This window comes from Paenibacillus sp. sgz302191 (genome assembly GCF_057749925.1).
This window is the reverse complement of the sequence record NZ_JBYLHY010000001.1, coordinates 1-57,553: the sequence shown is the minus strand read 5'-3', so window position 1 is coordinate 57,553 and position 57,553 is coordinate 1. Positions and strand designations below refer to the sequence as shown.

Below are 57,553 nucleotides of genomic sequence, written 5' to 3'. Positions count from 1 at the left end.
GAGCCAATCCATCAGTCCGCTGTATCTTTTAGCTGTGTGAGAGTGAGCCAACGTATTTACCTCCTTTATCCCGAGAAGTGATTATTTCAATGTCTGCAAGTACTGAACGATATCTTTAATCTGTCCATCATCCAGTTTACCGCCGGCATTTTTGCCGAAAGCTGGCATCTTGTTGCCCGGTTTTTCTTCCTGCGGGTTATGTATCCATTTTTCCATATTATCAGGAGTATGTTCCAGCACACCTGCAAGCATTTTGCGGTCTGCGAAACCTTTCAGGTTAGGCGCGACCCCGGGTCCGCTGGCGTTGACTGCGTGACAGCTCATGCAGTTTTCTTTGAAAAGCTCTTCGCCTTTGGCCGCTGACGCAGGTACGGTGGCAGGTTTTTTCATATTTTCAACCCAGGCGTTGAAATCCGCTTCGCTTTTGGAAGTGACGACAAAATCCATCAAGGCGTGTGAAGCTCCGCACAGCTCCGCGCACTTGCCTTTGAACGTGTTGATCTCATCCGCTTGCAAATAAAGCGTATTCGTAATTCCCGGATTCGTATCGATCTTACCGCCAAGCGAAGGAACCCAGAATGCGTGGTTAACATCCGCAGATACCACTTCGAAAGCGATCGTTTTATTCGAAGGAATAACCAATTCCTGTGCAGTCGCAATTTGGTAATCGGGATATTCGAACTGCCACCAGAACTGATGCGCGGTTACTTTGACGTGAACGGCATCTTTGTCCTTCGTATGGTCAGCCGAATGCTTGAATGTGTATGATACTGTCGGAACGGCAAGCACCAGGAGCAGCAATATCGGAACGACTGTCCAGATGATTTCGAGAACGTGGTTGCCTTCCACTTGCTTGGGTATGCTGTCGTCGCCTTTACGCTTGCGATAGCGAACCAGAACGTACAAATAAATTGCAAAAACGACAATTACGACAAAAACCATGATAAAGAGACTCAGTTTCATCAAGAAAAGCTGCTCTTCCGCTACCGGACCTTTGGGCTTCAAAGCAGACAGGGTCGGGTCTCCACACCCCGCTAGCAAGAACGTCATTACCGCAAAAAGGGGTATTAGACGCCATAACTTTTTCCATCGACTCATTGTATCAACCCCACTTTTCGAACCAATATTTTTACCACAAAGCCCATGCACATGTCAATCAACCAAATCACACTTTATTAACTATAAATTCGTGAAAAGTTTTTGTCAATCGCTCTGGAGAAGTTCACAAATTGTTCTTAAACGGCTTATCGGTGTCAAATTTCTCTCCATGGTTATTTCCATTAATCCCCCGCTTTATGCATGAAGTGTCACAGATTCAGGGAGAATAAAAGCCCTCAAACATCCCATCCTATAAGCATGACAAAGTTGCATAGGGGGTCTGGATCAAATATGTTTGCAAATAAGCTCAGAAACATAGGATTTCCGATTTGTGGAATCATATTCCTGATAACGTTCATCGCCGGATGCGGAGCACAGGACAGACAATACGGCAAAAGCCCGGATCACACCAACTACGGTTCTCCTTCCAAAAGCGCGGTCGAATCCGAGAGAGCATATCAAACCCAGCAGCTGTACGGGCCCGTGACGCACAACAATAAAAAGCTGGAATACAGCCAGTTCCTGTCGAACCAGCTGAATTCTTTGAATGGGGTCAATACTTCCATCGTTATGACGACCGACCAAAATGCCTACGTCGCCCTCATGATCGACAATACGGCTACAGGCACCAAAGGAACCGTTAAGGAAACGGGAAACCAGGGAACTGTCGCGGGCATCTACAATAACATTGCGCGAGATACCGATGCGATCGATTCCAACAGTCTGAACATAGGCGTCAACAATTATGAAACAGCCATCCATCACGATTTCCTCGCGCACCGGTTCAAACAGCGGATCGCCGAAAAAGTCCGCAAACTGCAGCCTAACGTGCGAGACGTATACATTTCGGCAAACCGCGATTTTTTGAACAAAATGAACAATTATGCCCAGGAAAGCTGGAAGGGCAACTCGCTGCAGCCCTTTTTGCCCGAATTCAACAGGGTAGTAACGAACGTTTTCGGCACCGAACAGGTGCTGCCTAAATAAAGTTTCTTCTATATAAATAGGCGGTCTGGCGCCGGCTCCTGTTTTCATTTGGCGGGCTATCCTGTAGAATGAGGGGTATTCAATAAGTAGGAAAAGGGAGCTGGCCGATAACCATGTCCAATGGATTTGCCTCATTAGGAATTCGCGATAGTCTTGTCAAACAATTAAAAGCTAACGGAGTAGTGGAACCGACGCCCATACAGCGGGAAGCAATCCCCGCATTGATGAGCGGAACCGATGTTATCGCGCAAGCGCAGACCGGTACCGGCAAAACGCTTGCTTTCGTGCTGCCTATGCTGGAAATCGTAAATGTAGATAAACCGGATGTACAAGCATTGATTTTGACACCGACACGGGAGCTGGCCATTCAGATCACAAGCGAGCTGCAAAAGCTGGCGCCCGTCACTGGTGCGAACGTACTCGCCGCATACGGCGGTCAGGACGTGGAAAGACAGCTCAGAAAGCTTGAGGGAAACATACATATAGTAGTAGGAACGCCGGGAAGACTGCTTGATCATCTTCGCCGCGGGTCCCTGCAATTCTATAAGCTGAAAATGCTTGTCCTCGACGAAGCGGATCAAATGCTGCATATGGGCTTTTTGCAGGAGGTTCAGGATATTATCGCCCAAACCTCGACGCACCGCCAAACCCTGCTCTTCTCGGCCACGATGCCGCAGCAGGTGCGGAATTTATCCAAAGCGTATATGCGAAACCCGCAGGAAATTCATATTGAAACCAAACAGATTACACTGAAAGAAATCGAGCAGGTTCTGGTGCAAACGACGGACCGCGGCAAGCAGGACGCTTTGTGCGAAGCCATCGACAAGTACAAACCGTACCTGGCGATGATTTTTTGCCGGACGAAGCGCAGAGCGTCGGCGCTCAACGAAGCTTTGCAGGAGGAAGGCTACGCGTCCGACGAGCTGCACGGGGATTTGTCGCAGGCGAAGCGCGAGCAGGTCATGAAACGGTTCCGCGAAGGAAAAGTCGAGCTGCTCGTAGCGACGGACATCGCCGCGCGGGGGTTGGATGTCGAAGGCGTGACGCACGTCTTCAATTATGATGTCCCCCACGATGCGGAAAGCTACATTCACCGGATCGGACGGACGGGACGCGCCGGCCAAACGGGCGTAGCCGTTACTTTTGCTTCCCAGCGGGATATGTTCTATATCGAGCTGATTGAAAAAGGCATCCGCATGCCGCTGCGCAAGCAGGATGCGCCAAGACGGGTCCGTGCCGAGGCAGCGGACGAAGTCAGCCCGGGCAGAGGCTCCGCCCGCAAAGGAGCCGGGCAGCAGCCCGGCGGACGCCGCAGCAGAGGCGCGCAGGACGCGGGCGCGCGGAGAGGACGCGCGGCGGGTAATGCAGCCGCGAAGGGCTGGAGCGAGCCTGCCGGCGCAGCGCGCGATGGCGGCTTCGCAGGGCGCGGAACGCGCGGCGGCGGGGCGGCTGAGAGCACGCGAAGAGGCAGGGCTGAGCGGACAGGCGCGGGGCGCGGACAGCAGCGGGCGGGCAATGCCACTGCGCAGAGCTGGGGCGAGCACGACGGCGCGGCGCGCGATGGCGGCTTCGCGGAACGCGGGACGCGCGGCGGCGGGGCCGCTGAGGGCACGCGGAGAGGCAGGGCTGAGCAGACGGGCGCAGCGCGCGATGGCGGCTTCGCAGGGCGCGGAACGCGCGGCGGCGGGGCGGCCGAGGGCACGCGAAGAGGCAGGGCTGAGCAGCAGGGCGCAGGGCGCGATGGCGGCTTCGCGGAGCGCGGAACGCGCGGCGGCGGAGCGGCTGAGAGCTCGCGGAGAGGCAGGGCCGAGCAGCAGGGCGCAGGGCGCGATGGCGGCTTCGCAGGGCGCGGAACGCGCGGCGGCGGGGCGGCCGAGGGCACGCGAAGAGGCAGGGCCGAGCAGCAGGGCGCAGCGCGCGATGGCGGCTTCGCAGGGCGCGGCGGCAGTACCGGCGGCGACGGGTGGAGCAGTTCCAGACGCGCAGCTGAAAGCGGGGCGCGGAGCGCCGGAGGCGGCTCGGGACGCGGAGCGCGCAGCGGCAATGCAGGCGCGGAACGCGCACCCCGGCAGGGAAAAACTCAAGGGCGCGGCGCACAAAATCAACGCGGACGCGGGCGCAAATAGGTTTTCCACATTTTCGCCCGCCGACCGGTGTCTTTACCAATAGTCAATTAGGGTGTAAAATATGAGAAAGCGGTTTAATCCGATCCAACAGTCAAAAATCGTTTCATACCGAACCACGCACGTAGAATGCCCTCATATTTGCCAAATAAGGAGGTATGTTCCATGTACGCATTGAAGGAAAGAGAAATGATTTTTGTATTTACGGGTCCCCATGGGGCCGGCCGTAAAACCGTTGCGGAAATGTCCGGGTCGACGCTCGGCATCAAGCAGGTCATTTCGTACACGACAAGACCGCAAAAACCGACGGAAGTGGATGGACAGGATTACCACTTTATTACGGCAGACCAATTTGCCAGTGCGCAGGCGAACCATGAATTCATTGAGATTACAACGATCAACGATTATTTGTATGGCATCAAAAGCGCGGATATCGAACGCATGTTCCAGTCCAGCGGCAGCATTTACCTGATTCTGAACCGGTCCGGCGCCGAGACACTCAAAGCATTGTACGGCGAACATCTGGTGCGGATTTGCATTTATGCCGGCAGAGACACCCTGGAGCAAAGGATGCGGGAGAGCGGCGATTCCGAAGATGCTATTGCAACATATTTGTCCTACTACGAGGATGAGTTGGCTTACCGCGACAAATGCGAGCATAGTTTTGAAAATGTGGATTTGGCGCACACCGTTTTCGACCTGACCAAAACGTTGGACGATTATTTAAACCGCAATTTGCTGGAACTCGATTAAAGGGCAGCCAGTCATTAGTCATAAACAGGCCTGGACGCTTCCTGCGTCCGGGTCTTTTTAAATGCCTATTTTGAAAGGAGCTTTTGCAAGATGAAAATCGTTTCTATAGAACCTACGCCGAGCCCCAACTCCATGAAGCTTAACCTCGACGAATCTCTGCCTGCCGGCGTGCGGATGACTTACACGAAAGACGATAGCGGGCATGCGCCGCAGCCGATCCGCGAGCTGCTGGGCGTCCCGGGCGTCGTCAGCATTTTTCATACGGCGGATTTCGCCGCGGTGGATCGGACGCCGAAGGGCGACTGGCAGTTCATACTGGCCAAAGCCCGCGAGGCATTCGGCGAAGCCGGGCCGTCTGCGGACAGCGGACTGCCGCCGGCTCAAGCCGCCGCTGAGGCGGCTTATGGCGAGGCGCAGGTGCTGGTGCAGACGTTTCGCGGCATCCCGCTCCAAGTGAGGGTTCGGGCCGGCGCGGAAGAATTCCGCGCCGCGATGCCGGAACGCTTCACCGAAGCGGCGGTCCACGCAGGCACGGCATCCCCGAACCTGATCAAGGAGCGGAAGCTCGAAGAGCTCGGCGTGCGCTACGGCGAGCTGAAAGACATCGCGGGCGAAGTCGTCCAGGAGCTGGACGCTTCCTACGACGCCGCCCGCGTCGAGAATCTGGTCTCCCTCGCGATGCGGGAGACCGCCGAAGCGCCCGCGGATGCCGACGCGGGCGAAACCGACATCGGCGCAGCGGCGGAGCAGCTGCGCCATCCGGACTGGAAGCGGCGCTATGCCGCGCTTCAGCGGATTCAGCCGTCGCTGGAGACGCTGCCGCTGCTCGTCCATGCTCTGCAGGACGAGAACACGTCGATCCGCCGGCTGGCGACGGTCTACCTCGGGGACATCAAGGAGCCCGAGGTGCTGCCTTATCTGTATCGTGCCCTCGGGGACGATACGCCGGCCGTGCGCCGGACAGCAGGCGATACGCTGTCCGACATCGGCGACCCCGCCGCCATGCCGGCCATGGCGAAGGCGCTCAAAGACCGCAACAAGCTGGTGCGTTGGCGGGCGGCGCGCTTTTTATACGAAGTCGGCGACGACTCCGCCATCGAAGCGCTGCGCGAGGCGGCGGACGATCCTGAATTCGAGGTGCGGATGCAGGTCAAGATTGCCCTTGAGCGCATCGAAGGCGGCCACGCGGCGGAGGGATCGGTATGGCAGCAAATGACGCGCCGCAACGATTGAATCATACTCCACAGATGGTGCAGCTCGGCGGGTAGAGGCAAGGCGCTTGACTTATCAGCCTCATCCGCTCGTTTAATGCTTGCCAATTGCGAAAAGCCTGCGAAAGTGCAGGCTTTTTCTGCTAAAATAGCCCGATTTCAGGAAAAGCCTGCAATTGTGCAGGAATTTTTGCTCAAAATGGGGCCGGGGCCCGGTTTTTCGCGGAAAGCCTGCACTTTTGCAGGAATTCTTCCCAGCTAGCGTATCAACGCGTAAAAAGCTGCACTTTTGCATGCTTTCTCCACGCTGCCAAGCATCTGCATCTCCTCTGGCGGATGAGCTATGCACTAGTCTCACTTTATAGGCAAGTAGAATGCATCCCAATTATCTTCATTTTCTGTGGAGTGACGTGTGCAAGCCTCATCCGCTCGTTTAATGCTTGCCAATTGCGAAAAGCCTGCGAAAGTGCAGGCTTTTTCTGCTAAAACGGCTCGATTTCAGGAAAAGCCTGCAATTGTGCAGGAATTTTTGCTCAAAATAGGGCCGAGGCCCAGGTTTTTGCGGAAAGCCTGCACTTTTGCAGGAATTCTTCCCAGCTAGCGTATCAACGCGTAAAAAGCTGCACTTTTGCATGCTTTCTCCACGCTACCAAGCAGATGCCTTTCCTCACGCCAACAAAAAGAACGCCCCCTCCCTCCGGCTTACCGGCATGGCGGGGCGTGCTTTTAATTCTTCCCAGCGAGCGAATCAGCGAGCAAAAAGCTACACTTTTGCAGGCTTTCTCCGCTTTGCCAAGCAGTTGCCGCTCCTCACGCCAACAAAAAGCACGCCCCCACCCTCCGGCTTCCCGGTTTGGCGAGGCGTGCTTTTAGCGCTTCAGCATGCTCTTTGCTCCTTGCCTTTTGCTTCAGAGTGCTCTTTGCTTCTGGCCTTTTGCTTCAGGCATGCGCTTTCTGCTTCTGCCGTTCCGGCTCGGGCTCCGGCTCCGGTTCGGCTCCTGCCTTCGATGCCGACTTCGGGCGGATTGCGAGAAGCGCGAGTACCGCCGCTGCCAGGCAAGTTCCGGAAATCGTGTAGAACATCACATTCGGCGATATTTTGATCAGCAGCGAAGCGGCCGGCGGGCCGGCGGCGACGCCGATGAAGCGCATCGAGCTGTAGATCGAGGTGATCGTCCCCCGTTCTTTTTTCTCGATGCCTTCGGTAATCATCGCATCCAGGCAGGGCAGCGACGAGCCGATTCCGATGCCCGCCAGGCTGAGCAGCATGAGCAGCATACTGATGTGGTGCATCGTTCCGCACAGCCACACGCTTACGGATAAAAGCGCAATGCCCGAGAATGTAACCCATTTCATGCGCAGTTTATTTTGCCCGATCCATCTGCCTGCCGCAAAAGACGCTATGCAGAGCGCCGCCAGCGGGATCGCCAGCACGCAGCCTTTTAAGACTCCCAGCAAATGAAATTGTTCTTCGAGCAGTTCCGATAAGTAGAAAAGCGTGCCAAAAACAACGAACATGCATATGCCGCCGATCGCAAAAATCGCATAAAGCCATCTTCCCTTTTGGCGGAAAGTCGACTTTATCGAGCTCCAAAAGCTGGAGAAGCCGGTTTTTTCGACGGTTTCCTGATCTGAGCTTTTGGGCGTTTTAACCAAAAAACCGACGAGCAGCACGGAGATCAGACAAAACACCGGAATGGCCAAAAATGGCAAGTACCATACAAGCACGGCGAGCGACGAGCCTAGAATCGGACTCAATACTTTGCCAAGCGTGTTGGACGTTTCGATCATTCCCAGCCCGCTGCTTACATCGCTTTCTTTTTTAAACAGATCGCCTACCAGCGGAAGCACGATCGGCGCAGCGCCGGCCGCGCCCACTCCCTGCATAAACCGTCCGATCAAAATCAGAAGATACGGCTGCTGCATCCACATTGCCGCCAGCCCGGATACTAATCCTCCGATGCCCGTTATGATCAAGCTCGGAATGATCACTTTTTTCCTACCGATTTTATCGGAAATATAGCCGGCAATCGGGATGAGAACAATCGCAATCGCCGAGTAAACGGTAATCATCAGGCTTACCTGCAGTGAAGTCACTCCAAGCTTGGCGCGAATAGCCGGAAGTACGGGGATCAGCATGGAATTCCCCAGCGTCATAATTAGCGGAATGGATGCAATCGAGATCAGGTCCCATTTTTTTCCTTCCTCCAAGAGCGCACACCCGTTCTGTTCCAATGTTGCTGCCCTAAGCCTCTCCGGCAGTCCGGTCGATTGGTCAGCATACCTACTATTCCCTTCGTTCAGGCAGGTCATTCCCGATCATCGGTCAGCGCTCAAACTGCTTGAAGTACAAGATTCGTTCGAGTATAGTCGGATGGGAGCCGCGGAACCACTGCACGAGCGGGGGCTGCGTAACCGGACTCAGGTTCTCTTTGGCGATTTTCTGAAAAGCGCGCACCGCGGCAGCGCCGGCGCCGGTCATCTTCATCGAGTACATGTCCGCCCTGTGTTCGATGACGCGCGAGAACGCATTTTGCGCCGGAGCCGATGCGAAATTCATAAAGGTTGCTATCAAAAGCAAAATCGGCAGCGCGGCAAGGTCGCGTTCTTCGCGGATTCCCCAAAGTGGGCCCCAGCGGCGGACAGCGAACCGATAAGCATGAAAGGCGAGCCAAAACCCGATAAAGCTCAAAACGACGCCAAACAGAATGCCCCAATAGATGTGCTTCTCCGCATAATGCCCCATTTCATGAGCCATGACGGTCAAAATCTCGTCTTTTTGCAGTTTTTGCAAAATCGTATCCCACAGCACGATTCTTGCGTTGCCGCCGATGCCGTTCACATAAGCGTTGATCGCATTCGTGCGCTCCGACATGTTCACTTGATAAACCTGATGGGCCGGAATATCCGATTTGGCTGCCAGGTCCAAAATATCGCGCCTCAGTTCCTGATTTTGCAGCGGCTGAAAATCGTTGTACAGCGGGTCCAGCACAACGGGCTGGATAAAGGTCACAAACAGAATAAGCGGAATCGAAGCGAGCCAAAACCACAGCCACCAACGGTTCGGGCTGCGTCTTATGACCCAGCGGAACAGTCCGACGATGACGAGCGTGCCGAAAGTGTTAATAACAAAATCTTTGGCGTGGTCGCCCCAAAACATCCCGATCGTTTCGTTGGATATGCCGTACGCTTGGTCAACTTTGAGCAAGTAGTAATCAACCGGCATAAACAGCACGTCCATCAGCAGCAAGAACAGTGTCACATAGACGATCGTCTGCCAAAAAGGCTTGCGGAACCACCGCTCGGCCGCATTGCGAAAACGCACGGATACGCCCAGCAGCGCGAGCAGCAGCCCCATTTGCAGCGGAGAGGTTAAAAAATACGCCAGCGAATGGATGCGCGACAGCGATTCCGCTTTTGCGATCTCCTGCGCGGTCATAAACGTATGCGGGTCCGCTTCCGTAGCTGCGAGCCCGTTCGGAATGCCGAACAAGTCGCCTTTCAACAAATAGAGGCTTACCGCTAAAGCGTATACTCCGAAAACGATCACAAGCAGCGTGTACATGCGTTTCATAACAGTCCTCCTCCACAAACCGCTAATACTGCTAGTACTGCCTTTATACCGGTACGATTACCGGGCTTAGCACGGTCTCGCCCAGTTCAAGAATCCGCAGGTCCCCGGAGCCGGCCATTTTCCGGGACCATTCTTTCTCCAGCCGCTCCAACGCTTCATTTGGCGTATCGTCAGCCAGCTTGAACGTTCCGTAATGCATAGGGATGAATACTTTGGCCTGCACATCGCAAAAAGCTTGTACGGCCTCCTCGGGCGTCATATGAGACACTTGCATGAACCATACGGGATCATATGCCCCGATAGGCATAATAGCGGTATGTATCCGATATCTGGAGCCAATTTCTTTAAAACCGCGGAAATAACCGCTGTCTCCGGCAAAATAAACGGCTTCTTCGCCTGCGCCTTCCTTCTTGATCACCCACCCTCCCCAATGGGAAGAGTTGGTATCCCAAAGCGTTCTGCGCGTCCAATGCTGCGCGGGAACGAAGTGAAACTCCAGGCTCCCGACCTGGGCAAATCCCCACCACGGCAGCTCTAACACCTGTTGGAAGCCTTTGCGTCTGATCATCGGGCCAAGGCCCTCGGGTACGAGTATAGTCGGATTGCCCCTTAACGAGCGGAGAGATGGAATGTCCAAATGATCGTAGTGGGCGTGCGAAATCAGAATTACATCCGCCTGCGGCATATCCTGAACGGATAATCCGGGCTCGGTCAACCGTCTGGCAGTACCCATTCTTTTTGCCCATACGGGGTCCGTGACGATGTTCATGCCTTCTTTTTGAATAAGAAACGTCGAATGTCCGATCCACGTAATCGTTTCTTCCGCACGGTTTTCCTGCAAAAAGCGGGGACTTTTATTCCGGTGCTGCGGAACCTGGTAATCGACGTTCTTCTTCGGCCTGTTCCGCATCCACTTCATCACATCGCGGAAAGAATGATCATTGCTTATATTGTCCATATTTGAAAATTTTCCAGCCATCCGGTTTTGCCTCCCTCTAAGGATATGCTTCTCCCGCCTACCCTAAGTACAACCAGTTTAGCACCATATTCTGCAAGCAGCAAAAAAACCCCCGGCATCGTAGGCGGAGGCCTTTACTTTTTTTCCGCCAGCTGCCGCAGGCGGTTTCGGATTTCAGCCGGAATGGCGGGGCTTTCGAGCTGATTGACTGCGCCGGGATCCGCTCCATGGATATCCAAATAGCGCCAGAGCCGCTCCGCCTTCAACGGGCGGTTCATCAGTTCATAGGCGACGGCCCAAACTTCCGGCGAGCCGACGGCAATCCCTTTCCAGCGATGCGAAGCGACGGTCGGAATGCAGACGACGCCGTCTTTGGCATGAATTTTGAAGCCGCCGATAATTTCGATCGCCTTGCCCTGCGTCTCCACTCTAATCAAATAATCGCTGGCGAAAGGAAAATCGCCGACACGCTGCGGCGCCGCCTTGAACGCCGTCAAGCTCGCGAGCACCTTATCCATGGGAGCGTCCGTCGTCAAGTCCCAGTCGTTCACGGTTTCCGTCAAACCGAGACTATGCATCATCCCGCTCCCGCCTAACGCACAGTCGATCCCCGCGGACTCCAGGGCCGCCGTCACTTGCTCCAGTTCCTCCAATGCGCTTCAACCTTCCGTTTCATATAAATTAATGAGCAGCCAATCCGGGGTAAAATCCCGCGAGAGCAGCCACACTTCCGTAAAATGCCCACGGGGCAGCTTAAGCTTCTCTTTCCTGCGCAGCACGTCGGACATGCCGAAAAATAACGATAAATTGCGTATTAGCAGTGCGCACGGATAATCGTGCGAATAGTCCGCAAACTTCTCAACTTTGCTGCGCACTCTATCGTTGATCGATTGAATAAACCGGTCCGGCACTTCCGTTCCGGGAAGCGTAAGCTCCGAGCGCGCCATCATAAGCCTTGCTTCTTCGGTGTCATAAAAAAGATGCGTCACTTCGAGCCCCTTTTTGTTCAGGCTGGCGTCCTCCAGCAGTGCGTCTGGCTTTTCCTGCTGCTGCAGCAGCCTGAACGGAAGCCGATGATTGAGATTGTACAACTCCACAAATATGTCGATGGCCGTTCGCTCGAGCGCCTTCTTTTCTTCTTCGTGTTTGTTCATAGCTCTCCCTCAAGTTTCCAGGCTTCGTTCCTCGATTGCAGCTTTCCCTTCCTATATTCTATGTTACCACATCCGGTTTCCCCGGAAAAATCCAAAGAAGTCCGCCGCTGCGCGAGCAGCTTCAGACTCCCACTTTATTTTTGCTTAAAAATCCGACCAAATCCCCGGCTGCAAGCGGTCTGCTTATATAATAGCCTTGAATCTCGTCGCATCCAAGCCCATACAACATATCCCATTGGCCCTGCTCCTCTACGCCTTCGGCCACGACCCGCTTCCCGAGACTGTGCGACATCGCAATAATCGCGTTGATGATGGCGCGGTCATGTTCGCTTTCCAGCATATCTTTCACAAAGGAGCGGTCGATTTTGATGGAATGGACGGATAGCCGTTTGAGCAGCGATAAGGAAGAATATCCCGTACCAAAGTCGTCAATGGACAGCTTCACGCCCAAATTCATAATCTCGCTGCAAATGTTCGTCACATTTTCGCTGTCGCTCATTGCCGTGTTCTCGGTAATCTCCAGGCAGAGCAGGCTCGGATCAATGCCCGTTCGATGCAGCGTATCCGTCAGCCGGCGCGAAAAGTTCGGGTCGAGGAACTGCCTGGCCGACAAATTGATGGACATCGAAAACGGCGCAATCCCCGCTTCCAGCCAGCGCTGAAGCTGAAGACATGCGGTATCGAGCACCCAATACCCGATCTCCACAATAATGCCCGACTCTTCGGCTAACGGAATAAAATCGCCGGGCGGAACAAAACCGATGCCGGGACGATTCCAGCGGATCAGCGCCTCGACCCCCATAACCGCGCCTGTCCGCACGTCGATTTGGGGCTGGTAATGAAGCGAGAACTCGCCTTCCTCCAAACCTTGCCGCACCCCCGAATTGATCAAATATCGCCCCTGTTCCTCGTCATGCAGCTGCGGCTCGTACATCACGAACTGGTTTCTGCCCTGCCGTTTCGCCTGATACATCGCGATATCGGCGAATTGCAGCAGCTCGTCCGGATTCACGCCATGCTCAGGGGACCAGCAAATGCCCATGCTGGACGTAACGTAGAACGCTTTATCCTGATAAGCAAAAGGCATTTTGAAGCCTGCGAGTATTTGATTCGCCCAGCCGTGGATCTGCTCCTTGCCCTTCAATCCGGGAATAATGAGCGCAAATTCGTCCCCGCCCAATCGGAAGATCGTCGCCTGCGGAGGCGCGAGCAGCGACAACTGGTCGGCCACTTTTTTCAACAAATGATCCCCGACAACGTGCCCTTGAGTATCGTTAATTTGCTTAAATCCGTCCAAGTCCAGCAGCATAATGGCAATGGAAGAACGACTGCCCTCGGATAAATGCGATTCCAGCTCGTTGTTGAAATGAGCGCGGTTCATAAGGCCTGTCAGCGTATCGTGGTAAGCGAGATACACGGCCTGCTCTTCGGCCGCCTTGGCTTTCGTAACGTCGAGCAGCACCACATACTGCAGCAGATCGCCCTGCGCCTCAAAATATTTGCTCTCGGCCTTAACGTACTTTTTCGCCCCTTTGCGCGTGACGACGATATAGTCCCCCTGGATCGTTTCTTCCCCGAAACCCGGCTGGTCGAACGAACGCGAGGACTTGTGGGACTGGGGAAAAATGAACTCCTGCGCATGGCGAAGAAGCAATTCCTTCTGCGTGCATTCAAAAAGCAGCGCCGCTTGCGGATTCGCCTCTTTAATAATTCCATCCTGGTCCGTAATGATCATCGTTAACGGCGACATTTCGTACAGAGCCTGATACTTCCGTTCCAGGGAAGGCAGGAAATCATATTTGATCATGGCATATCTGAGGAAAAAAGTGAAGATAATGAGCGCGAAACTGCTTAATGCCGGAAAATTGACGCCGCTTGGCATAACAGCCGGCATTTTAAAGAATATAAACGCTATCGCCCAAACAAACGAAAAAAGGAGGCCAAGCAAAACCGTGCGCATCTGCTTTCGCTTCAAGTTCAAATCGTATTGATTTACGAACCTGAACCCTGCGGTCACGATGACGATGCAAACAACGGCCGTATACAGCGTGCTGCCCAGCATCAATGCTGTTAGGCCTGCACCGGGTTCCTGGTATTTCCAAATGCCGTTCTGGACGAAATGAACCGTTATCCATGGAGGCGGAAAAAACACCAGCGAGGCCGGAACCAACGGGCTGTAGCAGATCGCCGTCATAACCGGCCGCGGAGTCGATTGAAATCCCTCCGTCAGCCTGAAGCAAAAATGCATCGTCAGACACATGATGATGAAAGCCGGAAAATAAAACAGCAGCAGCGCGATTCGGCCCGCGTATTGGATCGGGGCGATACTGAACAGCAAATTCCCGATGAAAAACAGCATGGTGGCAAGGAAAAAACAGGCCGCGATTTTATTCAGCCCGTTGTACCGGTTTCGCTGATAAATTTCGATCATCATGTAGAGCAACAAGAGAATTGGTACTATGTACAGGAGTATGGACACTAAATAAGCGATCATGAAGCACACCTCATTATCTTGTTAGTCCGTCATAAACGACCAAAAAAAAAAGAAACCTTGCTTTAAGGTTCCTTCTCAGCGGCCTAAAGCGGAAACTGGCTGGCATACGATGTGAATCCTTTTCGTGTAGCCCCTATAGCTTTGCGTCCTTGGCTTTCGCCAAGTTTGCCTTTATCTCTTTAAGAAATATTTAAATTGGTGAATGATAGGTCTAAGTTCCTAGTTATTTTATATCACGTATCACCAAATTTCGTCAATAAAATCCTTAATTATGAAATATCTGGTGCTATCGGCTCCTCGGATGGCTGCTTACTTTTCGGCCCCCCCGCCGACAATCCGCCAAAATCCGACAACGGAGGAGCTATGAACGCCCCCTTTTCGTTAAAGGAAAAAGAGGCCTTCCTTAGCCTATTGTCACAAGCTAATCAGAACCTCTTCTTCAAAGCGCCCTCGGCGCTGCAAGCCGGCAGTCAGACCCAGTCAGACCTCTATTTTGCCGAATGGTCAGGCTTGCAGCTCGGCGGCGGGAACGGCTTCGGCTTCTTTTTTCGATAACACTTCCTTCTTCAGAAACCAGCAGATAACAAAAGCCGCGATCATAAAGCCTAAAGCGATGATAAAAATGCTCTGGAACGAATTCACAAATACCGCTTGAATCTTCGTTACCAGATCGGCGGATATCCCCGCGGGAATTCCCCCTGTCTCGATATGATCCGCCATGCCCGGAGGAAGCTGGCCGGCCAACCCGGCAACGCCGGTTTTGATTTTGTTAGCGAGCAGGCTGCCGAAGACGCTTAATCCGATTGTCGCTCCAAGCGACTGGAACAGCTGAACGGTTCCGAGCGCTACGCCGCTGTTCTCCTTGGCGACGGATTCCTGAACGATCAGGTTATCTCCTCCGAATAAAGCCCCGATACCGAGTCCTAACAGGACAAAGGTAACAATGATGTACAGCGGCGTTGTCGCAGCATGAACCTGAGACAGCAAACCGACGCCGACGATCGGCAGCAAGAAGCAGACGATAAACAAGTTCCGGTACGGAATCCGGGTAATCAGAAATCCGTTCAGGATACTCGAAGGAATCGCCCCGGCCATAAACGCCAGCGTCAAATATCCGGCAGCGGTTGGACTTAGGCCCATCACGTTCTGAGAGAAAAACGGGAACGCCGCTATTCCGCCCATCAATCCAAGCATTACGATAAACACAAGCAGCGACAATACGACCACATTGCGGTTGCGGAACAACGACAGCGGTATAATCGGTTCCGCCGTTCTGGATTCAATCCTTATAAAGAGGGCGATAAACAGGGCCGAAAGCGCAAGCAGCCCTATGATCAGCGGAGATGACCAGGACAAGCCCCGATTGTCGATCAGCACCGGCGCAAGCAGAAGGGAAAGCAGCGCCAGCACGAGCGCAGACGCCCCCATCCAGTCGATGGACCGCTTCTCCTCCCCTTTGGATTCGCGCATTCCTACGAATATCACCGACGCTGCAAGTATCCCGACCGGGATGTTGATCAGGAACACCCAATGCCAATTAAGATGATCCACGAAATAACCGCCCAGCGTCGGTCCCAGCAGTTGTGGAATGATCATCATCGGCCCGAACAGGCTCTGAATTTTGGCGCGCTGCTCCAGCGGGTACGTATCGCCTATAATTACCAATGCCAACGGCATCAGCCCGCCGGCGCCTATTCCTTGGATTCCCCTGCCGATCAGCAGAACGGTCATGCTGTCCGCAAATCCGCAAATGATGGAACCGAGAGAAAACAAAGCCATGCAGCTTAAATAAACGCGTTTGCGCCCGTACAAATCCGCCAGCTTTCCTAAAATGGGCATAAATATGGTCACGGCAAGCATGTATACCCCCGCCACCCAGCCGTAAAGCGACAATCCTTGCAGCTCGCGGATGATCGTCGGCATAGCCGTCGATACGACCGTTTCGTCCAGCTCGGCAAAAATAAGCCCGAGAAGCAGGCCGATCAGCACGAGTGATCTGTTATTTTCCTTCATTGTTCAATACCTCTCTTCTATTCCTTAACTATTGCCATCATAAGCGCTTTTCAAGCTTGCTGAAACCGGCCGCGGATGCATCACCGCCTCCATCCCGAGGCGGATTTACGGATAAAAAAACCGTGCTGCAGCCAACGGCGCATGGATGCGCCGTGGACTGTAACACGGTTTGTATAGAATGCGGGCTTTCGTCAAAGCGGATCGACCTGCACCGCCGCCTGCTTGCCGCTGAGCTGGATGCCCGTCCGTGGGCGCCCGAGCGCTCGCAAATCTTGAAGCAGCGCTTTCGCAGCCGCTCCTTCCTTGCCCTGGATGCGCACGACGAACTGAACGGCATCGCCGGCCCCGAGAATGCGCTCCGCCTGCCGTTTTTTCGTCTCCAGGTCGTGATCCTCGATCTGCGGTGTGAGCCGGATTTCCTTCACCTTCGCCCCCTGCTCCTGTTTGCGCGCCTGCTGCTTTTCCTGCAGCGCCTCCTGTTTCGCCTGGCCCGCTCCGGCCAGCTTGCACGGCGGAGGGCTGCTCATCAGCGACGTGCAGATCAGATCGACCTTCAGCTTCCTGGCCAGCGCGAGCGCTTCCGTTGTAGGGACCACACCCAGATCCTCTCCGTTAACACCGGTGAGCCACACCTCGGAAGCTTTAATTTTTTCATTTTTGATCATTGTGAATGCCCCTGTTCTTTCGCTATAATGAACCCAGCTAACGTAAAAATCCAAGCCTATGCTTACTAAGAAAGTTGTGCTATGCAAAACTCGAAGCCAATGCTTACGAAGAAAGTTTTGCTGACGCAAAACTCTAAGGAGATGTCCAACCGCTATGAGCCAAAAAGATCTCGAACAACAAATTATCCGCAATTATCAGCGCGATGAGCAGATGATGATTCTCGTATTCGCCCAATGGTGCGTCAACCGCGGCCTTGACCCAGCCGAATTGTACCGTCAGGCCTACCCCGATCAAACGGACAACGTCCTGCTGCAGCAAGCTCTTGAGCTGACCGTCCCCAAGGAAGAAGCCGGCGAAGTGCCGGACGAAACGCTGCTCGGCGTGCTCTCGCTGTTCGGCAACGAAGAACTCGCCTTTGTCGTAACCGGCGAGATCGCCAAAAGGCCCAAAAAAAGCGGCCGCTAGGACAGTGCCCGACGAAACGCTCCTCGGCGTGCTCTCGCTGTTCGGCAACGAAGAACTCGCTTTTGTCGTAACCGGCGAGATCAACAAACGGACCGAAAAAGAGCAGCCGCTAGGGCGGTGCCGGACGAAACGCGACTCGGTGTGCTTATGCGAAATGACAGATTCTATGCAGCGCGAGCGGCTTAAAAGGCAGTCATTATTCTTTGGGTTTGCACAAAAACAACTCCTTCGGGCAAGCTCCTGAGACTGACTCCCGGGACCGGACGCGGCATCGGCGATCATACCAATTGGAACGCTCTTGCCAGCAGCTCGCAAGTACGCAGCCTCGTTTCAAAGTGAAACCCTGCCGCCACGACCATCACTTCGTCCACCTGGTAGTCTGCCGCCAAAGCGAGCAGCCGATCCCGCACTTGCGCGGGGTTGCCGATGATCATGCGCTTGCGGTTGTCCCGAATCCGTGTCTGATCCCACTCGGAATACGGAAAAGCGGTCGCTTCCTCCGGCGTCGGGACGCCGTGGAACTGGCCCTTCTCCACGCGCAGAATTTGCAGGTCCAGCGACCGCGCCAGCCACTGCGCCTCCGCTTCCGTCTCGGCGCATACGACGTAGACGCCGACCATCGCCTGCGGCACAACATTCAGCGAGGACGGCCGGAATGCGCTGCGGTAGCTGCGCGTCACCTTCTGTCCGCCCGCTCCGTTGATGAAATGCGCAAAGCAGAACGCCGCGCCTGTCTGCGCCGCATAGATCCCGCTCTGCCCGCTGGAGCCGAGCAGCCACACCTGGGGCATCCGATCCACCAAAGGGGTGGCGCGGATGCCCTCAAAAGGATGCCCCGGTTCCACCGAATCGGTGAGGAACCGGACCAAATCCGCGACTTGACCCGGGAACCGGTCAAGTCCCTCGAACAGATTCGCGCTGCCGCCCCGCAGCGCGCTGGCCGTATGCGGCGTGCCTCCCGGCGCACGCCCGATCCCTAAGTCGATGCGTCCCGGATAAAGCGCCTCGAGCAAGCGAAAATTCTCAGCGACCTTGTAGGCGCTGTAGTGCGGCAGCAAAACGCCTCCGGAGCCAAGCCGGATGCGGTTCGTACGGGCAGCGAGCGTGGAGATGAACACTTCCGGCGAGGAGCCTGCCAGCCCTTGCGAATTATGGTGCTCCGACACCCAGAACCGGGTGTAGCCCAGCCGGTCGGCAGCCTCGGCAAGCCGAATCGTCTGGCGGATCGCTTCACTATGCATAGTCCCCGTCGCAACCGGAGAGTGGTCCAATACACTAAGCTTGAGCATCTCGTACCCCCTACTTTTCCCATCGCCCCAAGGCGATACCTCGATTATACCAGCCGCACCCGCAAAAAGTTGCGCCCCTCCCTCACACGGAACGATGAAAGTGGTCGACCGACCGCCGTCATGCAGCGCAGCACCGCGCGCAAACTCATAAAAGGGTCTGCAGCAACAAAAGTTTCAGGCCCCCGCCGTTGTGCCTTCACAGCTGGCACTCCACCGCTGAGCCTCCATCGTTATTTGCATGGAAACCTCGTCTTCCAACGTTCCGACAAGCAGATTTCGTTCTGCTAAGCCACGGTTACATGATGCTACCAAAAGTTTAACTGCGGGCTAGTCGCCCGTTGGGTGCTCCTTAAGACGACGCAGCGATCTGAGCAGCAGTGGTGCTGCCCCTTCCTTCATGGCGGTCTCCCCTTCCGACTCCAAAACCTGCAAATGTGCAGGCTTTTTCATCGGAAACGGGGCGTTTAGAGGAAAAACCTGCAATTGTGCAGGAATTTCCCATCAAACCAGGGCCAATCTCGATAATTAGCGAAAAAAACTGCAGATTTGCAGGAATTATTCCCAGCCAGAGCATCAAGGAGCAAAAAGATGCACTTTTGCAGGTTTTCGGCGCGTGGCCGGTGATTTTTAGCGAGTAAGCTGTTCGGCGGTCAGCGGCAAGCAACGCCACGGCGGGCAGCTGTCGTCGACCACCGGACCGCAACGCCACGACGGACAGTTAGCGACGACCACTGAGCCGCACCATCACGGACGGGCAGCTGTCGTCGACCACCAGACCGCAACGCCACGACGGGCAGCTGACGAAGTCCAGCGGCACGCAACGCCACGACGGACAGTTAGCGACGACCACTGAGCCGCACCATCACGGACGGGCAGTTGTCGTCGACCACCGGACCGTACCGCCACGGCGGGCAGCTGTCGTCGACCACCGGACCGTACCGCCACGGCGCCTCCGCACCGCTCCCGCCGCTTCGGGGCGCCTTCAGCGCCGCAAAAAAAGACGCCTCATCCCCACTTGCATCGTGGTGTTGGAGGCGTCTTGTCGCATCGTCCGGGACCGGCTCACTTGCTGATACCTTTATGGAAACAGCCCGATAGGTCCCCCCCGCTCTTATTTCAATTCGGTAATAAGCCGATCCACTTCGCCTGTCGGCGTGTCGATCGATTCATATACTTTGACACTGACATTGTTTTCATTTTGATCCGTCGTGATGTTCGTAAAGAACAGCTTCTGATCGCCGCTCACGAGGCGGCCGGTTCCTGTCAGCGGGAACGACTGCGTGCCCAGGCTGCTGCCGCTGCCGTCAACAAGCTCGAATTTCAGCTTGGAGAAGTCTTTGCCGACCAGCACGTTCGAATCTTGTTCGATGCCCAGCGACAGCCACAAGCGGTACGTGAATTTGTTCGCTGATCCGACGGCCCATGTTTGCGTTAAGGAAGAACCCTTGATATCCACAGTATATGGATACAGACCGATTTTATGACTGTCCTCGTTGCCTTGCGCCGTAACTTTGTAAGACGCGATCGTCGATTTGTAAGTCGGCGCAGTGCCGCCGTCGGCAGCTCCTGTAACCACGTCCTGCAGCTTCATCGCGAACGTGTCGCTCGTCTCTGAAGCCGGGAGCACGAAAGCATAGCTGACGACGACGGAGCTTCCGGGCGCTACGCTTTGCTGCGCATCTTTTTGTCTCTCGCCTGCGTAATCGTAGCCGGTCGGGCTCGTAATTTCGGTTTGGAAAGCGGGAACCGGAACAGGACTTTGCCCTTTGTTGTTTAATTTAAACTTGGCGATAGCAAGCTTGTTGCCCTGATCATGGTTATCCGCCACATGAAGCTCAACCAGCGAAACGTTAAGATCTTGATTGATGACGGAGTTCCACTTTTCAAAAGCAATTGGATCGCCGTATTTGTAGCTGGCAGCCGCCGGCTTGCCGCCTGGCAGTTGAATGTTCAGCTTGCCTACGCTAAAGCTCGACGTTGTCGTTTTGCCTGAAGCGTCTGCTTGCGTAAAAGTTTCCGGGGTCAGCACGTTGAGGCTTTCCAGCACGGTATCCATCTCCGCATTGATGGCGAAGTGGATATATTTTTTCTCGCCCGGCTCCAATGTTACACCGCTTGCTTCTACTTGCTTGCCTGTGTATACGTTCGTTTTGCTTTTGCCGTCCAGTTGCAAGGCAGGTACCGTTTCCGTCTGCTCGGACGGATTCTCCACCAACAGCTTGACCAAATAAGCGGCCCCTTGATTGGTGTTGCTTCTGCTGATGTCGACAGGCTTGTATGTCAAAGCCGATTCAAGAGTAGGAATGGCAAAAGTATCTCCCCATGCCTTGATCAAGGCTGTATCCTGAAACGTAGAGCGGCTGCCGTTCCAGGACGTTGCGCCTACTGGTACAGTGAACAGCGTCGTCTCCTGCTTCGGATACACGTCGTAGTTAACGTCAACCAGTGACAAATCGGTCAGGCTGACTTCCGTTTGGCGGTTGATGACCTTCATATAGGTCAATTCCACCTCGGAGTTCGGCTGCACGCCATGAGCGTTGCCGCTGCTCGGACGCAGCGTATACACAGTGCCGTCGCTCGTGGCAAGGCGCAGCTCGTGGTCGGGAATACGCACGGTTTGATCGCTCGTATTGTTGACTCGGATTACCGCGCCAAGGCGCACGCCCGAGGATGTTTTTTCGTTGAAAACTCCTTCTACGGAAACATGCAGGCTGCTGTTCAAATCATATGCGGCTAATGGCGCTGCGACTGCTGCGGAAGCCGTACCGTCAGCCAGGGCGGGCAGCCCGGATATGAGCAGTGAGGAGGACAAAAGTACAGTCATCGCAACTTGTTTGAATTGGATTTTCATCGGTAAGATTCCTTCCTTCTTTAAGCTGTTTTACATTTCGACCATAACATGATGTTGAGCTTCAGAGCCTTCTTGCTGCGCCGCCTTCTCCTTTTTCTTCTGTCTCAGGAACAGGACCAGCACGATGGAAAGAAAGGCAGGAATGGCAGATATGACAAGCGTATCGGTAATCGCTCTGGTCAGAGCTTCTTTGGACACCAGGGAATACAGGACGCCGATCACGCCGCTGGTTGCAGAGCCCGTATCGGTGCCAAGCTCCAAGTAACGGTGCACGACATTGCTTTGGAAATCCGCGTATGCCGGTGAATTGGAAGAAATAAGTTCATTGAATTTTGTCCCGTACTGTGTGGATTTGTTGCTCATAATGCTTGTTAGCACCGCGATGCCGAGTGATGCCATAACGTTCCGAACGACGTTGGAGACGGAAGACGCTCTGCCGATCATATGGTTCGGCAATGTATTCATCCCTGCGGAAGACAACGGCATCATGCATAAGCCGATTCCGATACCGCGAATAATTAGCAGGCCGCTGATCCAGTGCATGGACGTTTGCTGGGAAAGCACGTGCAGTTCCAGCGTACTGAACCCGATAATCGCCAGCCCGACTACGCCGAGCGGAACGATGCCGTACTTGGTCACCAATCTGCCGGCAATCGGCATCATGAACGCCATCGCAATCGATTGCGGCATCATGACGAGCCCTGTCTGCATCGGCGTCAGACCCGATACGCTTTGCATGAAAATCGGCATCAAATAAATGCCGCCCTGCATCGAAATCATGACGAAGCTGGACGCTGCCGTACTAAGGGAAAAAACGGAGTTTTTGAACAGCCGGAAATCCATGATCGGATTTTCTTTGCCCAGCTCCACCCAGATGAGCAGCACAAAACTGAAAAACGAAATAAAGAACAAGCCGACAATATAAAAGGAAGTCCATCCGTCCGTCTGGCCGTCGGTTAAAGCGAGCAGCAGCGTACCGAAGACGATCATCGATAAAATACTGCCCGTAAAATCAAACTTGAGCCCTGTCCGTCTCGGCGTCTCCTGTAAAATAATAAAACCCAGAGCCACCGCCAGAATGCCGATCGGAACGTTGATGTAAAACAAGTAGCGCCAGCTGAAGTTGTCGACCAAATATCCGCTGAGCGTAGGCCCCATCGCGGGCGCCGCCATGGCGGCGATTCCCCAGATGCCCATCGCTACCTGGATTTTGCTGCGGGGCATGATCTGATACAGCATCGCCATCCCGACTGGCATGATGAAGCCTCCGCCCAAGCCTTGAATGATCCTGAAAATGATGAGGCTCGTATCGCTCCAGGCCACACCGCATAAAATAGATCCGATAATAAAGGCAACGACCGTCGACAAAAACGTCGTCTTATAGCCGAACCGGTCGGATAAAAAACCGCCCATCGGCACAACGACCGCCGAGGCCAGCATGTACCCGGTAACGACCCATTCGATGTCCGTTTGCGAGGAGCCGAATACGGCCATCAGCTTGGGCAATGCAACGTTCATCAAACTGTTGTCGAGAATGGCAAGGAACGTGCCCAAAATCAATACCATCAAGGCAAGCCACTGGTATCCCGTGATCTTATCTTCCACTTGCCCTTCAGTTGCAGGGGTCGCTGTTGCTGACATGCTCGTATCCCCCTTTACTCGGCGCGCACCTTGGCGCCGTCCGCGAGCTTATCGCCTGGATTTACGACGATTTTATCATTTGCTTTCAGGCTCGCGTCCCCTTTGAGATAGACCCAATCCTGATTTTTATCTTCCGTCTGCAGTTCGACCGGATGAACCGTATCACCGCTCAATTTGTAAACGACCGACTTGCCGTTCTTTTGAACGACGGCCGCCTTCGGAATTTCCAAACGGCTCTCGCCGCCGCTTCCGCCAAACGCAACGCTGGCGACGGCTCCCGCATGCAGCGCTCCGTCCGCGTTGCCGACGGTCAGCTTAACCGGGAACGTATTGTTGTTCGTATCGGATACGGGGCTCACGAAAGTGACCGTTCCTTCGAACGTTTTGCCCGGAATGCTCGGCACGAGCACCGTCGCTTTGGTTCCCTGCTTGACGGAGCCTACCATATCCTCAGGCACGCTGACTTCGACTTTCACCTGATCCATGCTCACCACCGTCAGCAGAGGCGACCCTGCTTGCGCCATTTCGCCGGCATTGACGTTTTTCTTGACGATAACGCCGTCGATCGGCGAGACGACAGCCGCATTGTTCACTGCGATTTGCGCCAGATTGAGCGACGCTTGCGTGCGGGTCACATCCGCTTTGAGAGCTTCCAGCGTATTGGACGTCGCGCCTTCTTTCAGCAAGCTTAGCTTCGCCTGCGCTCCGGACAGCTGCGCACTCGCGGCCTGCTGCTGCGAAACCGCAGAATCATAGGCCGATTTGGCCTTTTGATAGTCCAAAGTCACTTTATCCAGATCATCCTGGGTGACATCGCCCTGATCGAAAAAGTTTTTCGCATGGTTATAGTTTTTCGTAACCAGATCATATGCCGCTTGCGCTTGCGCTACGCCGGCAGCCGCTTGGCTTGACGCCGCTTTGGCCTGCTCGACGGCCGCTTGCGCCGCCTGGATGTCCTGGGAGCGCGCCCCGGCTTCCGTATCCGCCAGCTTCGCTTGCGAAGCGGTCAGCCCGGCCTGCGCCTGGTCCAGCTGCTGCGTCAGATCGTCCGTATCGAGCTGCACGAGCACGTCGCCCTTTTTCACTTTGGCGCCTTCCTCGACAGCTACGCTGGCGATTTTGCCGCTGATTTTGGATACGACCTGCACCGTCTGGTCGGCAGCGAGCTTCCCGCTTGCTCCGGCTGCAGCCGTGCTTCCGAGAGTGATCACTTTGACGCTCGGCACGTCAGAGGAAGCGGCGTTCGTCGGTGCGCTTCCGCAGCCGCTGACCATCATCATGGCTCCGGCAAGTACGCTTATCGATAACATAACATTCAAATGTTTTTTCATGGGTGCTCACCTTACTCCCCTTTGATATGGATTTTAATTGCAGCATTCATGCCGGGAGCCAGATCGAGTCCCTGATGATCGTCGATGGATATCTTTACGTTCATGCGTTGAGTAACTTTTGTAAAATTGCCGCTTGTCGTTGTGGAAGGCAGCAATGAGAACGTGGACGCCGTTGCCTGGCCGATTTCATACACTTTGCCTTGGAATTCCTTTCCGGCATATGTATCCAGAGTAAACGTTACCGGCTGGCCGACCTTGATCTTCTTGATTTTCGTTTCTTCGATATCGGCCGAAACATATAGCGCATTTTTATCTACGATCATGGCAACGGACTGTCCCGGCGAAACGACTTCGCCGACTTTGGCGGCAGTTTGAATGATCGTACCGCCGATAGGAGCGCGCAGCGCCGCCTGATCGAGCAGGCTGTTCGATAAATTCGTAATATCCTGTTGACCGACGATTTGATCGGCTACAACCGTATCGCCCACTTTGACGCCGAGCGTATTGATTTTACCCGAAATACGAGGCATCACCCGGTAAATGTCTCCGGCAATGCGGGCATCGTCCGTAGTGACGAAATTCGCACCTTGATACCAGTAGTAGCCTCCGATACCCCCGCCGCTCAACACCATAATGACGAGAATAACGATCAATATGATTTTTCTATTCATTCCGTTCCCTCCAGCTTTTTCTCTAAATGTTCCATCATCTTTGTTAACACATCTTTGCACATATCGATTTGCTCCGGTGTAAATGCGGCTTCAATACCGGCATATAACTCGCCGTTAATCGTTTCCAGACGATCCTTTTTGAAACTTTGGCAAAAGTTCGTCGTCCGAATCCAGACGATGCGGCGATCCTGCTCATCTCTTTGCCGTTCGATCAGGCCGTTCCGTTCCAGACGATCCGCGATCCCCGATACCGTGCTGTTGCTTAAACCTACCGACTTCGCAAGGTCGCTCAGCTTGCGGGGCTCATTTAAAAATAATTCCCTCAATATAAACAGCTGTGGTCCCGTCAATTCTATATCCTTCAATTCCCGAAGCAGCAAAGCCATGCGCAATTTATGAAGTTTCATAATAATTGTCGCAAGCTCTCTCACTGAATCCAATTCATTCCCCCCTTATGTTGCCATCGATATATTTCGCACTCTAATATTTCGTACACGAAATATTTTGCTGTTACATATCATAGCACGCGAATCCTATCTTGTGAATATGTTTTGTGTAAAAAAATTATGAAAAAAGTCACTCGGGTTTCGAGTGACTTTGAATGTTCGATATTCAGCTTGTTCAGGTCTTGGCCTGGAGTCTGTCCGATAAACCCCAGTAGAAGGGGCGGCCAAGACGGTACCGGCATCCTCAAAAAACCCGCTAAAGCGCAGCTTTCCGCTCCTTGATGCGTTCGCAGCGAGCGATACATTCCTGCCTGCAATGATCAGGCTGTTGAGGAACCCCCGCACCAGAGCCGATAGCACAGTCTCTGCCTGGCTGCGCTGAGAAAACCTGCAACTGTGCAGGTTTTTGCTCGTTGATCCGCCGGCAGAGAAAAATTCCTGCAATTGTGCAGGCTTTTGCTCGTTGATCCGCCAGCAGCGAAAAATTCCTGCAATTGTGCAGGTTTTTCCACCCTGCGCATGGGCTCAGGTTCATTTTCGTCGGAAATTCCTGCACTTTCGCAGGCTTTTCGCCAAAATGGACCTTTTTTGTGAAAAAAGCCTGCACTTTTGCAGGCTTTCTCCCTGGCCCGGCTTGCCAAGCCGCCTCAGGCCCCAGCCGTGCAGCACCGCAGTCCGAGCCATGAGGGGCGCGGGTTGGAAAAGAGCGGCCGCGTCAAAATTAGGCGCTCCCCTGAGGGGCAAAGATGACCCCGGTTTGCGGTCTTTTACGGTTTTGTGGTTTTGTGGTTTTGTGGTTTTGTGGTTTTGTGGTTTTGTGGTTTTGTGGTTTGCGGTTTGCGTCTTTAACAGCCTTGAGCTTTACGCCTTTAAAGCTTTATGGCTTTTACGCCTTTACGCCTTTACGCCTTTACGCTTTTACGCCTTTACGCTTTTACGCTTTTACGCTTTTACGCTTTTACGCTTTTACGCTTTTACGCTTTTACGCTTTTACGCTTTTACGCTTTTACGCTTTTACGCTTTTACGCTTTTACGCTTTTACGCCTTTACGCCTTTACGCTTTTACGCTTTTACGCTTTTACGCTTTTACGCTTTTACGCTTTTACGCCTAGCAGCCGCGGCTTTACGGCCGGCCCCGGGGCCTTATCGCAGCCCCTTGGGCCGGCCTTCCACGAGCCGCCTGCCGCCGGGCATGGCCAAGTGCTCGCCCCGCAGGCAGGTCTCTCATCGACCTGCCCGCGGGCCCGCGAACCTCCCGCGGCCATCCGGTCATTTTTTCGTATCGACGTCCAGGATGTCCAGCAAAAAGACGAAAATCGGAATGCCCAGGATCAGGCCCCATATCCCGATGTAGTGCTCGGAGAACAGAAGGACGATCAGCGTGTAGAACATCGGGAGATTCGTTTTGGACGACATCAGCTTCGGATTCAGCAGGTAGCCTTCCAAAACGTGCAGCACGGCGATCATGATCAGCACGTAGATGACCATCGTCAGCCCGCCTATGTTGTATCCGATAATGCTCAGCGGGATCAGCGAAATGATGAAGCCCGCCACCGGAATCAGACTTAGCAGAAAGATCATGATCGAAAGCGCGAACAGGTAAGGAAACCCGAAAATCCACAAGACAATGATCGTAAAACCGGTATTGAACAGCGCGATCAAAATTTGCGCCTCGATCACTTTGCCGAAGGAGAGCATGAACTTTTTGCCGAAAAACTCCAGCTCGTTATACAGCCAGGCGATCTTGCTCGTTTTCAGGCGGGAGGTAAACCCGACGATTCTCGTTTTTTCCAAAATAAAGACGAGGCTCAGCACCATCGCGAGCAGAAAAGTCGTGCTCCAGTTGCTGATTCGCAAAATGTATTCGAACCCGTGCTTGACATAGGACTGAATGTCCAAATCCTTCACCGTTTTGTACAAATACCGCAAAAACTCGTCTTCAGGCGCGGGCAAACTCGTTAATCCCGTTAATATATCTTTCAATTGCTTGATTTGGTGCAGCACTTTCGGCAAGTAAGTCGCGATCGCGAACACAAGTCCGGTGACTACGGCCGCGTACAGCAAAATGATGATGACCTTGCTGTTGATCACCATATACTTGCTTAAAAATTTGGAAAGCGATCTTTGAAGACTGTTCATGATGTAGGCGATCAAAAAAGTCAGAAGAACCAAATTCATCATATCCCTGATGCTGAACAGCAGCAAGCATATAATGCCAAGAATCAGAAACCTTCGCACCGTTAAATTCGCAAGAAACTGCTTCAAGCCTTCCATTTCACCCACTCATCTCCATTCATGTCTCCGCGCCTGCCAATCCCGAAGCAGACCGCACCGGCGTAAGCCAAGGCGGTTTGCGAGCCAGCTGCGCGGCGCACCTCTCATCGCTGTTATTATCTGTATTTCATCTTACACAAAATGGCTGGACTATCGCAACATGACGGGCCGCAAAACAACAAAAAGCGCCCGGCCAAGGCAATGCCGCCTTAAGCCAAGCGCTTACTCGATAAATGTTTATGCCCCAAGCCATCCGTTAACTTTGCGCGAAAAGTTCAGCAGCATTTTCTCGGACGGGAATTGCGAGCTGAAATCCTCGATGCCGAGGTAGCCGTCGTAGCCCACTGCTTTAAGGTCGTCGAGCAGCAGCTTCCAGTTGACGATCCCTTCATCCAGCGGCGCCCAATCGCTATGCCACAGCTCTACGCCGTCCCGGCGCTCGCCGCTCGGCAGCCACTTGGCGTTCTTGACATGCACGTGAGCCAAATACGGCCCAAGCAGCTCAAGGCCCATGCGGAAATTTTCAAAACCTTCGTGCACCATGTTGCCCGCATCATGCAGCACCCCGATCGCGTCCGGATGAAAGCCGGAGACGAGGCGGTGAGCCAGTCCCGCGCTTGGCGCTATCGTTTTGTGGTGAATCTCGACGAGCCCTTTGACCCCGTACTGCCGGGAGAGCTCCTGCACATGATGCAAATAATTCACGGCTTCGCTGAATAAGTCGTTGTAGTTACGGCTGCCGTCGTATCCCGGAACGCCGACGCGGATAAAGCCCGCGCCCAGACGCTTGGCGACCTGCATGACCCGCTCGGTACCCGCGACATCCCCGCAGGTCAAGTACGGCGTAACGCTCAAATTGACAAGCCCGTGCTCGGCAGCCGCCAGACGAAAGCGCTCAAGCTCCTCATCCGAAGATGCGGGGTCGATGGAGCACAAATTATTTCTCCAGAAAGAAGGCTTTTCTTCCGCCGCGCCGGCCGGCACTTCCTTGTAGCGCCACTCGATGCCGTCGATACCCGCGGCTTTTGCCGCTTTAGCCAGTTGCTCCGGCGTTAAATCCGGTACGGAAACCGTGAATACAGAAAGTTTCATCCTTATGAATGCCTCCCTTATTTTGGAAACCCATATGAAAGTCGTAATTCAGTATCGCTTACCCTTATTTTGCAGTATAATAAAACCGTATTCTTTGCAATAATTGGGCATTAACTTGCTTTTTTTGACTTCACATTTTTTTGGAGGACAGCGCCGATGCAAGAGCTTTACCGCAATTTGCAGCAGTCGATCAATTTCAGGCATTCCGTTACGTATGACCCGACTCCTTTCGAATTCCATATGCATCAGGATTTGTACGAAATCTACTTTTTCCTGACAGGCCAAGTCCATTATTTTATAGAAAAACAGGTGTATCCGCTGCAATACGGCGATCTGCTCATCATGAACAGCAGCGAGCTGCACAGGGCGAATTTTCAGACCAAAAGGCAGCGGTACGAGGTGATCGTCATCCACTTCAATCCGAAGCTGATCGGGCAGTTCAGTTCCCCGGGCTTTGAGCTGCTTGACTGCTTCGCGAACCGGCCTTCCGGCGAACGGAACCGCATGCGGCTGACGCCCCAGCAGATCGATACCATTATGAAGCTGTACGAACGCATGGAAACGTTAAGCCGTCCGAATGCCCCCGCAGGCTCGGATATTTTGTACGTATCCGCTTTCATCGAGCTGCTCGTTTTCATCAACCGCGTCTTCCAGGGCCAGGACAAGCAGGACGAGCAGACGATGATGCCCGACAAATTGATCTCGCTCCTCGCCTACATCGACGAGAATTTGGAGCAGGATCTGTCCCTGGAACAACTGGAACACGTCGTGTTCATGAACCGCTCTTACTTGTGCCGGCTGTTCAAGAAGCATACGGGCAGTACGATTCACGAGCACATCTTGTTCAAGCGCATCGCCAGAGCCAAGCTGCTGCTCCGCAAGGGCTGCACCGTGACCGACACCTGCCAGCAGGCGGGCTTCAACGACTATTCGAACTTCATCCGCACGTTCAAAAAGATCGTCGGCCTTCCGCCAAGGCAGTATCAGGCGCTGCAGCGGCGGAGCTAAGAGACTGCCGGATGAACTCGGCAGGGGCTCCGCCGGACAGACTCCCGATCCCCAGGCCGGACCGGGCCGGGCCGCTCCGCGGGCTTCACCATTTTTCCTGGCGCTCCGTTATTTTCCGCTTCAGCTCGTCCAGCCAGCCCTGGACATCAAGGTGCCGGACGCTATCGACGTATTCGCTCCAGAGCTTTTCAAATTCGTCCTGCGAGCCGGCGACGACCATTTGCGGCGGATATTTTTTGTTGATATCTTTCAGCTTTTGCTCGAAAACTTTGCCTTTGGCGGAAAGCTCGATGCTCCAGGCCGGAAAATATTTGCGCCTCGCATCAGGCGGGTTGAACAGCTCCTCGTAGGACGAAACGCCGTACGCCTTCAGCAGCTTTTTGTCCGCGTTGCTGTAATCGGCCGCTTTTTCCTCCGGCTGGGTTTGCGGATCGTAGCTGTTGCCGTCCGGCATCGTGCCCGACGATCCCGGCCAAAAGTACAGAATGTCGCCGCTCCAGCTGTTCCGGTTCTCCTTGCTTTTGAAGAAAGCCCGCTGCTCTTCCGTACGGTAAAAGCGCCCCTGTGCGTTTACCATGTAATCCTCGCCTTGCACGCCCCAGCGCCGCATCACCTGCGACTGCTCGCCGGCCATGAAATCGGCAAACTCGATGGCGCGGACCGGATCGGCACAGTTGATTGAGATGCCGAAGCCGAAGCCGTAATTCATCATCGGCGTATCCAAATAATCCGCCCTCACGCCCTCATCGAAGGTGAGCTGCAGCGGCGCGTACATCTCGTCCCATTTCCCCTGCTGCTTCAGCACCATTTGCGCATCCTGAAACTGCCAGTATTGATCGAACATCCCGAGCACCCGGCCGCTGGACAGCTTGGCCAAATATTGATCATAGTTCATCACGAACGCTTCCTTATCGATCAATCCCTCGTTAAACATTTCGTTTAGCTTGGCGTAGTAGCGTTTGGTGATGTTTTCGTCCGTTTGGTAAAAATTCAGCTCGTTCGTCCCGGGATTTATCATCGCGCGCGAATCGTTGGGACCGCCCGCCAAAAACTGCATCGCCGTCGTGAGCGTGAAATTGCGGGAATCGTAGGTCAATATTTCAAAAGGAATCGTTGCCGCTCCATCCTCGGTCCGGGGATGCCGCTTGGCGTAATGTTTAAGCAGCTCCGCATATTGGTCGAACGTCTTGATTGACGGATAGCCGGCCTCTTTCAATACTTTCTTCTGCACCCAAAAAGCCGCATTGATCGTCCGGCTCGGCTGACCGGCCGGCACGCCGAAAGGGAGCGCGTAAATGTGCCCGTCCGCGGCCTTGATGCGGTCCCAGTACGGACCGTAAATTTTTTTGATGTTCGGCGCATGGGATTCAATCAAATCTTCCAGCGGAATCAGCGCTTTCGCGTCGATCAAAATAAACATTTTATCGCCGCCGTAGATGAGGTCCGGATAATCGCCGCTGGCGATCATGACGCCGAGCTTTTGCTCGATTTCGCCGACGATGCGCTCATAAGCGACGGTCACGCCCGTTTTTGCCGTAAATAGGTCCCCCAGCTTGGTATGCTCAGGCACGGGATCTCCCGGGGCGTTGAGAAAATAAGTGAAGGTGACGGGCGCTTGTTTCCCGGGCTCGGCGGGAGCCGCTCCCTGACCGCATGCGCTTAGAAAAAACACCGGCAACGATAGAGCCAACCATGCTGAAAGCGCTCTTTTTTTCATATTTGCTCCCCCTGCCCTTGGCCGCCGCGCTCGCTCAGCCGATGCCGATCCGGTATTGGGAAGGCGTGCAGCCCGTCGCTTTTTTGAACTGCTGGACGAAATAGTCGGTGTCGCTATAGCCGACCTGCAGCGCGATTTCGAACACTTTTTTCGTCGTTGAGTGAAGCAGCCGCTGCGCCTCTTCGATCCGGGTTTGATGGACGAAGTCGTTGAAATAGACGCCCGTCTTCTTTTTAAACAACTGGCCCAAATAAATGGGGTGCATATACAGTTTGCCGGCGATCTCCTTGATCGTAATGTGGCTGCTGTACTTGTCGCGGACGTACAAGATGACTTCGTCTACCGCCCCGCTGGCGGAGGCCGGTGAAACGGGAGCAGGAGACAGAAGCGCTTCCCGGTCAAGCCGCTGTCTGGCCCGCGTCAGCGCCTCGACAAGCTGATCTTCGTCGAGCGGCTTCAGCAAATAATCGATCGCCCCGTAGCGAAGGGCCACCTTGACATAATCGAATTCGCTGAACCCCGAGATGAAAATGAACTGGCAGTCGATGCGGCCGGATACCTCCATCATCAGCTCCAGCCCGTCCAAAACCGGCATGCGCACATCGGTAATGACCAAATCTGGCTTCTCCTGCTCGATAAAAGCAAGCGCCTCGCGCCCGTTCTCTACATCGCCGCACAAGTCAAAGCCATGCTCCTGCCAGGGAACGATGCGTTTCAAGCCTTCTCTCATCTTGCGTTCGTCTTCTACAAGAAGCGTTCTATACATGCAAATTCCTCCTTACGGGTGCGGATTCCTCATGACCGGCCGGGCGGCGGACCGGAAACCGCAGCTTCACCGTAGTTCCCTTGCCCGGCTCCGACGCAAACGTCAAGCTGAAGTCTTCGTCGTAATAAAGCTTAAGCCGGTCATACACATTTTTTAATCCTACGTGGTCGCCTGAATCCGCATCGCCTCTGATCGATCCGAGGAGCTCCTCCACCCTCTCCGCATCCATGCCGGCGCCGTTGTCGGACACTTCGAAGCAGACGCAGCCGTCCTGGCAGCGGGCGGCGACCCGGATCAGCCCGGCCTTTTCCAGATTTTCAATGCCGTGAATGCATGCGTTCTCGACGATAGGCAGTATGCTCATCTTCGGCACGCATACGAACAGCGCCCCATCGTCGATATCCAGCTCGTAGGACAGCCGGTGCTCGAAACGGAATTTCTGAATTTCCAGAAAGTCCAGAATGAATTCCATCTCCTCGCGGATCGGGATCGAATCGTTGCCCCATGTCAGCGACCGGCGGAAGCTGCGGGCCAGCCGCTTGATGACGGCCGCTGTCTCCGGCTCGTTTTTGACGATGCTGTTCATGCGGATCGTTTCCAGCGTATTGAACAGAAAGTGCGGGTTGATCTGGCTCTGCAGCGCGTTCAGTTGCGCCTGCCTGCGGTCCAGCTCCGCCACGTACACGTCCCGGATCAGTTCGCTGATCTGCACGGTCATGCGGTTGAATTCTTCGGTCAACTGACCGATTTCATCGTTGGCCTGTTCCACGCGGACCGGATTGAAGTTCTGATTTTTCACGAGCTTCATCTGCTTCCACAGCAGCACGATGCGTGAGTTCAGCGAACGGGAGAGGAACATAATGATCAAGCTGGGCACGAGCAGGTTGGCGCATGTCAAGTACACGAAGGACAAGCGCGATTGCTGCAGTGCTCCCACCAATTGCCCCTGCGGATAAATCCCGATCATCTGCCAGCCTTTCAAATAGTTCACGTTGTCGAAAGAGCTCGCGATGACCAGGCTTTCCTTATCCTTCATCTGCCGCTCCAACGGGACATCGCTCTCGCTCGAAGCGTAAACGACAGTCCCCTCTCCGTTCACCAAAAATATTTTGCCCTGAAAGGAGCTGTCCTGCAGCGTATCTTTGACGAATTGCGGGAGGATATCGATTTTCAGCAGCTTGGTGTACGACTCGCTTCCGCGGAAAAAATCCAGCTTCCGAATGACGCTGAGATACGGCTGCCCCGGTTTGATCGCATCCTGCGGGGAAACAGCGCTTTCATACTTGTTCGTGTAAATTTGTAACTCTCCAATGACCGGACTCGCCTGCAAGCGCCTCAACCATTCCTCGTTCTCCGTCCGCTTGTCGATAAACCTGAGCACGCCGGAACTGATCAGCGTCTCGTTATTCGTGTACAAATATGCGTTGTAAAACTGTTTATTGATCGGAACATACCGGTTCAACGAGTTGTTCATAATTGAGTTGTAAGCGGTGAGCATCTCGTTCGTGTTTGCATAACGCTTATCGAGCGCGTCGCTAAGCACACTGTCCGTGTACAACACCGAGGTGATCCCGATAATACCGTCCATGACTTTGCGGAAGCTGTCCCTGTTTTTTTCCAGCGCACGCTGCAAATCGGACACTTTTTGCGCTTTCACATTTTCGGCCGTAATCCCGTAAAAAGCCGCATTCGTAAAAATGACGGGGACAAACACGGCGACAAAATACAAAATCAAAAGCTTGTTCCGCAAGCGGATGTTATTCCATCTAAGCATCAACGACCGTCTGATCACGCAACCCCACGCCTTCTGAATCCGCTTTCAAATATTCAATAATAATTCATGTATGAATTATTGCATTATGCTAATTTTAGCATAACGAAGTGCTGAATAACACCATTTTCTGCTGTTAACTATTCGGCAGGCTCGACAGGATAAAAACGCCGTGCGCTGACCGCCGTCATGCGATGCTTCTGCGTGCGCTGGGATCTGTGCATTCGCAGACTTTTGCCCCCCAAGTCAAAGGCAATAGCCGGAATCTGGTTGGCTGCACAAAGAAAACCTGCAAAAATACAGGAATTTCTGTCCTTGAACGCTGGCCACGAACAATTCCTGCAAAAGTGCAGGCTTTTCACCGAGTACACGCGCTCAGATTCATTTTTATCGAAAATTCCTGTACTTTCGCAGGTTTTTCGCCAAAACGGACCATTTTCGCAGGAAATTCCTGCACTTTTGCAGGCTTTGCAGGCGGCCAAGCTATTTCGCAGGCGGCTTTACCGCCTTCGGACGGATAACTAACTGCCGAGTTTCCCGGGCAGCCCGGATAGTCCGGCCAGCTTTATGCCATTTTTGCACTACTGTTCCTTCTGCTCAATGAAAACGAAACGGCGGCAATCACAAGTCCCAGCGCTATCATAAAACCGGCGGCCCAGGGATGGTATAAAACCGTGGAAGCGGAATCGGCCAGCAGTCCTCCCGCCCCCGCTCCGCTCGCCAGACCGAGATGAATGACCGACGTATGCAGGCTGAGCACGAAATTGGACGACTGCGGAGCCTGTTGAATAAAATAGGTTTGAATCGCTGGCCCGGTCACAAACATGGCGGTCATCATAACGGTTATCAAAAAGAGTCCGACGGCCTGCGACGCCGCAAACACAGGCAGCAAAGCGAGGGCTGCGACATGAACGGCTAGACCGCAAGAGATTACCCGAACGGCCCCCCACTTATCGACTCCATACCCGCCAAGCCGCGAGCCGATCGCGCCGACAATGCCCAAAGTCAGCATCAACAGGCCAATGCCGGACATTTTCATGTGGAAGACAGTTTGCAAAAACGGAGTTAAATACGTAAACATGACCGAGCCCCCCGTTTCCCTGAAAAAGACGAAAAGCAGCCCGCTGACGATAACGGAATTTCCCAGTATGGCAAATTGCTGCTTGAACGATACCGGAGCATCCCCTTCAATCTCGGGAAGCAGGCGGACGATTCCGATCAGAACGAGCAAGCTGGCAGCACCCAGGATAACGAAAATGACCTGCCAATTCATCCAGTTGGCAATAGCGATGCCCAGCGGTACGCCCAACACCATGGCGCTGCTGAAGCCAAGAACAACCGTGCCGATTGCGCCGCCGATTTTTTCGGGAGGAACCAATTTGGCAACCGAGCCGAACGTCACAACGAGGTACATGCCCGAGCTCAAGCCAAGAATGATTCGGGAAATCATCAGGATCAAATAGTGCGAGCTTGCGAAAGAAACCAGGCACCCGGCGATAAAAATAATCAGGGCGCTTGCCAGCACTCTTTTGCGCCCCATCCGTGCTGTGAGAGTAACGAGGACCGGGGTACCTATTGCAAACGCCAGCGAATATGCGGTTACGAATTGCCCGGCTTGGGCGATGGAAATGCGCATATCGGCGGCAATGACACCCAGAATTCCGGCCACGACCAACTCTGAAGTCGCTGTCAAAAACACGCCTAACGTAAGAAGATAAATGTACATCCGATTCATGGTTATCAGTCCTCTCCGCCAATACTTTTGGTATGGCTCCGCTTTTATTGACATTATAATAATGCCGCTATCATAATGTAAGAAGGCAAAGTATTTGGATATAGTCCTGATATTTTGACTAACTAACTTTTTGTAAGGGGATGATCGCTTGAACGAGTTGATGGAGGAACCTGCGGAAAGCACCCCAATCTGCGACGTACTGCGAATACTTGGCGCCAAATGGGCATTCATGATCATCGATGAGCTATGCAAAGGCCCGGCACGCTTTAAACAGCTGCAGCGAAAAGTAGCCGTCATCAAAACCCAGTCTCTTACGGATGCACTGCGCCACCTGGAACATAACGGTATCGTCCGGCGGGAAGTGTTCCCAACCGTACCTGTAACCGTAGAATACTCTCTCACGGAAAAAGGAAGGGACTTCCAATCGGCATTAAAAGAAATGGAAAAGTGGGCATTAAAATGGGGAAATGCAGGAAAAACAGAAAATGCCGGCCGCCCTTAAAAATAAGAACAGCAGGCAGATAGCCCGAGAAAGTGACGGCGTTCCAACATGGTTTGAGGAGCTGGAGAGGGTGCGCAGACGTGCTCCCCAACCCCGCGCCTGTCCCGGCAAGTAGTTTGTGCTGTATAGTGGGGGAGGGGGGCTAGAGGTTGCTTGGCAAAGGAAAAGCCTGCGAAAGTGCAGGCTTTTTCTGAAAAAAAGGTTCATTTTGGCGAAAAGCCTGCGAAAGTGCAGGAATTTTCGATGAAAATGAATCTGAGGCCCTGCACTCGGCAAAAAGCCTGCACAATTGCAGGAATTGTCTCGCGACCGCTGTATCACCGACAAAAAGATGTATTTTTGCAGGTTTTCTTCGCACCGCACCGCCCGGCCAGGCGGACTATTCGCACCGCGCGCAGCTCCCAGCGCGCGGTGTTGCACTGCATGACGGCGGTCGGTCGACCACAGGCTCTGGCCTGTGGGTCTGTCAACAACCAGCCGGCCGCTCTTAAGCGGCTTCTTCCATCTAGGAGTCTGTCCGACGGAGTTATTTTTGTGCATTAACCTTCTACGTGGGTCATCGGACAGACTCCAGGGAGTCTGTCCGACGGAGTTACTTTTGTGCATTAACCTTCTACGTGGGTCATCGGACAGACTCCAGGGAGTCTGTCCGACGGAGTTACTTTTGTGCATTAACCTTCTACGTGGGTCATCGGACAGACTCCTAGCCGCGCTCCATCGTCCGCATCCATGCGTCCGCGATCAGCGCGTGCCCGGCCAAAGTCGGATGGACGCCGTCCTCCGCCCAATATGCGGGCGCTGTCTTGGCGCAGGCTGCGGCGAACAGGCCGTCCAGCGGAACGTAGCTGGTGCGGAACTCCCTAGCCAATTCGCGGACCGCTTGAATTTTGGGATCGAGGTCCTCCCTCCACTGTTTGCGGTCCTCCGGATGCGGCAGTACGAACGGCTCCAGAAGGACGATTTCGGCGTCCGTATGCTCTTTGGCGCGGGCCAGCAGCCTCCGGTAGCCCTCGTAATAAGCTTCGGCAGCAGTCGGCTCCTGCCTGTCGTATCGTCTCCACGTATCGTTGATGCCGATCAATACGGATATCCACGTAGGATTGAGGCGCAGGCAATCCGCTTCCCACCGCTTCTCCAGATCGACGACGCGATCCCCTCCGATTCCCCGGTTTAGAATCGATATTTGCTTGTCCGGGTATTTCCTGCGAAACTCGGCGGCTACCAAATACGCATAGCCGTGACCCAAGCTCGCCCCGTCGCTGCGGTCCCTGCCGCAGTCCGTAATACTGTCCCCCTGAAAGAGGACGGTACCGTTATTTTCCATTTGCAGCATATGCCAACCTCTCCTTTTCTACTCTTTTACCCCGCCAAGCGTGAGCCCCTTGACAAAATATTTTTGCAAAAACGGATACACGACGAGAATCGGTACCGTCGCAAGCATCGTAATGGCGGCGCGGACCGAAGTCGGCGTCACCATGTTGGCGGAGGCGTTTTTGCTGTTGGCGAACGCGGACGTCGCCGACCCGCCGATGCTCAGATTCGCGGACTGCAGCTTTTTCATCAGCTCGTACTGCAGCGTGGACAGGTTGATTTTGGACGAATTGTACAAAAACGTATCGAACCAGCTGTTCCACTGCCCGACCGCGACGAACAGGGCGACGGTAGCGATAGCCGGCATACTGAGCGGAAGGATGATGCGGATGAACACCGTGAAGTCGTTCGCTCCGTCCATTTTGGCCGACTCGACCAGGCTTTCCGGCAGCCCTTCGATAAACGAGCGGATGACGATCAGGTTGAAGGCTCCGACGAGCCCCGGCACGATGTACACCCAGAACGAATTGGTCAACTGCAAATTTTTCATCAGCATGTAGACCGGAATCAGACCGCCGCTGAAATACATCGTGAACACAAAAATCATGGAAATCGCCCGGCGCAGCACAAAATCTTTGCGGCTGATCGTATACGCGAGCATCGCCGTACAAAAGACGCTCGTAACCGTTCCGATTATGGTGCGCAGCACGGAGATGAGAAAAGCGTGGTAAATCGTATTATCTTTAAAAATCGACTCGTAATTGTAAAGCGTAAATTTGCGCGGCCACAAGAACGTGCTGCCGAGCGTCGTATCCGTCGCTTGATTGAGCGACACCGCAGCCGTATTGACGAACGGATACAAAGTGACTACCAGAATGCAGAGCAGAAGCAGCGCATTCACCATATCGAAAAGGATGTCTCCGAATCCTCTTTTTTTCAGGCTTGCCATCGCTGGATTCATAGTCGCACCTCTCCACCAAAATTAATAAAGCCTCTCCTGGCCCAACCGCTTTGCGGCCTGGTTCGCGGCCATCAGCAGAACGATGCTGATCACGGTTTTGAAAATCCCCGCCGCTGTAGCGAACGAATAACGGGATAAATTAATGCCGTATTTCAGGACGAAAATATCGATCGTTTCCGCGTAATCCGTCACCATGCTGTTTTGCATCAAGTACTGCTGCTCGAACCCGGCATCCAGAATGTGCCCGATGCTCATAATCAGCAAAATGACGATAATCGGCCGGATCCCGGGCAGCGTAATGCTCCACATTTTGCGGAAACGGCCGGCCCCGTCCATGCTCGCAGCCTCGTACAGCGCCGGATCGATCATGGACATCGCAGCCAAATAAATGATGGCGCTCCAGCCCACTTCCTTCCATACGTTGGAAGCTCCGATGATCCACCAGAACGCGTGCGGCTGGGACAGCAGCAGAATCGGCTCCCGAATGATATGCAGCTTCAGCAGAAGCCCATTGACGATGCCGTCCAGAGAAAGCATGGTAATGATCAGGTTCGCCGCAACGACCCACGAAATAAAATGCGGAAGATAGCTGACCGTCTGCACGATCCTCTTGAAAAAAGCTTGCCGCACCTCGTTCAGCATAAGAGCCAGCGCGATCGAGCTGACGAACCCGAATACGAGATTAATGACGCTCATCGCCAGCGTATTGCGGATAATGCGGAAGAAGGCCTCATCCTGAAACAATTCCCGGAAATGATCCAGCCCCGTCCACTCGTTGTGCAAAATAGAGCTGCCCAGCTTGTAATTCTGGAACGCCATCAGCCATCCCCAGATCGGCACATAGTTGAACAGGATGACGTAGGCGACAAAAGGCACGGACATCAGCAGCAGCAATTTTTGCTGCTTTATTCTTTTCCAGACCGTTCCGGCCTTGCCGGCTTTGTCCGCCTTTGGCTTGCCTGCAGTGCGTTCGGTAACTACATCCATGTGTTCCCTTCCCCTCCTGACAAAATGCGAATCGGCGCAGGGATGCCCCGAGCGGCCTGGCCCTGCGCCGAACTTTTCAATCCCTTATTTCCACTTTTCCTGGCGATCCTTCACCTTTTGCGTCAATTCGTCCATCCAACCCTTGACATCCAGCTTGTTCACCGTGCCTACGTAGTCGCTCCAGCTTTTGTCAAAATCGGCCTTGGACTTGGCGACGACCATTTGCGGCGGAAATTTTTTGTTAATGTCGTTTAATTTCTGATCAAACACCTTGGCCTTGTCGGAAAGCTCGATGCTCCAAATCGGGAAATATTTCCGCTTCAAATTCGGCGGATTGAACAGGTCCGCATACGTCTGAACGCCGTAGGATTTGAGAATCGCCTTATCCGTATCCGTATAATCCGCAGCGATCTCCTCCGGCTGAAAGCCCGGATCGTAGTTGTTGCCGTCCGGCAGCGTGCCCGACGAGCCCGGCCAGAAATACAGCACCTCTCCGCTCCAGTTCTTGAAGTTTTCTTTGACCTTGAAGAAATCGCGCTGCTCCTGGGTCCGGTAAAAGCGGCCTTTGTCGTTGACTTTGTAGTCCTCGTCTTTTACGCCCCAGTTTTTGAGCGTTTGCATCTCGTCGCTGGCCATGAAGTCGGCAAACTCGATGGCGCGGACAGGGTCTTTGCAGTTGATCGAAATCCCGAAGCCGAAGCCGTAGTTCATCGTCGGCGTATCGAGGTAGTCGCCTTTGATGCTGTCGTCGAACGTCAGCTGGAGCGGAGCGTACATGCGGTCCAGCTTGCCCTGCTGCTTCAGAGCGGCCGTCGCATCCTGGAACTGCCACGACTGGTCGAACATCCCGAGCACGCGCCCGCTCGACAGTTTGGCCAAATATTGGTCGTAGTTCATCACGAACGCTTCTTTATCGACCAAGCCCTCGTTGTACATATCGTTAAGTTTTGAATAATATTTCTTCGTGATGTTCTCGTCCGTCTGGTAGAACGTCAGCCCGTTCGTATCCGGGTTCACCATCGCCCGTGAATCGTTCGGCCCTCCGGCCAGGAACTGCATCGCGGTCGTGAGCGTGAAATTGCGGAAATCGTAGGTCAAAATTTCAAACGGAATCGTGTCCGCTCCGTCGATTTTCGGATATTTCTTGGCATAATTGCGCAGCAGGTCTACATACTGGTCGAACGTGGTGATTTTCGGATAGCCCGCATCCTTGAGCACTTCCTTCTGCACCCAGAACGCCGCGTTCACCCATTTGTTCGGCTTGCCGGTCGGGGCCGCGTAAGGCAGCGCATAAATGTGGCCGTCCGCCGCTTTGATGCGTTCCCAGTAAGGGCCGTAAATCTTTTTGATGTTCGGGGCGTGCTTCTCGATCAGATCCTCCAGCGGGATCAGCGCTTTCGCATCGATCAGCTTGAACATTTTATCGCCGGCGTAGATCAAATCCGGATAATCGCCCCCGGCGATCATCACCCCGAGCTTCTGCTCGATCTCGCCGACAAGACGCTCGTATTTGATCGTTACGCCCGTTTTCTCCGTAATCATATCGCCCAGCTTCGTATGCTCCGGCACGTTATCCCCTGGAGCGTTAAGAAAATAAGTAAACGTTACCGGGTCTTTTTTGCCGGCTGCCGACTGCGCGGTCTGCTTGCCGTCCGTTGAATTGGGCTGCTTCGCCGCCGGTTCCGGTTGGCTCCCGCACGCGCTGAGCATAGTGAGCGACAAGGAAGCCGCTATGATCGTTGTAAGCGCTTTTCTCTTTTTCAAATCAATACCTCCCTTTTGTTATGGCTACTTAAGTATAAAGGGGGGCGGGCGAACCAAAAACCCGACAATGCTAAGAACAATACCGGAAAGATCTAATGAATTTCCTCTTGACTTTTCCGCATGCCTTCATTTATAGTTTTGAATCAAGCAACATATAAGGCCAAGACCAAAGACACGATTTCCTTCACGGACCGCCCAGAGAGAGAAGCATTCGCTGCGAGCTTCTTCGGAGACCGGATCGGAATTACCCCTTTGCAGCTGTGGCGCCGAACCCGCTTCTCCGTGCTGCGGCAGTAGGCGACACCGATTGATCCCCGTTACCGGATTCCAAATGAGGACCTTGCACCCCGCATGTTGTGGCGACCCGCCCGGCGATGCCGCGGCTGCAGGTCGAATTAGGGTGGAACCACGAGCTGAACGCACTCGTCCCTTCCGGGATAGAGGCGTTTTTTTGCGTTCGATTTGATATGAGATAAACCTCTATCGAGGTCTTTCGAAGATGAGCGACCGCGTTCAGAGGTAGGTTTATTCGCCAATAAGAATGTTGTTCTACGTGCTTTAGCGCTATAAAGAACTTAAACATTCTTATGTGGTAAAAAATGAGGGAAATGGAGGCGTTTTTCATGGAAATCAAGGCAGTATTGGCAGACGGAACAATTCGGAGGTATGCAGCGGGAACCACCGTCCGGCAAGTGGCGGCATCGATCGGCTCTGGCTTGATGAAAAACGCCATAGCCGGCAAGGTAGACGGAAAGCTCGTCGACTTGAGCGAACCCATTCTCAGCGACAGCCAGGTTGAGATCGTGACTCTCGATAGCCCGGACGGGCGGTACATTCACCGGCACAGCACAGCCCATTTGCTGGCTCAAGCCCTAAAGCGGCTTTACGGCCAAGCGTCGGTGAAGCTTGGTATCGGCCCCGTCATCGAAGACGGCTTTTACTACGATGTCGATCTTCCCGAGCCGATTTCGGTTGACGACTTGGCCGCTATCGAAAAGCAAATGCAAGCCATCGTCCAGGAAGACTTGCCCATCGTCCGCCGCGTGGTCAGCCGCTCCGAGGCGCAAGCCGTGTTCGAGGCGCTTGACGATCCTCTGAAGCTGGAGCTGATTCGCGACCTGCCGGAGGAATCGGTGATCAGCCTGTACGAGCAAGGCGAGTTCGTCGATTTGTGCCGCGGCCCGCACCTGCCGTCGACGGGCCGAATCAAAGCTTTCAAGCTGCTGAGCGTAGCCGGCGCTTACTGGCGCGGAGATTCCGGCAACAAGATGCTGCAGCGCATTTACGGCACGGCTTTTTTGAAAAAGTCGGAACTGGACAATCACCTGCACATGCTGGAGGAAGCCCGCAAACGCGATCACCGGAAGCTGGGCAAAGAGCTTGACCTGTTCATGTTCTCCGAGGAAGCGCCGGGAATGCCGTTCTATTTGCCCAAAGGCATGGTCGTCCGCACGGAGCTGGAAAACTTTTCGCGCGAACTGCTCAGGCAGCACGGCTACGATGAAGTCCGCACGCCGCTCATGATGAACAACCGGATGTGGGAGCAATCCGGTCACTGGGACCACTACAAAGAGAACATGTATTTCACCGACGTCGATGAGTCGCGGTTCGCACTGAAGCCGATGAACTGCCCCGGACATATGCTCATTTTCAAAAACGGCCTGCGCTCCTACCGGGAGCTGCCGATCCGCATGGCCGAATTCGGTCAAGTGCACAGGCATGAATTTTCCGGGGCGCTGAACGGCATGATGCGGGTCCGCACTTTTTGCCAGGATGACGCCCATCTGTTTGTCCGCCCCGACCAGATCGAAGACGAAATCGGCGCGGTCATCGCGCTCATCCATCAGGCGTATCAAGTGTTCGGCTTCGATTACACAATCGAGCTTTCGACAAAACCCGAAGACTCCATGGGCTCCGAGGAACTGTGGGCGCAGGCGGAGCAGTCCCTGCAAAATGTGCTGGACCGCCGCGGCATCGCCTATCGCATCAATGAAGGCGACGGGGCCTTCTACGGGCCGAAAATCGATTTTCACATTCTCGACGCGCTCAAGCGGAGCTGGCAGTGCGGCACGATTCAGCTGGATTTCCAAATGCCGGAGAAATTCGATCTCACATACGTCGGCGACAACAACCAAAAGCACCGCCCGGTCGTAATTCACCGCGCCGTGTACGGCTCCATCGACCGGTTCATGGGCATTATTACGGAGCATTTTGCCGGGGCGTTTCCGCTGTGGCTGGCTCCGGTTCAGGCCAAGCTGGTGCCCGTATCCGAGAATGATTGGGACTATGCCAACCATGTCAAGGAACAGTTCCAGGCTGCGGGTATTCGGATCGAGGTCGACGGCCGCAGCGAGAAGCTCGGCTACAAAATCCGCCAGGCGCAGCTGGAAAAAGTGCCTTATATGCTCGTCGTCGGCGAGAACGAGAAGCAATCCGGCCAAGTTTCCGTAAGAAAACGGAACGAAGGCGACCTTGGCAGCCGCAGCATCGATGAAATCGTAGGGCTAATGATCGAAGAGATTCGCATGCGGAAATAATTCGGGATACTCCGAGGGCCGCTCGTGAACGTCGGGCAAAAGGGCAGACGCCCTTTTGCCCGGGGCGAGGAGCGTAGGGGGGCGACCGCCGCCATGCTGCGCGCCCCCGCGGGTTCGCGCGCGGTGGTTGGGGGCCGCTGGGGCTGGCTGGGACCGTTAAGGCTGACTGGGCCAGTTGGGCAGCGGCTGGGGACGTTTGGCCGCGGAACGGCTGGGGATGCTGGGAGCCGGCTGGACAGCATTAGTACCTCTGGGCCACTGTGAATACTGGGCTTGCCGGAGCCGCTTCGCCTGCTGTACCCGTCGTGCCCGCTAGTGTAGCTTTGCACACCGGTCAGCGCTGGAACCCCTGGGCCAACTATACATGCTGGGCCCGCCGGAGCCGCTTGACCTGTTGGGCATCATACCAGTTGGGACGGCTGGGCCTATGCTGGGGCCAGGTAGCCCTGCCAATGCGCAGAGTGCAAAAAGCCTGCAAAAATACATCTTTTTGCGCCGTAATGCGCATGCTTCGAAAAATGCCTGCAAAAGTGCAGGTTTTCCGGCCGAATGGGGCCTCAAACCCATCATCGGCGGGAAATTCCTGCACTTTTGCAGGCTTTACCCTGAAACGGGCCGGTTCCGTCCAAAAAGCCTGCACTTTTGCAGGTTTTACAAGCTGCCGAGCCATCCCGAACCACTCCGAACCACTCCGAGCCGCCCCAGACCGCCTTTCGAATGGTCGTGCTGTCAAAGGCCTTTAAGGTCCTTCGAAGCCTAGTCCCCCAAACGACAAAAAGGGGTTGTCCCAAAAAGGAGCTGCCCCAGAAAAGGGTTGTTCCAAAAATCAATTGATGATTTTCTATGTCCTACTTTGCTTTGACCTAAAGAAAGGACCTCACTCTCCACCCGGTAGTGGAATTTGAGGTCCTTTTGCTCGATTTTTGCGCTGTTCCCGTACTATTCGAACGCTTTTGGGACAGTCTCTTTACCGCATTTGAGTTTATTTTAAGACGCCATGCACTACTGGCTGCCAGCTGTCTTATTTCAAATTCTCGGGGTTCAATTGCAGCAGCTCCGGCAGCACGAAAACGCCGTCCTTGCGGATCAACACGTCGTCGAACCAGATTTCGCCGCCGCCGTATTCGGGGCGTTGGATGCACACGATATCCCAATGCAGCGAGGACTTGTTGCCGTTGTAAGCATCGTCATAGCAGTTCCCCGGCGTGAAGTGGAAGCTGCCGTCGATTTTCTCGTCGAACAGCGTATCCTTCATAGGGTGCTGGATGTACGGGTTGACGCCGATGGCGAATTCGCCGACATACCGCGCGCCCTCGTCGATGTCCAGAACTTCGTTGATGCGGACGGTATCGTTCGACGTCGCCTTCACGATTTTGCCGTTCTCGAACTCAAAGCGGATGTTCTCGAACGTAAAGCCGTCATGCGGGGTCGGCGTATTGTACGAGATCACGCCGTTCACCGACTCGCGCACGGGCGCCGAATACACTTCGCCGTCCGGGATGTTCAGCCCGCCGTCGCATTTGACCGCGCCGATCCCTTTGATCGAGAACGTAAGATCCGTACCCGGGCCGACGAGACGAACCTTGTCCGTGCGGTCCATCAAATTTTTGAGCGCGTCCATCGCCTTGGACATTTTGCCGTAGTCCATCGTGCACACGTCGAAGTAGAAGTTCTCAAACGCCTCCGTACTCATCCCGGCAAGCTGTGCCATCGAAGGAGTCGGATAGCGCAGTACGACCCATCTCGTATCCTTCACCCGGATATCGAAATGCACCCGCTGATAATAAATCGAGTTGTACAGCTTCATCCGGTCAGCCGGAATGCCAGCGGACATTTCGTACATGTTCGCGCCGCCGCGCACCCCGATGTAGCCCTGCATCTGCTTCATTTGAAAAGCGTCCGCTTCCGCCCATTGCGCCATCTGCGCTTCCGTGCTGTCCATAATCAGCTGCCGCATCACGGTATGGTCCCGCAGGTTGACATAAGGATGCGCGCCCGCTTCGTGAACCTTTTTCACCAGTTCTTTTACAAATATGGCGTCTATCCCGTAAGCCTCAATCAAAACGTTTTCGCCGGGCTGCGCTTTAACCGAATAATTCACCAACACATCCGCAAGCCTTGTTAGTCTGGGATCCAGCATCTCTATTTCTCCTTTTCCTCTTGGGGCTCAATTTCAAAAGACGGCTCGTTGATCTGGAAACCGACCGTCGTCAAATAAAACCACTCGCCGTTCTCTTCCTGATGCTGATCAAGCTCATAGATCATAGAACGGAATTTGCTCAGCCACGCGGCGAACTTTTCCTTGCTCATCTTCACCTCAAGCTGAGTCGCCATTCGCGGCCATTGCTTGCGGTCGGGCGAAGGAATCTGGAACGCCTCCTCCGGCGCCTGGATCGCTCTCAGCCTTGCGCGGCCAAGGACGCCAAGCGTCGCTTCGCGGTAGTAGTTCTCCACTTCGGAGACGTACGGAAGCAGCTCTTCACTAGGTACAAAGCCCCGGGCGACGGCGCGGTAAAACTTTTGCACGATGCCGTTTTTGAGCTCTGTCCGGACGACGGAAATAAAACCGTGCTTCTCCAGTTCGTTCAAATGATAATGCACCTTCGCGCGCGCCATCCCGAGCAGCTTGGCAAGCTGCTGCCCCGTGTAGGCTTTCTCGATCAAAAACAGCAGCACTTTCGCGCGCAGCGGATCGCTCACTGTTTTTAATTGTTCAAGATCTTCAATAATATAAATCGGCAGCATGTGTGATTCGACCCCTCTCTATCTTCTGAAAATCATTTATTAGACAACGGTCAAATCTTTTTAACCGTATCATAATGCGCAGCAAAAGCATTGTCAATCGACGAAAAGGCCTATAAATCAAAAATAGTTTGGAAGCGCTTCACCAAATTCATGGAGCCAAGTTTCTTTCTTTATGGTAGCAAAAAGGGACGTTTCTGTCATCCATGACACGAACGTCCCTTCTCCTTATGCCAATTATCCGGCCCTTCATACCGGCTGAAACAACGTGCCCGCGATCTGCGGCTAACCGTATATCCGGCTCCCGGCTTCGCGGAATTGCTGCGCTTTTTCCTCCATGCCGCTGCTCAGCGCCGTCTCCTCTTCGAGGCCCCTGGCATGGGCGTACGAGCGAATATCCTGGGTAATTTTCATGCTGCAAAATTTCGGGCCGCACATAGAGCAAAAATGCGCGGTCTTCGCGCCCTCGGCGGGGAGCGTCTCGTCGTGGTACTCGGCCGCGCGTTCGGGATCGAGCGACAGGCCGAACTGGTCACGCCAGCGAAATTCAAAGCGCGCCTTCGACAGCGCGTTGTCGCGATCCTGCGCACCCGGATGGCCTTTGGCCAGATCTGCGGCGTGCGCGGCGATTTTGTACGCGATGACGCCTTCGCGCACATCGTTCTTGTTCGGCAAGCCGAGGTGCTCTTTCGGCGTCACATAGCACAGCATCGCGGTGCCGAACCAGCCGATCATCGCCGCCCCGATGGCGGAGGTGATGTGGTCGTAGCCCGGCGCGATGTCCGTCGTCAGCGGCCCCAGCGTGTAGAACGGCGCTTCCTTGCACACTTCAAGCTGGCGGTCCATGTTCTCTTTGATCTGGTGCATCGGCACGTGCCCCGGTCCTTCGATCATCACCTGGACGTCATGCCTCCAGGCGATCTCCGTCAGCTCGCCCAGCGTTTCGAGCTCGGCAAACTGCGCCTGGTCGTTCGCGTCGGCGATCGAGCCGGGACGCAGGCCGTCGCCCAGCGAGAATGCGACGTCGTAAGCTTTCATAATTTCGCAAATGTCCTCGAAATGCGTATACAGGAAGTTTTCCTTGTGGTGGGCCAGACACCAGGCGGCCATAATCGATCCGCCGCGCGAGACGATCCCGGTCACGCGCTTTGCCGTCATCGGAATGTAGCGCAGCAGCACCCCTGCGTGGATCGTAAAATAGCTGACGCCCTGCTCCGCCTGCTCGATCAGCGTGTCGCGGTACACTTCCCACGTCAGGTCTTCGGCCTTGCCGTTGACTTTTTCCAGCGCCTGGTACAGCGGCACCGTGCCTACGGGAACCGGCGAGTTGCGGATGATCCATTCGCGGGTCGTATGAATATTTTTGCCGGTGGACAAATCCATGATCGTGTCGGCGCCCCACCTTGTCGCCCAAGTCATTTTCTCCACTTCTTCTTCAATGGAGGACGCGACCGCAGAGTTTCCGATGTTAGCATTAATTTTCACTAAAAAATTGCGCCCGATAATCATCGGCTCGCTCTCCGGATGATTGATATTGGAAGGAATGATCGCCCGGCCCCTGGCCACTTCGTCGCGGACGAATTCCGGCTTGACGTTTTCGCGGATAGCGATGTACTCCATCTCCGGCGTTATGATGCCTTTGCGGGCGTAGTGCATCTGGGTCACATTGCAGCCGGATTTGGCCCGCAGCGGCCTGCGGTGCAGGCCCGGAAACACTTCCGCCGCTCCCTTCGCATTCTCCGCGGAAAGGCCGTTGTCTTCAGGCTTGACCTCACGGCCGATGTAAGCTTCCACGTCTCTGCGCTCTTCGATCCAGGACAGACGACCCGCCGGCAGCCCCCGGCGAATGTCGATCTGCTGCTCGGCATCGGTATACGGACCGCTCGTATCGTAGACGCGGACCGGCTCGTTCGCCTCTGCTTCCCCGAACATGTTCGTGGAAGCTCCGAGCGCGATTTCCCTCATCGGCACCCGGATATCGGGTCTTGAGCCCTGCACGTATACTTTACTGCTGCCCGGAAAAGCAGATATTTGAATAGTTTTGGTTCCGTTTGCCGTCATGGCCGATCCCTCCAGTTTTTGATTGCCGCAAGCAGCTCTGCGGCCGCTTCCTTGGGCGAGTGCGCCTGGGTGATCGCGCTCACGACCGCGACGCCGTCCGCGCCTCCGCGGAAGACGGCCGCGGCGCCTGCGGCATCGATCCCGCCGATGCCGACAAGCGGCAGCCGGATGCCGCCCTCGCGCATCCGCACCAGCTCTGCGGGCCCCATGACCGCACGCGCATCGAGCTTCGTGCGCGTGGCGTACATGGGCCCGACGCCCAAATAGTCGGCGCCTGCGGCCAGCGCCGACTGCGCCTCGGCAAGATTGTGGGCTGAGATGCCCACAATCTTGCCCGGAAACCGCCGCCGCACCTCGGCGGCGGGGGCGTCTTCCTGGCCGACGTGGATGCCGTCGGCCTCCAGCTCTTCCGCCATCCGTTCATCGTCGTTGACGATGAACGGGATGGCGCGGCGCGCGCACAGCTCGCGCAGCTGTGCGCCCAGCGCGAGCATGGCCGCGCCCTCCAGGGCGCCGGGGCCTTTCTCGCGGTATTGGAACATCGTCACGCCGCCGTCAATGGCGGCTTCCAGCACTTCAAGCGGGTCAGCCCCCGCACAGTTCGCGCTGCCCATAACCAAATAAAGCCGCAGCGCATCGCGCAGCCGGTCTTCGCTTAATTTCATACGCCACCCCGTTTCCGGCGTCCGTAAGCCCAATGGTTCGTCGGGCCGTGCCCGCCTCCGATATGAAGCGGCTCGGCGATCGCCGCCTGAATGAACTGCTTCGCCAGCCGGACCGCTTCCGGCACTTCAAAGCCCTGCGCCAACCCGGCCGCAACGGCTGAAGCGAACGTACAGCCCGTCCCGTGCGTGTGCCGGGTTGCGATGCGCGGCGCCGTGAACTCGGTGAACGCCTCGCCGTCATACAACAGATCCGTCGCGTAATCCGCATCCTCCGCGTCGTGGCCGCCTTTGATCATCACGTTCCTGCAGCCGTACTGATGAATGCGCTTTGCGGCTTCTCTGCGCGAAGCCGTATCGGTGATGCTCACCCCGCTCAGCGCCTCCGCTTCGGGGATGTTGGGCGTTACGACCGCCGCCAGCGGCAGCAGGCTGTCGATCATGGTATCGATCGCTTCCTGCTGCAGCAGGGAAGCTCCTCCCTTGGCGATCATGACCGGGTCCACGACGACCCGGCTCCAGCCGTACCGCCGTATCGCGGCTGCGGCCGTACGAATAATGTCGCTGCTGAACAGCATCCCCGTCTTGACCGCATCCGGCGGCAAATCATCGCCGATTGACGACAGCTGCCGTTCCACGGCTTCTACGGGCAGCGGGTATACGCCCTGCACACCGAGCGTGTTTTGCGCGGTTATAGCCGTAATCGCCGACATCCCGAATACGCCCAGCTCCTGAAACGTCTTGAGGTCGGCCTGAATGCCCGCCCCGCCTCCGCTGTCGGAACCTGCAATGGTAAGCGCCTTATAAATGGTGGACATAGTTAATTCCCTCCTTTATATTTCACACTCGGCTGAACCCTTCGATCGGACTGCTCGCCGAAGCGTAACGTTTTTTGGGAATGCGCCCCGCTTCAAAACCGGCGCGTCCCGCTTCTATCGCAAGCTTCATCGCCAGCGCCATCTTTACCGGGTCTTTGGCGCCGGATACCGCCGTATTCAGCAGCACTCCGTCAGCTCCCATCTCCATCGCCAATGCCGCATCCGAAGGCGCGCCGATTCCCGCATCGACGATGACCGGCACTTTCGCTTGTTCAATAATGAAGCTCAGGTTGAGCGGATTGACGATGCCCAGCCCTGTGCCGATCGGCGAGGCTCCCGGCATAATCGCATGCACGCCTAACTCCTGCAGCCGTTTGGCCAGCAGCACGTCGTCCGAAGTGTACGGCAGCACGATAAAGCCTTCTTCCAGCAGCATTTCCGACGCTTTCAGCGTTTCGACCGGATCAGGCAGCAGCGTCCGCTCGTCTCCGATCACTTCGACCTTGATCATGTCGCAAAGGCCGGAAGCTTTCGCCAGCCTGGCGATGCGAACCGCTTCTTCCGCGGTTTTGGCGCCGGCCGTATTCGGCAGCAGCGTGAACTGCTCTACATCGAGCATCGACAAAAAGTTCGGCTGACTCGCCTCAAAAATGTTCATCCTTCTCACCGCAAACGTTAAAATCTGCGATCCGCTAACGTCGACGGCCTGTTTTTGAATATGAAAATCGGGAAATTTCCCCGTTCCGAGCAGCAATCGCGATGTGAATTCATAAGATCCTATTTTTAACATTGTCATTATCCCCCTCCGACAAAATGAACGATTTCGATTTTGCTGCCTTCGGCGATTTCGGCTCCGTCGTGATCCTGCTTTTGAAGGATCGCATGATTCAGCTCCACGACGAGCATTTTACCGGTTAATTCAAAATGCTCCAGCAGCCCGCTCACCGTCGTTACCGTATCCGGCACCTCCACGGCCTGGCCGTTAATGTGCAGCTTCAATAGCGCTCAGCTCCTTTCTATTTTCCCGATGCGCGGCCCGCGGACAAAAAGCATCCCGCCACTCGCGGCACCCGGCCACGTCCCCGGATTCCTCGTCCAAAACGATATCCGCCATGATCCTGCCGGTTAACGGACTTAACAAAATGCCGTTCCGGTAATGTCCCGCTGCGATAAAAAGCCCCTCATATTCCGGCACCTTGCCGATATAAGGCAGGCCATCCCCTGTCTGCGGCCGCAGCCCCGCCCACGCCTTCTCCCATTCGGCTTCGCCAATGCCGGGCATCAAGCGCTGCGCCCGCTCCAGCAGCAGGCTCAGTCCGTGGAGCGATACTTTGCGGTCGTAGCTGCCTGGGAGTACGGTCGCCCCGACGACCAAGCGGCCGCCCGCTTTGGGCACGATGTAGCAGCCGTGCGAGAACAGCGTTTTGACCAGCTGCGGCTTGTGCGTCAGGACGGAAAAGCATTCGCCTTTTACCGGATGCATTGGCAGCCGGACGCCAACGCCGGAGAGCAGCTGTCCGCTCCAAGTTCCCGCAGCGACGACGACCAGATCGGCGTGCAGCGGCCCGTCGCTCGTCATGACGCCGGCCGCCCGGCCCTTGTGGACGAGCAGCCCGAGCGTCTGGACGTACTCCCGCAGCCTCGCGCCGAGCGCCGCAGCCGCTTGCGCCAACGCTTGCGCGAGATGCGGCGCGTCCACCTGCCCGTCGTCCGGCAAATATAGCGCCCCGAGCGTGTCCGGGCTCAGTTCCGGCTCCAGCCGGACGGCATCGGCGGCGCTGAGCCACTCGGCCCGTTCGCCGGCGGCCTTTTGCAGCTGCGCCCGCGCCCGCAGCCCGCTGCGCTGCTCCTCCGTCAGTGCGACGTGCAGTAGCCCCTCGCGGATCAGGCCGATATCGATGCCCGTTATCGATTTCAGTTCTTCCGCCAGCTGCGGGAACATGCCGCGGCTCTGCCTGGACCATTGAAACAGCGGGCCGGTATCCTCCATCTCGGACTGCGCTCCGAGCATCCCCGCTGCGGCGGAGGAAGCTTCCGCACCCAGCCTGCCTCTCTCCAGCAGCGTCACCCGCTGCCCCCGTTTCGCCAGCTCGTAAGCAATCGAACAGCCGATCACGCCGCCGCCGACAATAATCACATCAGACTTGCCAGTGATGTTCATTTATCTCTCCTCCTCGCGCTTCAGTTCGCTTGCGTATGCCTGCACAGCCCGCAGCGGATCGGCCGCTTCCAAAATGCCGCTCATCACAGCCACCCCGGCCGATCCGGCGGCCAGCGCCGGCTTCACCCGCTGCGGTGTTATGCCGCCGATCGCGATGACCGGGACCGCCGTGCGCACCGCAACTTCGCGCAGCTGCTCCAGCCCTCTCGGGGCGGCTCCCGGCTTGGAATTCGTCGCGAAAATGTGCCCGTACATGACGTAGTCCGCCCCTTCCCGCTCTCTTTGCAGCGCTTCTTCGACGCTGTGCACCGAAAAACCGGCCCGGCCGACGTTCGCGGGGCTCGTCGCCCGAACCGACGGAAGCGGCGGCGAATCGCCCGGCAGATGAATGCCGCCAAGCAGGGCTTCCGCCGCCAGGGAAGGATGTCCGTTCATGTACATCCGCGAGCAAGGCACCCCAGCCGCCATGATTTGGCGAATCCCCTGTAAAATTTCTTCAGCCGTCTTGTCTTTCTCCCTGATGTGAATGGCCGTCACGTACGGCCAAATCCGCGATGCGATGGAAGCCAGCTCGGCCCAATTCTGTTTTCCCGTCGATATGACATGAAGCTCATTACCCGGCATCCGCTGATAGGCTCCTTTCCGATACAAACAAAAAAACCACTTTTCCGAAGAAAAGTGGTTATCGCTGGCGCCGCACTCCAAAAAAACATCAAATGCCGCATCTATTCGAAAGTCCGCTTTCCTCCGCTGGTATGACCCAGTTCAGGTTCAAAGGGTTCAGATCGCTCTGTCTCAGCCTTACGGCGCCCCTAGGGATTTGCTTTCAATGATTCAATTGTTCAGTCGCTATCCATCATAACACGAAGAGCGCAGATTGAAAATAGATCATTCAGATCCGGTCGATTTTATGGAAAATCTCGGCCCATTGCGAGACTTGCTTTTAGCCCTGCAAAATTTCCTTGACAATTGCTTTAAGAGGAGTCAGCGTTCCGATCAGGTTCTTCAGGTCATCCGACGTTTTGGATGTTTCGCCTTCGGCAACCGCCTGGAAAATCCCCGCGAACAAGGCGGCTACAGGCTCCGGAAGCCCGCCTTGCAGCAGAATCGCCTTTTGCTCGTCGTATGAAACCGATTGATAGACAACCTGTTTGCCGGATACCTCTGAAATCACCTGCGCAAACTCGTCAAAGCTCCACGTTTCACTTGCAGTCAGGTTATAGGACTTGTTCTCATGACCTTCCTGCGAAAGGACCACGGCACCGGCCAAGGCAAGATCGTTCCGAGTCGCCGTATTGACTCTTCCGTCGCCCGCATTCGTGACCAATGCTCCGAACTGTACCGCCGCGCCTACCGATTGAGGGGTAACGAACACGTCCGTATAGAGTGAATTGCGCAGGAACGTGTACGGGATATTTGCCGCGAGAATGAGTTTTTCCGTTGACACATGCGTCGGAGCAAGAGCCAAGTTGGATTGTTCGCCAAAGGCGAAGCCGTAGTATAAAATATGACCAACCTTGGCTGTTTTAGCCGCTTCGACTACATTCGTGTGCTGAGCCATGCGCAGCGTTTCATCGTGAGCGTCAGGGCTCGGAATGAAAAGCAGCTTGGAGGCGCCGGCAAAGGCTTGTTCGAGCGAAGCCCGGTCGTTATAGTCTCCTTGACGCAATTCAACGCCGAGTTCGGCAAGCGCAGAAGCTTTCTCCACATTGCGGACGACCGCAACGATTTGATTCGCCGGCACTTTTTTATCCAAAAGATGATGAACAACAAGACCCCCCAATTGACCTGTAGCACCCGTAATTACAATAGACATGAACTCATCGTTCCTTTCGCTTCAAATTTAGAAAATAGTCAGCCGTTCGTTAAAACTTTCCGTTCGTATTTTTCCACTGATCCTTCGGCGGAATCGCCTCGATGATGTCCCAATGCTCGGCGATTTTACCGTTATCCAACCGGAAAAGGTCATAGACCGCAGTATCCGATCCGCTAAAGCTTGCTTCGCTTACAACCAAAACAAAATTGCCCTCTCCGATAAGCTTCCGCACTTTAAAAGAACCGGAAGCGCCCCCCTGCTTGGCCATTTCCTGGAACGCCTTCATCACTGTCGACACCCCGTCCCCAAACATCGGGTTATGCTGGATGTAATTGTCGCCGTTGTAGTAGGTCGGGAATGCCGCCGGATTTTTGCCCATGAACACATCCTCGTAAAACCGGCTGATCAAAGCTTTGTTCGCCTCGGTCTTGTCGAGATCGGCGACCTCGGCGTTTCCGTCAACCAACGTATGGCCGCTTGGATTAGGTGCGCCAATATCTTGCAGGTTGTCCCAGTGCTCGACGATCCTGCCGTTTTCGAATCTGAAGATGTCGAACACCGCTTTCCGCGAACCGAAAAGGTTAACCTCGGAATGAACGGCCACATAATCGCCGTCTTCGATCACCCTTTTGATATCATACGTCACACCGGCGCCTTTCATTTGCTTGATGGCCTCGATCACAGTCTCTCTGCCGCTCGGAAAAGCGAGGTTATGCTGAATGTATTTGTCCGGGCTGATCCATTTCTCCATGGCCGCCGGATCTCCGGTTTCGAAGCTTTTCAGCACCGCGGCCGCTTTGTCCTTATTGCTCGTTGCGATGATGACGGATCGGGCCGAAGCGTCCCATTTCACCTGTTTGCCCAGGATTTGTTTGACGAAATCGGCAGGAACGTACGTTTTGCCGCTTTCGGACAAAATCGGCGCCGCCGGCAGTTGGACCGTTTTGTCATCTACAGCCGCTTCCTTACTGCCCACGCGGATATGAATTTTCGTCTTGTCTTTGCTTAGCGTGACGCTTCGATCATCCGCATTCCAGACAATATGCTCGTTATCGTCCCGGACTCCCAGTTTCGTCGCGACAGCCCGCAACGGCAGCAAAACTTGATCGTTTTGCAAAAGCGGAGCATCCGCAAATGTATCCTTTTGCCCGTCGATCACGATGCTGATATCCCCGGTGGCATTAGCCGCAAAAGCTGGCATGGAAGAAGATACAAGAAATAATCCGGCTAACAGGCTGGAAGCAATATGCTTTTTCATTATTTTGGATCCGCCTCGATTCGTTATGTAATCAAATCAGTTACATGTTAATGCAAAAAAATAGGCATTATTTATTTTGCGCCACTCACTCCTTTGTCCGGGATCTCCCCCGTGCTAAAAAACGAATGTATACTCGTTAAATATTTGCTACAATAGTAGAATAATTGATACTTAATATAATCACAAGTACTGTTATTTTTAATAGATACTATCAAAAACCGTAGTATTGGAGGAATATGAAATTGGCGAAGTACGGCGAAAATTTTCTGAAATGCCCGATGTTTACTGCGCAAAGCCTGATCGGCGGAAAATGGAAGGTAATTATTCTGTGGCTGCTGCACGATGGTCCGAAACGGTTCAGCGAGATTCATAAAGCGATACCAGACGTTACCCAATCCATGCTCACCAACACGCTTAGAGATCTCGAAAGCGACGGGCTGCTCCATCGTGAGATTTACCGTCAGGTTCCGCCGAAAGTCGAATATTCGCTCACTCCCATCGGCCAAAAACTGATTCCGGTCATTCAGATGCTGGGGGATTGGGGGGTTGAATATGTGGAGGAGAATGCGGAAAAGCATGCCGGCTCAGACTCCCAGCTTTTGTAACGAATCGACCTATTGAGAAAGGAAGTCCTGTTTCATGCTAGTGCAGTTGAATAAACAACTGGAGAAAATTTTACCTCTGATTACCCCTGCGAGCTTGCTGATCGGCGTGCTTTTGGGCGGTCATTTGTCAGGGTATGCATATTTATCACCGTGGATTTTTGCGTTTATGACGTTTTCCGGCAGCATCAGCTCCAGCTTCAAGGAATTTGTAAAAGTCGTTGTTCACCCGCTTCCTCTGGTGACAACGCTGCTCGTGCTTCACATCATTATGCCCTTGGCCGTTTTCGGACTCGGTCATGCCGTCTACTCCGAGGATACGCTGACGATTACCGGCCTGCTGCTGGCGGCTGCGATACCTACCGGCATCACCAGCTTCGTCTGGGTCGCCATCTACCGCGGCAATACCGTTCTAACCTTGTCGATCATTCTCGTCGACACCATCCTTTCGCCGTTCGTTGTGCCTTATACGCTTTCCGCCCTGATCGGGGCCAAAGTGGAGATGGATATCGGGGCGATGATGCGCGGGCTGTTCTTCATGATTGTGCTGCCCTCCGTAATAGGCATGCTGCTGAATCAATGGACGCGGGGAAAAATAAAAGAACAACTCGGACCGAAATTAGGTCCCTTTTCCAAAATCGGCATGGGCATCGTCGTCGCCATTAACGGAGCTGTAGTCGCGCCTTACCTGCGGAATTTCAACGTAAAATTGGTCGGCATGGCGTTATTCGTTCTCGCACTGGCGACCCTCGGGTATGTGCTCGGCTGGCTGATCGCCAGTTGGATGCGCTGGAAGCGCGACACCGTCGTTGCGCTGACTTTTAACAGCGGCATGAGAAACATCAGCGCCGGCGCAGTGCTGGCCGTCACTTATTTTCCCGCTCCCGTCGCGATCCCGGTCGTGCTGGGCATGCTCTTCCAGCAGCTGCTTGCCTCGCTGTTCGGCTACTTGCTGGGCAAGCGCTACGGCCCTTCGGAAGCCCCCTCCATTGCCGGGGCGAAGAAGGCTTGACGGTACTGTTAGGTTGGCGATTTTTCGGGTAGGGGTTCGGGGCCGCTCGTCTCCATATGGTAAATCCACAATAAGAAGAGCTTTGCTACTGTAAATAGTGGTGAAGCTCTTCTTATTTTAAATTCTACTTAAATTATTCATCCCACTAGTACAGCATCAGATTTAAAATAGTCAATATGTGGAAATTATGATATAGTCGAAGAAAAAAGAGGAATCGACTATGAAAAAACGAGAGTATGCCGTCCAATTAACTCCTGATGAACAAAAGAAG

Annotated in this window: 52 protein-coding genes and 2 riboswitches (1 of these 54 cut by a window edge); of the genes, 14 read left to right on the top strand and 38 right to left on the bottom strand. The window is 54.6% G+C overall.

What is annotated here, in order from left to right:
- Positions 1–51, bottom strand: the start of a protein-coding gene (ctaD, locus tag AC3G2T_RS00260; protein WP_474682037.1) for a cytochrome c oxidase subunit I. 1,818 nt of this gene lie to the left of the window's left edge; only the first 51 of its 1,869 coding nucleotides appear in the window; its start codon is at positions 49–51; its stop codon lies beyond the left edge, outside the window.
- 30 nt (positions 52–81) lie between these two features.
- Complete coding sequence (gene coxB, locus AC3G2T_RS00255) at positions 82–1,098, bottom strand: cytochrome c oxidase subunit II (RefSeq protein ID WP_488434110.1); 1,017 nt, start codon at positions 1,096–1,098, stop codon at positions 82–84.
- Between the two features lie 291 nt (positions 1,099–1,389).
- On the opposite strand from coxB, the gene AC3G2T_RS00250 reads away from it, so the two are divergent.
- The 4 genes from AC3G2T_RS00250 to AC3G2T_RS00235 all read left to right on the top strand — a co-directional run bounded on the left by AC3G2T_RS00250 (position 1,390) and on the right by AC3G2T_RS00235 (position 6,194).
- A complete protein-coding gene (locus AC3G2T_RS00250; RefSeq protein ID WP_488434109.1) occupies positions 1,390–2,085 on the top strand; it encodes a YhcN/YlaJ family sporulation lipoprotein in 696 nt (231 codons plus the stop codon).
- Between the two features lie 113 nt (positions 2,086–2,198).
- A complete protein-coding gene (locus AC3G2T_RS00245; protein ID WP_488434108.1) occupies positions 2,199–4,211 on the top strand; it encodes a DEAD/DEAH box helicase in 2,013 nt (670 codons plus the stop codon).
- Positions 4,212–4,373: 162 nt separating this feature from the next.
- On the top strand, positions 4,374–4,961 hold the full coding sequence (locus AC3G2T_RS00240) for a guanylate kinase (RefSeq protein WP_474682033.1): 588 nt from the start codon (positions 4,374–4,376) through the stop codon (positions 4,959–4,961).
- A gap of 90 nt (positions 4,962–5,051) precedes the next feature.
- Complete coding sequence (locus tag AC3G2T_RS00235) at positions 5,052–6,194, top strand: virulence factor (protein ID WP_488434107.1); 1,143 nt, start codon at positions 5,052–5,054, stop codon at positions 6,192–6,194.
- 917 nt (positions 6,195–7,111) lie between these two features.
- Here the strand turns inward: AC3G2T_RS00235 and bcbE are convergent.
- From bcbE to AC3G2T_RS00205, 6 genes are all read right to left on the bottom strand, one after another.
- The gene (gene bcbE / locus AC3G2T_RS00230) at positions 7,112–8,383 is read right to left on the bottom strand and encodes a bacillibactin exporter BcbE (RefSeq protein ID WP_488434106.1); all 1,272 of its coding nucleotides are present in this window, start codon (positions 8,381–8,383) and stop codon (positions 7,112–7,114) included.
- A 115-nt stretch (positions 8,384–8,498) separates the two neighbouring features.
- The gene (locus AC3G2T_RS00225; protein ID WP_488434105.1) at positions 8,499–9,746 is read right to left on the bottom strand and encodes a M48 family metallopeptidase; all 1,248 of its coding nucleotides are present in this window, start codon (positions 9,744–9,746) and stop codon (positions 8,499–8,501) included.
- 43 nt (positions 9,747–9,789) lie between these two features.
- Complete coding sequence (locus tag AC3G2T_RS00220) at positions 9,790–10,725, bottom strand: MBL fold metallo-hydrolase (RefSeq protein WP_488434104.1); 936 nt, start codon at positions 10,723–10,725, stop codon at positions 9,790–9,792.
- Positions 10,726–10,838: 113 nt separating this feature from the next.
- Positions 10,839–11,357: a hypothetical protein gene (locus tag AC3G2T_RS00215; protein WP_474682028.1), complete on the bottom strand. Its 519-nt coding sequence runs from the start codon at positions 11,355–11,357 to the stop codon at positions 10,839–10,841.
- Between the two features lie 6 nt (positions 11,358–11,363).
- Entirely contained in the window at positions 11,364–11,858 is a 495-nt protein-coding gene (locus AC3G2T_RS00210) for a hypothetical protein (RefSeq protein ID WP_474682027.1), read from the bottom strand.
- A 121-nt stretch (positions 11,859–11,979) separates the two neighbouring features.
- Positions 11,980–14,352: an EAL domain-containing protein gene (locus AC3G2T_RS00205; protein WP_488434103.1), complete on the bottom strand. Its 2,373-nt coding sequence runs from the start codon at positions 14,350–14,352 to the stop codon at positions 11,980–11,982.
- 87 nt (positions 14,353–14,439) lie between these two features.
- Positions 14,440–14,532, bottom strand: a riboswitch (cyclic di-GMP riboswitch).
- 15 nt (positions 14,533–14,547) lie between these two features.
- Here AC3G2T_RS00205 and AC3G2T_RS00200 point away from each other — a divergent pair.
- Complete coding sequence (locus AC3G2T_RS00200; protein ID WP_488434102.1) at positions 14,548–14,907, top strand: hypothetical protein; 360 nt, start codon at positions 14,548–14,550, stop codon at positions 14,905–14,907.
- Here the strand turns inward: AC3G2T_RS00200 and AC3G2T_RS00195 are convergent.
- Positions 14,857–16,365, bottom strand: a complete 1,509-nt coding sequence (locus AC3G2T_RS00195; RefSeq protein WP_488434101.1) for an MDR family MFS transporter — start codon at positions 16,363–16,365, stop codon at positions 14,857–14,859. The two genes, AC3G2T_RS00200 and AC3G2T_RS00195, sit on opposite strands and share 51 nt — an antisense overlap.
- A 191-nt stretch (positions 16,366–16,556) precedes the next feature.
- Positions 16,557–17,030, bottom strand: coding sequence for a translation initiation factor IF-3 (infC, locus tag AC3G2T_RS00190; RefSeq protein WP_488434100.1), 474 nt, complete (start codon positions 17,028–17,030; stop codon positions 16,557–16,559).
- A gap of 154 nt (positions 17,031–17,184) precedes the next feature.
- Here infC and AC3G2T_RS00185 point away from each other — a divergent pair, with 154 nt between their 5' ends.
- Both AC3G2T_RS00185 and AC3G2T_RS00180 read left to right on the top strand, forming a co-directional pair.
- A complete protein-coding gene (locus AC3G2T_RS00185; protein WP_488434099.1) occupies positions 17,185–17,496 on the top strand; it encodes a hypothetical protein in 312 nt (103 codons plus the stop codon).
- Positions 17,497–17,500: 4 nt separating this feature from the next.
- Positions 17,501–17,740, top strand: coding sequence for a hypothetical protein (locus AC3G2T_RS00180; protein WP_488434098.1), 240 nt, complete (start codon positions 17,501–17,503; stop codon positions 17,738–17,740).
- A 34-nt stretch (positions 17,741–17,774) separates the two neighbouring features.
- Here AC3G2T_RS00180 and AC3G2T_RS00175 read toward each other — a convergent pair whose 3' ends face one another.
- From AC3G2T_RS00175 to AC3G2T_RS00145, 7 genes are all read right to left on the bottom strand, one after another.
- The gene (locus tag AC3G2T_RS00175) at positions 17,775–18,785 is read right to left on the bottom strand and encodes an LLM class flavin-dependent oxidoreductase (RefSeq protein WP_488434097.1); all 1,011 of its coding nucleotides are present in this window, start codon (positions 18,783–18,785) and stop codon (positions 17,775–17,777) included.
- Positions 18,786–19,896: 1,111 nt separating this feature from the next.
- Positions 19,897–21,636, bottom strand: coding sequence for a hypothetical protein (locus AC3G2T_RS00170; RefSeq protein WP_474682019.1), 1,740 nt, complete (start codon positions 21,634–21,636; stop codon positions 19,897–19,899).
- Positions 21,637–21,666: 30 nt separating this feature from the next.
- On the bottom strand, positions 21,667–23,277 hold the full coding sequence (locus AC3G2T_RS00165; protein WP_488434096.1) for a DHA2 family efflux MFS transporter permease subunit: 1,611 nt from the start codon (positions 23,275–23,277) through the stop codon (positions 21,667–21,669).
- Positions 23,278–23,291: 14 nt separating this feature from the next.
- Entirely contained in the window at positions 23,292–24,608 is a 1,317-nt protein-coding gene (locus tag AC3G2T_RS00160) for an efflux RND transporter periplasmic adaptor subunit (protein WP_474682017.1), read from the bottom strand.
- Positions 24,609–24,619: 11 nt separating this feature from the next.
- Positions 24,620–25,279: an HlyD family secretion protein gene (locus AC3G2T_RS00155; protein WP_474682016.1), complete on the bottom strand. Its 660-nt coding sequence runs from the start codon at positions 25,277–25,279 to the stop codon at positions 24,620–24,622.
- Positions 25,276–25,710 (bottom strand): MarR family winged helix-turn-helix transcriptional regulator, encoded by a 435-nt coding sequence (locus AC3G2T_RS00150; RefSeq protein ID WP_474682268.1) that lies wholly within the window; start codon positions 25,708–25,710, stop codon positions 25,276–25,278. The genes AC3G2T_RS00155 and AC3G2T_RS00150 overlap by 4 nt, the downstream gene beginning before the upstream one ends.
- Before the next feature lie 271 nt (positions 25,711–25,981).
- The gene (locus AC3G2T_RS00145) at positions 25,982–26,332 is read right to left on the bottom strand and encodes a hypothetical protein (protein WP_474682015.1); all 351 of its coding nucleotides are present in this window, start codon (positions 26,330–26,332) and stop codon (positions 25,982–25,984) included.
- Positions 26,333–26,471: 139 nt separating this feature from the next.
- Between AC3G2T_RS00145 and AC3G2T_RS00140 the strand changes: the two genes are divergently transcribed.
- On the top strand, positions 26,472–26,837 hold the full coding sequence (locus tag AC3G2T_RS00140; RefSeq protein ID WP_488434095.1) for a hypothetical protein: 366 nt from the start codon (positions 26,472–26,474) through the stop codon (positions 26,835–26,837).
- Positions 26,838–26,994: 157 nt separating this feature from the next.
- Here the strand turns inward: AC3G2T_RS00140 and AC3G2T_RS00135 are convergent, their stop codons facing one another.
- Complete coding sequence (locus AC3G2T_RS00135; RefSeq protein WP_474682013.1) at positions 26,995–27,999, bottom strand: AI-2E family transporter; 1,005 nt, start codon at positions 27,997–27,999, stop codon at positions 26,995–26,997.
- Between the two features lie 237 nt (positions 28,000–28,236).
- Entirely contained in the window at positions 28,237–29,091 is an 855-nt protein-coding gene (locus AC3G2T_RS00130) for a sugar phosphate isomerase/epimerase family protein (RefSeq protein WP_488434094.1), read from the bottom strand.
- Positions 29,092–29,247: 156 nt separating this feature from the next.
- Here AC3G2T_RS00130 and AC3G2T_RS00125 point away from each other — a divergent pair, with 156 nt between their 5' ends.
- Positions 29,248–30,099 (top strand): helix-turn-helix domain-containing protein, encoded by an 852-nt coding sequence (locus tag AC3G2T_RS00125; protein WP_474682011.1) that lies wholly within the window; start codon positions 29,248–29,250, stop codon positions 30,097–30,099.
- A gap of 85 nt (positions 30,100–30,184) precedes the next feature.
- On the opposite strand, the gene AC3G2T_RS00120 is transcribed toward AC3G2T_RS00125, so the two are convergent.
- From AC3G2T_RS00120 to AC3G2T_RS00105, 4 genes are all read right to left on the bottom strand, one after another.
- Positions 30,185–31,816: an extracellular solute-binding protein gene (locus AC3G2T_RS00120; protein WP_488434093.1), complete on the bottom strand. Its 1,632-nt coding sequence runs from the start codon at positions 31,814–31,816 to the stop codon at positions 30,185–30,187.
- A 34-nt stretch (positions 31,817–31,850) separates the two neighbouring features.
- Positions 31,851–32,582, bottom strand: coding sequence for a response regulator transcription factor (locus AC3G2T_RS00115; protein ID WP_488434092.1), 732 nt, complete (start codon positions 32,580–32,582; stop codon positions 31,851–31,853).
- Positions 32,575–34,374: a sensor histidine kinase gene (locus AC3G2T_RS00110; protein WP_488434091.1), complete on the bottom strand. Its 1,800-nt coding sequence runs from the start codon at positions 34,372–34,374 to the stop codon at positions 32,575–32,577. Before AC3G2T_RS00110 ends, AC3G2T_RS00115 begins: the two co-directional genes overlap by 8 nt.
- A 544-nt stretch (positions 34,375–34,918) precedes the next feature.
- Positions 34,919–36,088 (bottom strand): MFS transporter, encoded by a 1,170-nt coding sequence (locus tag AC3G2T_RS00105; RefSeq protein ID WP_488434090.1) that lies wholly within the window; start codon positions 36,086–36,088, stop codon positions 34,919–34,921.
- 160 nt (positions 36,089–36,248) lie between these two features.
- Between AC3G2T_RS00105 and AC3G2T_RS00100 the strand changes: the two genes are divergently transcribed.
- Positions 36,249–36,590 (top strand): winged helix-turn-helix transcriptional regulator, encoded by a 342-nt coding sequence (locus AC3G2T_RS00100; RefSeq protein ID WP_488434418.1) that lies wholly within the window; start codon positions 36,249–36,251, stop codon positions 36,588–36,590.
- Between the two features lie 153 nt (positions 36,591–36,743).
- The gene (locus tag AC3G2T_RS00095) at positions 36,744–37,133 is read left to right on the top strand and encodes a hypothetical protein (RefSeq protein WP_488434089.1); all 390 of its coding nucleotides are present in this window, start codon (positions 36,744–36,746) and stop codon (positions 37,131–37,133) included.
- 160 nt (positions 37,134–37,293) lie between these two features.
- Here the strand turns inward: AC3G2T_RS00095 and AC3G2T_RS00090 are convergent, their stop codons facing one another.
- The 4 genes from AC3G2T_RS00090 to AC3G2T_RS00075 form a co-directional block, all read right to left on the bottom strand.
- Positions 37,294–37,923 (bottom strand): SGNH/GDSL hydrolase family protein, encoded by a 630-nt coding sequence (locus tag AC3G2T_RS00090; protein ID WP_488434088.1) that lies wholly within the window; start codon positions 37,921–37,923, stop codon positions 37,294–37,296.
- Between the two features lie 18 nt (positions 37,924–37,941).
- A complete protein-coding gene (locus AC3G2T_RS00085; protein WP_488434087.1) occupies positions 37,942–38,862 on the bottom strand; it encodes a carbohydrate ABC transporter permease in 921 nt (306 codons plus the stop codon).
- 21 nt (positions 38,863–38,883) lie between these two features.
- Positions 38,884–39,849 (bottom strand): ABC transporter permease, encoded by a 966-nt coding sequence (locus AC3G2T_RS00080; RefSeq protein WP_474682004.1) that lies wholly within the window; start codon positions 39,847–39,849, stop codon positions 38,884–38,886.
- 84 nt (positions 39,850–39,933) lie between these two features.
- Positions 39,934–41,613: a type 2 periplasmic-binding domain-containing protein gene (locus AC3G2T_RS00075; protein ID WP_488434086.1), complete on the bottom strand. Its 1,680-nt coding sequence runs from the start codon at positions 41,611–41,613 to the stop codon at positions 39,934–39,936.
- Between the two features lie 623 nt (positions 41,614–42,236).
- Here AC3G2T_RS00075 and thrS point away from each other — a divergent pair.
- Complete coding sequence (thrS, locus tag AC3G2T_RS00070; protein ID WP_488434085.1) at positions 42,237–44,150, top strand: threonine--tRNA ligase; 1,914 nt, start codon at positions 42,237–42,239, stop codon at positions 44,148–44,150.
- 1,021 nt (positions 44,151–45,171) lie between these two features.
- Here the strand turns inward: thrS and AC3G2T_RS00065 are convergent.
- The 11 genes from AC3G2T_RS00065 to AC3G2T_RS00015 all read right to left on the bottom strand — a co-directional run bounded on the left by AC3G2T_RS00065 (position 45,172) and on the right by AC3G2T_RS00015 (position 55,668).
- Complete coding sequence (locus AC3G2T_RS00065) at positions 45,172–46,290, bottom strand: aminopeptidase (protein WP_488434084.1); 1,119 nt, start codon at positions 46,288–46,290, stop codon at positions 45,172–45,174.
- Positions 46,291–46,292: 2 nt separating this feature from the next.
- A complete protein-coding gene (locus AC3G2T_RS00060; RefSeq protein ID WP_488434083.1) occupies positions 46,293–46,895 on the bottom strand; it encodes an ArsR/SmtB family transcription factor in 603 nt (200 codons plus the stop codon).
- A 282-nt stretch (positions 46,896–47,177) separates the two neighbouring features.
- Positions 47,178–48,953, bottom strand: a complete 1,776-nt coding sequence (gene thiC, locus AC3G2T_RS00055; RefSeq protein ID WP_488434082.1) for a phosphomethylpyrimidine synthase ThiC — start codon at positions 48,951–48,953, stop codon at positions 47,178–47,180.
- Positions 48,950–49,618: a thiamine phosphate synthase gene (thiE, locus tag AC3G2T_RS00050; RefSeq protein ID WP_488434081.1), complete on the bottom strand. Its 669-nt coding sequence runs from the start codon at positions 49,616–49,618 to the stop codon at positions 48,950–48,952. Before thiE ends, thiC begins: the two co-directional genes overlap by 4 nt.
- Positions 49,615–50,433, bottom strand: a complete 819-nt coding sequence (thiD, locus tag AC3G2T_RS00045) for a bifunctional hydroxymethylpyrimidine kinase/phosphomethylpyrimidine kinase (protein ID WP_488434080.1) — start codon at positions 50,431–50,433, stop codon at positions 49,615–49,617. Before thiD ends, thiE begins: the two co-directional genes overlap by 4 nt.
- Before the next feature lie 22 nt (positions 50,434–50,455).
- Positions 50,456–51,223, bottom strand: a complete 768-nt coding sequence (locus AC3G2T_RS00040) for a thiazole synthase (protein WP_474686231.1) — start codon at positions 51,221–51,223, stop codon at positions 50,456–50,458.
- A 5-nt stretch (positions 51,224–51,228) separates the two neighbouring features.
- Positions 51,229–51,432, bottom strand: coding sequence for a sulfur carrier protein ThiS (gene thiS, locus AC3G2T_RS00035; protein WP_474686229.1), 204 nt, complete (start codon positions 51,430–51,432; stop codon positions 51,229–51,231).
- Positions 51,416–52,594, bottom strand: coding sequence for a glycine oxidase ThiO (gene thiO, locus AC3G2T_RS00030; protein WP_488434079.1), 1,179 nt, complete (start codon positions 52,592–52,594; stop codon positions 51,416–51,418). Before thiO ends, thiS begins: the two co-directional genes overlap by 17 nt.
- Entirely contained in the window at positions 52,595–53,218 is a 624-nt protein-coding gene (locus AC3G2T_RS00025) for a thiamine phosphate synthase (protein ID WP_488434078.1), read from the bottom strand.
- Between the two features lie 101 nt (positions 53,219–53,319).
- Positions 53,320–53,418: riboswitch (TPP riboswitch) on the bottom strand.
- Positions 53,419–53,537: 119 nt separating this feature from the next.
- Complete coding sequence (locus AC3G2T_RS00020; RefSeq protein ID WP_488434077.1) at positions 53,538–54,410, bottom strand: SDR family oxidoreductase; 873 nt, start codon at positions 54,408–54,410, stop codon at positions 53,538–53,540.
- 49 nt (positions 54,411–54,459) lie between these two features.
- Positions 54,460–55,668 (bottom strand): stalk domain-containing protein, encoded by a 1,209-nt coding sequence (locus AC3G2T_RS00015; RefSeq protein ID WP_488434076.1) that lies wholly within the window; start codon positions 55,666–55,668, stop codon positions 54,460–54,462.
- 236 nt (positions 55,669–55,904) lie between these two features.
- Between AC3G2T_RS00015 and AC3G2T_RS00010 the strand changes: the two genes are divergently transcribed.
- Positions 55,905–56,273: a winged helix-turn-helix transcriptional regulator gene (locus AC3G2T_RS00010; protein WP_488434075.1), complete on the top strand. Its 369-nt coding sequence runs from the start codon at positions 55,905–55,907 to the stop codon at positions 56,271–56,273.
- Positions 56,274–56,307: 34 nt separating this feature from the next.
- On the top strand, positions 56,308–57,282 hold the full coding sequence (locus tag AC3G2T_RS00005) for a bile acid:sodium symporter family protein (protein WP_488434074.1): 975 nt from the start codon (positions 56,308–56,310) through the stop codon (positions 57,280–57,282).
- Positions 57,283–57,553: the final 271 nt, after the last annotated feature.

What these genes read in the sequence shown, in the direction of transcription:
- AC3G2T_RS00210 (WP_474682027.1), bottom strand. Translation starts at nt 11,858, where the DNA reads ATGAACAAACACGAAGAAGAAAAGAAGGCGCTCGAGCGAACGGCCATC.
- thiE (WP_488434081.1), bottom strand. Translation starts at nt 49,618, where the DNA reads ATGAAATTAAGCGAAGACCGGCTGCGCGATGCGCTGCGGCTTTATTTG.
- AC3G2T_RS00065 (WP_488434084.1), bottom strand. Translation starts at nt 46,290, where the DNA reads ATGCTGGATCCCAGACTAACAAGGCTTGCGGATGTGTTGGTGAATTAT.
- AC3G2T_RS00205 (WP_488434103.1), bottom strand. Translation starts at nt 14,352, where the DNA reads ATGATCGCTTATTTAGTGTCCATACTCCTGTACATAGTACCAATTCTC.
- AC3G2T_RS00080 (WP_474682004.1), bottom strand. Translation starts at nt 39,849, where the DNA reads ATGGATGTAGTTACCGAACGCACTGCAGGCAAGCCAAAGGCGGACAAA.
- AC3G2T_RS00245 (WP_488434108.1), top strand. Translation starts at nt 2,199, where the DNA reads ATGTCCAATGGATTTGCCTCATTAGGAATTCGCGATAGTCTTGTCAAA.
- AC3G2T_RS00125 (WP_474682011.1), top strand. Translation starts at nt 29,248, where the DNA reads ATGCAAGAGCTTTACCGCAATTTGCAGCAGTCGATCAATTTCAGGCAT.
- AC3G2T_RS00135 (WP_474682013.1), bottom strand. Translation starts at nt 27,999, where the DNA reads ATGGAAGGCTTGAAGCAGTTTCTTGCGAATTTAACGGTGCGAAGGTTT.
- AC3G2T_RS00170 (WP_474682019.1), bottom strand. Translation starts at nt 21,636, where the DNA reads ATGAAAATCCAATTCAAACAAGTTGCGATGACTGTACTTTTGTCCTCC.
- AC3G2T_RS00025 (WP_488434078.1), bottom strand. Translation starts at nt 53,218, where the DNA reads ATGCCGGGTAATGAGCTTCATGTCATATCGACGGGAAAACAGAATTGG.
- thrS (WP_488434085.1), top strand. Translation starts at nt 42,237, where the DNA reads ATGGAAATCAAGGCAGTATTGGCAGACGGAACAATTCGGAGGTATGCA.
- AC3G2T_RS00240 (WP_474682033.1), top strand. Translation starts at nt 4,374, where the DNA reads ATGTACGCATTGAAGGAAAGAGAAATGATTTTTGTATTTACGGGTCCC.
- AC3G2T_RS00130 (WP_488434094.1), bottom strand. Translation starts at nt 29,091, where the DNA reads ATGAAACTTTCTGTATTCACGGTTTCCGTACCGGATTTAACGCCGGAG.
- AC3G2T_RS00175 (WP_488434097.1), bottom strand. Translation starts at nt 18,785, where the DNA reads ATGCTCAAGCTTAGTGTATTGGACCACTCTCCGGTTGCGACGGGGACT.
- AC3G2T_RS00040 (WP_474686231.1), bottom strand. Translation starts at nt 51,223, where the DNA reads ATGTTAAAAATAGGATCTTATGAATTCACATCGCGATTGCTGCTCGGA.
- AC3G2T_RS00155 (WP_474682016.1), bottom strand. Translation starts at nt 25,279, where the DNA reads ATGAATAGAAAAATCATATTGATCGTTATTCTCGTCATTATGGTGTTG.
- AC3G2T_RS00100 (WP_488434418.1), top strand. Translation starts at nt 36,249, where the DNA reads ATGGAGGAACCTGCGGAAAGCACCCCAATCTGCGACGTACTGCGAATA.
- AC3G2T_RS00060 (WP_488434083.1), bottom strand. Translation starts at nt 46,895, where the DNA reads ATGCTGCCGATTTATATTATTGAAGATCTTGAACAATTAAAAACAGTG.
- AC3G2T_RS00020 (WP_488434077.1), bottom strand. Translation starts at nt 54,410, where the DNA reads ATGTCTATTGTAATTACGGGTGCTACAGGTCAATTGGGGGGTCTTGTT.
- AC3G2T_RS00195 (WP_488434101.1), bottom strand. Translation starts at nt 16,365, where the DNA reads ATGAAGGAAAATAACAGATCACTCGTGCTGATCGGCCTGCTTCTCGGG.
- AC3G2T_RS00010 (WP_488434075.1), top strand. Translation starts at nt 55,905, where the DNA reads ATGAAATTGGCGAAGTACGGCGAAAATTTTCTGAAATGCCCGATGTTT.
- AC3G2T_RS00220 (WP_488434104.1), bottom strand. Translation starts at nt 10,725, where the DNA reads ATGGCTGGAAAATTTTCAAATATGGACAATATAAGCAATGATCATTCT.
- AC3G2T_RS00225 (WP_488434105.1), bottom strand. Translation starts at nt 9,746, where the DNA reads ATGAAACGCATGTACACGCTGCTTGTGATCGTTTTCGGAGTATACGCT.
- infC (WP_488434100.1), bottom strand. Translation starts at nt 17,030, where the DNA reads ATGATCAAAAATGAAAAAATTAAAGCTTCCGAGGTGTGGCTCACCGGT.
- AC3G2T_RS00015 (WP_488434076.1), bottom strand. Translation starts at nt 55,668, where the DNA reads ATGAAAAAGCATATTGCTTCCAGCCTGTTAGCCGGATTATTTCTTGTA.
- AC3G2T_RS00165 (WP_488434096.1), bottom strand. Translation starts at nt 23,277, where the DNA reads ATGTCAGCAACAGCGACCCCTGCAACTGAAGGGCAAGTGGAAGATAAG.
- AC3G2T_RS00105 (WP_488434090.1), bottom strand. Translation starts at nt 36,088, where the DNA reads ATGAATCGGATGTACATTTATCTTCTTACGTTAGGCGTGTTTTTGACA.
- thiO (WP_488434079.1), bottom strand. Translation starts at nt 52,594, where the DNA reads ATGAACATCACTGGCAAGTCTGATGTGATTATTGTCGGCGGCGGCGTG.
- coxB (WP_488434110.1), bottom strand. Translation starts at nt 1,098, where the DNA reads ATGAGTCGATGGAAAAAGTTATGGCGTCTAATACCCCTTTTTGCGGTA.
- AC3G2T_RS00185 (WP_488434099.1), top strand. Translation starts at nt 17,185, where the DNA reads ATGAGCCAAAAAGATCTCGAACAACAAATTATCCGCAATTATCAGCGC.
- AC3G2T_RS00160 (WP_474682017.1), bottom strand. Translation starts at nt 24,608, where the DNA reads ATGAAAAAACATTTGAATGTTATGTTATCGATAAGCGTACTTGCCGGA.
- AC3G2T_RS00090 (WP_488434088.1), bottom strand. Translation starts at nt 37,923, where the DNA reads ATGCTGCAAATGGAAAATAACGGTACCGTCCTCTTTCAGGGGGACAGT.
- AC3G2T_RS00235 (WP_488434107.1), top strand. Translation starts at nt 5,052, where the DNA reads ATGAAAATCGTTTCTATAGAACCTACGCCGAGCCCCAACTCCATGAAG.
- AC3G2T_RS00250 (WP_488434109.1), top strand. Translation starts at nt 1,390, where the DNA reads ATGTTTGCAAATAAGCTCAGAAACATAGGATTTCCGATTTGTGGAATC.
- AC3G2T_RS00005 (WP_488434074.1), top strand. Translation starts at nt 56,308, where the DNA reads ATGCTAGTGCAGTTGAATAAACAACTGGAGAAAATTTTACCTCTGATT.
- thiD (WP_488434080.1), bottom strand. Translation starts at nt 50,433, where the DNA reads ATGTCCACCATTTATAAGGCGCTTACCATTGCAGGTTCCGACAGCGGA.
- AC3G2T_RS00085 (WP_488434087.1), bottom strand. Translation starts at nt 38,862, where the DNA reads ATGAATCCAGCGATGGCAAGCCTGAAAAAAAGAGGATTCGGAGACATC.
- thiC (WP_488434082.1), bottom strand. Translation starts at nt 48,953, where the DNA reads ATGACGGCAAACGGAACCAAAACTATTCAAATATCTGCTTTTCCGGGC.
- AC3G2T_RS00140 (WP_488434095.1), top strand. Translation starts at nt 26,472, where the DNA reads ATGACCCCGGTTTGCGGTCTTTTACGGTTTTGTGGTTTTGTGGTTTTG.
- AC3G2T_RS00115 (WP_488434092.1), bottom strand. Translation starts at nt 32,582, where the DNA reads ATGTATAGAACGCTTCTTGTAGAAGACGAACGCAAGATGAGAGAAGGC.
- AC3G2T_RS00120 (WP_488434093.1), bottom strand. Translation starts at nt 31,816, where the DNA reads ATGAAAAAAAGAGCGCTTTCAGCATGGTTGGCTCTATCGTTGCCGGTG.